Genomic DNA, 47,553 nt, shown 5'->3' with positions numbered 1-47,553 from the left:
AGACTCCAACTCCAGCAGATGCCGGATTGAAAATTCCATCCTCAAATGGAGCATCAAAAGCTCCTAATGTATTTACTCCATCAGCTAAAAGTGAAGTTAATTGAACATCTTGCGTTTCAGTAACACAGAAAGATGCAACTACAGGTTCGCCAGCATCAGCTTCTTCGATTTCTCTAACTGTAATAGTTATAGTGGTTTCATCTATGCCAGTCACACAGTCTTCAGACTCGTCTAAACTATAAGTGATTGTGTAAGTTCCAGTACCTTGATCTGCAGGATTAAATATGCCACTTTCAAAAGGAGCGCTAAATGATCCCGTTGTGTTTGCGTCGCTATCTAAAAGAGAAACTAATGTAACATCTTCATCTTCATTTTCACAATAGGTAGCAGTAACTGGACCACCTGCGTTTGCAGGTTCCGCTTGAGTAACTTCGATTTCAAAACCAGCCGTATCAGATCCAACAGTACAAGGTGGAGTATCGCCATCTACTGTATAAGTGATTTCCACAGTTTGCCCCCCAAAGGATGCAGGATCAAAGTTTCCACTAGGAACTTCATTTCCATTTGAATCGAAAGTAAATGTTCCGTTAGGATTAGCATCTGCACTTAAAAAATCAAAAAGGTTTTGTATCCCATCTGTAGAGCAAAACGCTAATTCTTGATCGTCTCCCGCCTCTGCAGGAGTTGCCTCGATTACAGTTACAGTTATTTGAGCAGAATCTGTACAGCTGCCGTTATCAACAGTATAAGTAGTTGTGAAAACTCCTATTGGGTTGCTAGTAAATTGTGCGGTAAGTTCAGCAATTGTGTCATCTGAAAATGTTCCACCTAAATCTCTTCCAACTAATAAAGCATTGAATTGCGCAATAAGATCTGCTGGGTTATTTAGTTCAGTTTCACAAACAGTTTCATTTACATCATCACCAGCATTTGGAATCTCTACAAGATCTACTACAACTCTGGTAGCTTCACATGTGTCCGGGTCTCCGTTTGCAGTAAAATAATCTTCATTATCTACCAATAAAACTTGTGGAGCAAGAAGTTGTGTGAAATTAGCATCAGCAAAGAAACGAGTTCCATAAGGTGATACTAAATCTTCAACTCTAGGATTCGTAGAAGCATCATCTGGGTCTACACAAAAAACTTGAGTGCTTTCCAATGGAGTAACAGCCTGAAATACTACTGTTACTTCAGCTCTATCTATACTCTCACAAGGAGGAAGAGGAGAATTCTCTCTATTCACAATTTGACTAGCATAATAGGTTTCTCCATTTATAAGGGGAGTAGAACTAGGTAATTGTGGATTAGAAGTTGCAGTGCTATACCATCTAAATGCGGTGGTATTAGCACTAGTTGCTTCAGCTTCAAGATCTGCTACCGTTGCACCAGGGCAAAATGTTTGCACAGGTTCTGCAGTTGGAGCTTCAGCCAAAACTGGCTCATATCTTAATGCTAAACGACTAGATCTACAATCTGTATCTGGGTTTTTTTGATCGGCGAAATAACTTCTTCCTTCAACCAAAAGTTCGTTAGGATTAAGGGCATCTCCAGTAAATTCTTCTTCGTAGATTCTTATATCTTCACCAACTACACTTTCTATTAAGTCTTGGACAGTACTGTTGTCGCTAGTACTATATTCACACGGAGCAAAAGTATTTCCGAAATCTGCGGTTGGAGGACCAATATCATCCACGGTAACATCTACAAATTGTCTGGCGGTACAAGTATTAGATCCGTTTCCTGCAAAGTATCTTTGGGTTCTTAATATTTCATTGTCAGGAATTGCAGTATTTGATGTGGCATTTCTATACCATCTAACATTATCTGGATCAACTCCATCGAAGTCATCAATTTCAAGCTCCGACACGGTTGCCAAAGCACAGAAGGATTGTTGATTTCCAGCAGTGGCAGCATTATCATCTGCCGGAACGGGGCACTGCCCATAAGTGGGCGAACTTCCAATTAATAAAATAAGGGCGAAAAGGAGCATAGCATATCCCTTCTTCCCTAATGTAAAATTTTGCATAGGCTAGGTGTTAAGTTTAACATTAAATATTTTAGTTAATAAATGACCATTAAAGGCGACACAAATATTGTAATATTTTTCTACAATACTGTTCTTTTTAGGCATTAATTTAACATCGACAAACAATGATGTTAATGTTTTGTTAATCTGACACTCAGATTAATGTGTGTTAAGGATCATGTTTGACAATAATTTCTTACATTCGATTTTATGAAAAAAACTCTCTTTTTATCTCTTATGTTTTTTACTTCTGTGATTTACTCTCAGTCAGTCTCAGACAAAGCCATTTCTTATTTAGAGGAAGGGAAAATAGACGAAGCGAAGTCCCTTCTGATCGAACAAGTTAATAAAAATAATACAGGCCTTAAGATTCTAGAGCTATTAGGGGATATTGCAAGTTTCGAAAAAAACTGGGATACTGCCATATCTTATTATAAAAAGTTGGTGGTTGCTAATCCGGGAAAGGCAGACTTTAATCTAAAATACGGCGGAGCTTTAGGAATGAAAGCTTTAAGTGTTTCAAGGTTGCAAGCGGTAGTTTATATACCGGATATCAAAAAGTACTTAGCCTTGGCTGCCGAACAAGATCGCTCGCAAATTGAATCTAGGAGAGCCCTTGTAGAATTATATATCAAGTTGCCTGGGTTTTTAGGAGGTAGTGATGAAAAAGCACTGATGTATGCCAATCAACTAAAAAATCTAAGCCCTGTAAATGCATATTTGGCAAAAGGCTTCATCATAAAAGAGAATGAGGACCTTGAAGATGCGATGGTTTATTATAAATATGCTTTCAAAAAATACAAGGCTACCGGTGAGGCCGCAGCTACTAATTCTCTTAACTATGAGTTAGGGAAAGTTGCTGCGGAGCTTGATCTGGAATCGGCTTACGGATTACAATTACTGGATAAGTATACCAAAAACTACAGTTATAAGGACATCTATTCCATGGAGTGGGTATACCTGAGAAAGGCACAGATTATGGCCAATCTAAAAAATAAACGGGAAGCTTTGCAATATGTCAACAAAGCACTAACGCTTAAGGCTGATTTTAAAGAAGCGTTGAATGAAAAGGATCGAATTCAAGATTTATAAATAGATTTTTATCTTCTTTAAGGTAGGCTTTAATACTTATATTTGCTTCAAATTTTATTTCATGGATCTTCATTTTATTGCTATTGGCGGAAGCGCAATGCACAATTTGGCGCTGGCCTTACATCAAAAAGGATATAAAATAACAGGTAGTGATGATGCTATTTTTGAGCCTTCAAAATCCAAACTTAAGAATGCAGGTTTATTGCCCTATGAAACCGGTTGGTTTCCTGAAAAAATTACAAATAATTTAGATGCTGTAATTCTTGGAATGCATGCAAAAAAAGATAACCCGGAACTGCTTCGAGCTAGTGAGTTGGGCATTAAAATATATTCTTATCCGGAGTTTTTATTTGAACAATCAAAACATAAAACACGAGTTGTAATAGGGGGTTCCCACGGAAAAACCACGATAACCTCTATGATTTTGCATGCTTTGCATTATAATGGAAAGGAAATTGACTTTATGGTTGGAGCTCAATTGGAAGGTTTTGAGACTATGGTTCATTTAACCAAAGAAAATGATTTTATTCTTTTAGAGGGCGACGAATATCTATCTTCCCCAATAGATAGAAGACCAAAATTTCATCTTTATAAACCTAATATTGCGCTATTAAGTGGCGTGGCTTGGGATCACATCAACGTATTTCCTACTTACGAGAATTATGTTGAGCAATTTGAGTTTTTTGTAGATTCTATAGTGAGTGGTGGAATTCTAGTTTACAATGAAGAAGATCCAGAGCTTATTAGAATTGCTGAAAATACAACAAATGAAATTCGGAAACATGGGTATCATACTCCGGAATATTCTATAGAGGATGGAGTAACAGTTTTAAATACTCCCGAAGGCGATTTGCCTATAGAACTTTTTGGAGCGCACAACCTTAATAATTTAGCTGGAGCAAAATGGATTTGTCAGCATATGGGTGTAGACGAGGATGATTTTTATGAGGCAATAGCTACTTTTAAAGGCGCCTCTAAAAGATTGGAGAAAATAGTAGATACTAATAGTACATTGGTTTATAAAGATTTTGCCCATAGCCCATCCAAGGTTTCTGCCACAACTTCTGCAGTAAAGGATCAATATCCGAATAAAACAGTAGTGGCATGTTTAGAGTTGCATACCTATAGTAGTCTGACTCCTGAGTTTTTAAAACAGTATAAATCAAGTCTATACAGTGCCGATGAAGCCATAGTTTTTTTCTCTCCTGAAGCCCTTCAAATAAAAAAAATGCCTCCAATTACTGAAACACAAATACATGAAGCTTTTGAAAAATCAGAATTGGCGGTTTACACTAATTCCGAAGAATTTCAACTTCATTTACAAAAGATGGATTACTCAAATAAAGTATTATTGCTTATGAGTAGTGGGAATTATGGCGGATTAGATTTTAATGAAATCAAAAACTGGGTTTCCAATTAATTTATCATTTCTGATTTTATAGAGTTAGGTTCATAAATGCTTGATTTGTTTATATTTATATAAACGAACAGTATGAGTAGCACTAAAATTCCTTTCACAATAAAAGAATGGGCAGTAGACGATAGGCCTCGGGAAAAATTACTTCAGAAAGGAAAACTTTCTTTAACCGATGCAGAATTAATTGCAATTTTAATTGGATCTGGAAATAGGGACGAAAGCGCTGTAGAATTAGCAAAGAAAATCCTTTCTAAAAACTTAAATAACCTTAATTTACTGGGAAAGCAATCAGTTTCTCAACTCACGCAGTTTAAAGGTATTGGAGAAGCAAAAGCCATTTCTATTATTGCTGCAATGGAATTGGGAAGAAGAAGGCGATCTGAAGAAGCCTGGAAAACATAAAGATTACTTCCAGTAACTCTGTTTTTGAAGTGTTACAACCTATTCTCGGGGACTTGCCTCACGAAGAGTTTTGGATCTTGTATTTAAATAATGCAAATAAAATCATCGAAAAATTTCAGATAAGTAAAGGTGGTATTACAGGCACACTAGTGGATGTTCGAATCACATTGCGAAAAGCCTTAGAGTTAGGCGCAGTTTCACTAATTCTTGCTCACAATCACCCTTCTGGAAATTTAAACCCTAGCGAGTCAGATAAACAACTAACCATAAAATTAAAAAACGGCTGCGGAAAGTATGGATATTAAAATTCTAGATCACCTTATTGTTACTGAAAAGTCCTATTTTAGCTTTGCCGACGAAGGATTGATGTAACTCCACTTTACAATGCTTTTAATCTATACACCGAAAGTAACTCCAAGAATAACCTACTCTTTTAAGCATATTTGTACGCGCGTGCTAGGGGTAGATATTAAATTCACTTCGAAAATAGAAGAGTTTGTTGCTTATGAAGGCATGAAATTCTCCTATGGGAAAAAGAGATTGGGAAATGAATTGTTTTTCCAAAACGTAGAACTACTCTTAGAACAAGGTTTTAGCGATGTAGAAATAAAAGTATTGGATTGGGAAGAAACTAAGTGCTTTTTTTCGGTTTCGGAGAACAGTGATCTACCTTTCGATATTTTTGCTGCTTCCTTTTATTTACTTTCCAGATACGAGGAATATCTACCTCACGTAAAAGATGAATTTGGAAGGTTTCCAGCCTTAGAAAGTTTGGCCTTTAAAGAAGCATTCTTAGATTCTCCTGTAGTGGATATTTGGATCCAAAAATTCAAAAAATTATTGGTTTCCAGATTTTCTGAAATATCCTTTAAAAAAAGGAAATACAAAATAACATCGGTAATTTCTGTAAGCCATGTTTTTAATTTCAAAAATAAAGGCTTTTTAAGAAGTGTTACGGGCATTCTTTTAGATCTTGGGAAGTTGAAATTTTCCAGGGTTTCCGATAGATTGAAAGTTCAACTAAGGCTCAAAAAAGATCCCTATAATGTGTTTGATGATCTAATATTATTGGTGAAAAAACATAAGATCAATTTGAATTTTATGTTTCAGCTAAGCAATTTTAATGCTTACGACAGAAATATTAATCATAACCGCCTCAATTACCGGGAGATCATTAAATATGTTGCAGATTATTCCAAAGTGGGATTGCGACTTGGATATTTCGCTATCTCTGATATTGAAGTATTAAAAGTTGAAAAAAAGCGTTTCGAAAATATAATTCACGGACCTTTACAAAATGTGATAAATCCAAAATATAATTTATTATTACCCGAACACTATGGTTTTTTAAATGAACTAGAAATCCCTAATGATTATTCTATGGGTTATCCTGAAACTGTTGGCTTTAGAGCAGGAACGAGTATTCCTTTTTTGTTCTACGACATCAATTTAGAAATAACAACCCCATTAAAAGTGCATCCTTATGTTTTTCATTCTCAGGCAACACGTATTTATGATGCCAAAGAACTACAGGAAGTAGTGCTCAAAATTAGAAAAGATCTTAAAAGTGTGAAGGGAAATATGCTAACAATCTTTAAAAATAGAGATTTTTCAGAATACGCTAATTCACATTATCATTATTCATTACTTAAGCAAATCCATGAAATTTAATAATATAAAGCATGTTTATTTCGATCTAGATCACACTTTATGGGATTTTGATAAAAATTCATCATTAACGTTCGATGTGATTTTTAAGGAAGAAAATATTGAGATTGAAATTCAGGATTTTTTAAACACCTATATTCCTATAAATATCAATTATTGGGCTCGGTACCGAAATAACTTGGTTTCCAAAGAGATGCTGCGTATTGGACGGCTTCGGGATAGTTTTGATGCATTGGGAATTCAGATTTCAGATGAGGCTATAGATAATCTGTCCAACAGATATATTAGTGTTCTACCAGATTTTAATCACTTGCTTCAAGATACAATTGAAATTTTGGAATATTTAAAACCTAAATATAAGCTTCATATTATTACAAATGGTTTTGAGGAAATTCAGCATAATAAAATGCAAAATTCCCAAATCGCAGACTATTTTGACACCATTACAACTTCTGAGGAAGCTGGCGTGAAAAAGCCACATTTAGAAATTTTTGAAAAAGCGCTTCAAAAATCTAATGCAGCTCCGGAAAATTCCATCATGATTGGGGATAGTTATGAAGCTGATATTGAAGGTGCTAAAAATGCAGGATTACATGCGCTTTATTTTGATTATTATGGTAAGCTGGAAACTTTGCAAGTGCCTCAAGTTCAAAAGTTAAAAGACTTGCGAATGTATTTATAGCAATAAAGAATTTATATCTTCGTTTCACTAAAAGAATAGTCCCCTGATGTCTTTTGTAAAACTCCTTAAAACCCCCATTTTACTGCTGCTTTTTAGCGTGGTATTGCATTCGTGTGTAAAAGGGGTAGATCTAGATCAAACAGAAGAAATTGCGTTAACACCAGACCTTCAAGTAAGCTTATTAGTTTTTGATGTAACAAATGTCGATTTCAAGGATCAAGAGTCGGGTGCTTTTACACCAATCATTCGAGATACGGTTCGCTTAGAATTTTTAGATGACAGCTATATTCAGGATGACCTGGTAACTGTAGAGTTCAGCTTTAAATATACCAACTCTTTTCCACAACCTTTTAGGAATAAAATCTCATTTCTTTCTGAAAATGATAGGGTACAGCGCTCTGTGAGCTTTGATATTGCTGAAGGAAACAAAGATAACCCTGCCATTACCGATTGGATAGAATTTATTGAAAACGAGCGAATAGATGTTATCAAGAAATCTATTAAAATGGTGGTGGAGATCGAGGTATTGCCTAATCAGAATCCATTCGATGGGGAATTGAAGTTTGAATCAAAGGGACTTTTTTCATTTGAATTTTAGCAGATGAGATTCTACCTTTCATGCCTTACCATTATACTAGGAATTTTTCTCTGCCAAGGTCAAAATAAACAGTTGTTATATAATGTGAGAGGGTTGCCGCAATCTTTGCTAAACAATCCAGGGGCGAATGTCAATTTCGATGGACATATAGGCGTGCCCTTATTCTCAAAATTCCATATTTCAGCGGGTTCTTCAGGAGTAAATTTATTTGATATTTTTGATGAGTCTAAGCCGGATGTAAATAGAAAGGTTAGCTCGGCAATTAGAAGACTTACTAGAAACGATTATTTTACCCTCCATCAGCAATTAGAAGTTCTTTCTTTTGGGTGGAGATTAAAAAATGGGCAATACCTTTCTGCAGGAGTGTATCAAGAAATGGACATGTTTGCTTATTTTCCTAAAGATCCTGCCTTATTAGTGAACGAAGGAAATAACGCTTATTTAAATGAGCCCTTCGATTTTTCTGATGTTTCTTTTACAGGAGAGATCATGACGGTTTATCATCTAGGTATCAATAAAAAGATTAATAATAAATTGACTATTGGAGCACGCGGTAAGCTGTATTCCGGAATATTTAATGTTGCCAGTACAAATAATTCAGGAAAATTTATAACCCGAGATGATCCTAACACTCCTAACTTTTACAGGCATTTTGCAGAAAATATCGACGTTAGGGTAAATACTTCCGGCTATGCTTCTTTGAATAACACCGGAAGGACAGTACAAGAATCTACCAGAGATTTATTGAAACGATCTTTTTTTGGTGGTAATGTTGGTGTTGGTGCTGATATTGGGGCTACTTATAATTTGGAAGATAACTTTAGGATTACTGCTTCTATACTGGATATTGGGATTATGTATCAGCAGCACGACGTGGAGAATTACTTGTATTATGGAGATTATGAAACAGATGGAATTGAGCCTTTATTTCCAGATGTGGCGCCTACAGATAATACAATCCCATATTGGGATCTTTTTGAAGATGAAGTAGACAGAAATTTAAAAGATGAAACCTTAAACGAAAATTATACAACCTGGAGGCCTGTAAAATTTAATGCCGCTATTGAATTTGGTTTTGAAGAAATGTTTGAGATTTGTGATTATAGGAGAACTTACAAGCGAAGAAATTATAATCTTATTGGAGTTCATCTTTTTGGTGTTAAGAGGCCTCGAACTATGAATTATGCTTTAACTGCTTATTACGATCGGAAATTTTCGAACACCTTTAGAGCGAAAATCTCTTATACCGTCGATGATTTTTCATATTATAATGTGGGTTTATTGGTTTCAAAAAAAATAAAGAAGTTTAATTTTTATCTTGCAGCAGATAATTTAGCAGGATATTTGAATCTTGCAAAATCACAAAGTGCCTCTATTCAATTCGGAATGCAGTTTATATTTAAAAAATAATGAAAAAGATCTATTTAATTTTTGCGTTACTACTTGGTGTTTGTTTTACAAGTATCGGACAGGATTTGAACTCTTATAAATATGTAGTTGTTCCGGAAAAATTCGAATTTTTAAAAGAACCGAATGAATATCAAATGAATGCGCTCACTAAGTTTTTGTTCGAGAAATATGGTTTTACTGTATTTATGGAAAGTGAATTAAAACCGGCAGATCTTTCCTTAGAGCCTTGCAATACTTTATATGCAGATGTAATTGAAAATAGTGGGTTTCTTAAAACGAATCTGCAGATCAGTTTGAAAAACTGCAATAATCAAGTTGTTTTCACTTCAGAAGAAGGAAGTAGTAGAGAAAAGGATTTTAAAATGGCCTATCAGAGTGCACTTAGGGATGCATTTAAATATGTTGCTGCCATCAATTATAAATATGATGAAAAATCTGTATTGCCGAAAAAAGAAATTTCTGAAGCTCCAGTTGAAGTAAAATCAGAGTCGGTAAAGGAAGTAAAGGAGAATAAAGTTGAAGAAGTGATAGTGTCTGCCATTCCCGGAGAAATCCAAAAAAATCCTAAGCCTTCAGGTAAATTGAAAAATAAAAGACTGTTTGTTTCGGATAATCTAGAGGTGTATCTATTAGAATCTGAATATGGTTTTCAGATCTTTCAGAAAGAAATGGAGGAGCCATTTGCGAAACTCATAAAAACAAGCAGTGCTACCCATTTTATTTATTCAACTTTACAGAATACCGGAATGGCATTTTTTGATGCCACTGGAAATTTAATTGTTGAAATTCTCGCAGAAAATGGGAATAATACTTCCATTAAAACTTATAAACTGAAAAATTAGAATAAGCTGAATTGCCATCCCGACGACAGGAGGGATCTCTAAAAAGAATAATTCTGTTCCTTAGAGATTCTTCAAACCGTTTCACTGCTTTCAGAATGACAACCCTTTTTTTATCATCATCGAATGAGATAGGGATCTCTAATAATCGTATTTATTCTTCCAACGTTTCTTCAAAAATTCTCTTTGCACTTGTTCGCGTTGATTATTGCCGGGAGTATAAAACATGGTATTTTTAATCTCCTCCGGGAGAAATTCTGCTTCAGCAAAATTATTTTCATAATTATGCGCATATTTATAATTATCCCCATATCCCAAGTCTTTCATCAATTTAGTTGGAGCATTTCTTATAGGTAAAGGCACCGACAAGTTTCCTGTTTCTTTCACAAGACTTTGTGCTGCATTAATTGCGGCATAGGAAGCGTTGCTTTTTGGAGAAGTTGCAAGATAGATAGCACACTGGCTTAATATGATACGAGATTCCGGAAACCCGATAGTTGTAACCGCCTGAAAAGTATTATTTGCCATGATTAAGGCAGTTGGATTTGCGTTGCCGATATCTTCACTTGCGGCGATAAGCATTCTTCTGGCAATAAATTTTACGTCTTCTCCACCTTCAATCATTCTGCTAGCCAATAAACCGCGCCATTTGGATCGCTCCCTCTAATAGATTTTATAAATGCCGAAACTATATCGTAATGCTGTTCCCCCGTTTTGTCATAAAGCACTGTATTTTGCTGAACTTTTTCAAGAACTAGCTCATTTGTGATTTCGATTGGCTCTTCTACAGAATTTACCAGCAGTTCAAAAATGTTCAATAATTTTCTTGCGTCACCACCGCTTAAGCGCAATAATGCTTCCGTTTCGGTAAGTTTTATATTTTTCTTTTTTATCTCAGGGTCTTCTTTGATCGCTCGTTGTAGCAAGGCAATGAGATCCTCTTTTTCAAAAGGCTTTAAGACATACACCTGACATCTGGAAAGCAAGGCAGAGATCACCTCGAAACTAGGATTTTCTGTAGTGGCTCCAATTAACGTAACCCAGCCTTTTTCAACAGCACCCAGTAACGAGTCTTGTTGGGATTTGCTAAACCTATGGATCTCATCTATAAATAAGATTGGATTTTTGGTGGTAAAAAGGCCTTCCCCTTTTTTAGCTCGGTCTATTACGTCTCGAATATCTTTTACTCCACTATTTATGGCACTTAATGTGTAAAACGGCCTATTGCTCTCTGTTGCTATGATATTAGCTAGAGTGGTTTTACCAACTCCCGGAGGACCCCATAAAATAAGAGAAGGGATCATTCCTTGTTTAAGTTGCTGTGTAAGGGCGCCATTTTTCCCAATTAAATGTTGTTGACTTAAATAATCGCTTAATTTTTTGGGTCTTAGCCGTTCTGCAAGAGGTTCATTCATATTGCAAAGGTAGGAAATCGAAAATGACTGATTCTCATAATTAAGATACTGTTGACAAAATGACACTACTAATTAATGCGCATAACTTTTGCTATTGATTAAGTCGCCAAATCTCATCTTATTGGAGATTATATTATAAATTAGATTTATGTTGAAGCAGCGAGAACCATTTATTTTTTCAACAGGAGTAATAGGATATCCGCTATTATTCGTTCTAATAGTATGGTTGGTATTTTGGTTTGAGATTCGGTTTGGGTTCGATTTTAATTATTTGGGGATTCAGCCAAGAAGTATAAAAGGATTAAGAGGGATTTTCTTATCACCCTTCATTCATTCAGATATTAAACACCTTTTTCATAATACCATTCCGCTGTTTATTTTAACAATGGCACTTTTCTTTTTTTTATAGAACAATTAGTTGGAAAGTATTATTTGTGGGGCTGCTCTTAACCGGATTTTTTACATGGGTGATAGGAAGACCAGCTAACCATATTGGAGCAAGTGGTATTATTTATTTATTGGCTTCATTTCTGTTTTTCAAAGGCATTTTTTCGAAGCATTATAGATTAATAGCACTATCCTTTATTGTAGTTTTCCTTTATGGCGGCTTACTTTGGTTTGTAGTACCTGTAGATCCAAAAATTTCGTGGGAAGGACATTTATCCGGCTTAGCAGTTGGATTGCTTTTAGCACTCATTTTCCGTCAGAAAATAATAACACAGCCAAAATACGAATGGGAAAAAGATGATTATAACGCAGAGAGCGATTTATTCATGAGTCATTTTGATGAAAACGGCAATTTCATAGAGAAGAAAACAGAGGATGAATTAGATATCCAAAATTCAACCTATAATTATATTTTTAAAGAGAATAAGGAAGAATGAGTTTAATGTCCCTTCAATAAATTTTATCAATTAGCAGAGCTTATAAAATAAAAAAAACCACCCGAAAGTGGTTTTCTTATTTTTGAGCTAATTCTAATTACTTGGGAATGCCCAAATATCATCATCTAATAGATGACCTCCTTGAGCTTGAATTGCAGCTTCATAATTTTCTAAATTGGCTTGGCGTTCAGAAAGCGGGTATAAAAACCTTCTTGGGATTACTCCCGAAGGATTTACACCTGGAACAGCATCGGGACTTGGTGTTAAGTCTGGATACCCTGTCCTTCTGTAGTCCACCCAAGATTCGATAGGCGCATTTCCATAAAGTGCAACCCATTTTTCATTAATGATTGCCTCAATTTTATCATCCTCAGATCCAGATAGCGATAATCCATTTACGTAAGAATCTACATTTCCTTGGTCGACTCCTATATAAAGCATATTGGAGGAGACTGCTTCTTTTAAGGCATCCAGTGCATCTGCATCAGACCCTCCTGTTCTTACTATTGCTTCAGCTTCAATAAACTTAACTTCCCAATAAGAGATTAAAGGGGTTGGAGAATCTGCTTGACCCCAAAATAGACCGTCAACACCTGCAAAGTCTACACCGTCTGTCGTATAAAATGGTAGTCTGGGATCATTATTTGCAGTCATTTCATCAAATAGCACCTCAGATATCCCCAATGTACTAGGTCTATCATTATCGAATAAAAACCAGGGATTTGCATTTTGTGCAGGAGTGCTGTAAATAAAATCTGGTTGCTCGGCTGTGCTGGAAAATGCCTGTTGAATTTCGATAAGCGCATTTTGAGCTGCGGACGCACCATTTACAGACGTTAAGTGAAGGTAATATCTAGCTTTTAAAGCATGTGCTACTCCTTCCCAATCTACATTGTCTGCGCTACCTGCTCCAGCAAAAGCTCCAATTCCGGCTGCAACGCCTTCATCTATAGATTCTGTTAGCAGCGTTTGAATTGTCATGTAAATAGATTCCTGAGAATCATAGGTTGGGTTGAGATTACCTTGATCCCCAACAAAAGCTTCGGTATAAGGTATGTCACCCCATGAACTGGTTGCAACTCCTAAGTTAGCTGCCATATATAATTTTGCTAATGCACTAATTTCTCCTTCATTGTTTTGGATAATCACAAAAGCATCTTTCATAGAGCCTGCCCCATATAAGCCAAAATCCCATAGGTCATCAATATCACTTTCTCCAATGTTATATTGATCATAAGCAATCTGTTGGGCATCTAAGCCATCGAAATGTTGCACTAATATACCGGCAATTCTTCCACCTAGGGCTACAGAATTTCTATGGGTTTGAGCAATCATTCCAGGGTAAATAGCACCGGCATTTACCAAATCTGAAGATGGGTTATCTGGGTCTAAATTAGCATCTGTGATTTCACAAGAAAAAGAAATACCTAGTAATAGTATGCAGATTAATATTTTTGAAGTTTTCATATTTCCTAAAAATTAAATTGAACGTTTAATCCGTAACTTTTTGTGTTTGGTTGATTAAAATAGTCTAATCCCATACCGTTACTATCTCCTGTTAGATTAGTTTCAGGGTCTACACCTGGGTAATCGGTTTCTACCCAAAGGTTTCTTCCAAAAGCCGATAGGCTTAAGTCTTTGATAAATGTATTATCTAACCATTTTTCAGGAAGGGAATAGGTTAATGTGACCTCTCTTAAGCGCACCCATGATCCATCATATATTGCGGTTTCTGAAAGTCCTCCAAATCCATATCGTCTCCAAAAGTTATTATTTTCACTTATAGTAGGATCAGAATAAGGAACTACCTGTGAATTAGGTTGCCCTGTAGATTCTACAACTCCTTCAAAAACTGTAGTTTGATCTCTCACTAACGTAGCGTCAGATACACCAAAGTAATCAAGGATTCCACAGGTACCACACCATACATCTCCCCCTTGGCGGATATCGATTAAAAAGGATAAGCCAATATTTTTATATTGAAACTGGTTATTTATACCGGCTAACCAATTTGGTATTGGATCCCCAATAACACCATCTGTTGTAGCTTGTAGCGGATAACCATCATCATCTATTAAAACCTCCCCGGCATCATTTCTAGCGAAACGAGATCCAAAAATTGCTCCATAGGATTCACCTGCAACTGCACGTGAACTGGTACCGGAAAAACCATTAAGTGTAACAGATTCTACACCTTCTACTAATTCTTCTACAACATTTTCATAAGTAGTCCAATTAGTATTTATATTCCATTCAAAATCTTCAGTTCTAATAGGTGTTCCGCTTAATGTAACCTCATATCCTTTGTTAGATACAATTCCAACATTTTCAAACCTATCCACAAATCCAGAAGAAGGAGCTGCGTCTACAAATATAATTTGATCTTCAGTTTCTTTATCGTAGTAAGCGAAATCAAACTTCAATCTACTGTCGAACATAGCTACTTCAATTCCGACTTCAAATTCAGTGGTTTTCTCCGGAGTTAAGGTTGGATTTCCTGCTCTTGACGATCTTTCAAAAGAAGTGGCATCATAAGCCGGGAAAGTAACACTTTGGATAAACCCATCTCCACTTACAGAGGTACCACCAAAATTTGTAATAGTTGCATATACGGGAGCATCATTACCAGCAGTTCCCCAAGCGCCTCGCAATTTTCCGTAATTTATAAATTCACTATCCATAAGTTCGGAAAATACAAAGCTACCTCCAATGGAATAAGACTGGAAAGTATTGTCACCAACGGGTAAAGTAGAAGACCAGTCATTTCTAAAAGAAGGAGTAATAAAGAGTAAGTTATCATAGCTCAGGGTTGCAGTAGCGAAGACCCCAATAAGTTCTCTTCTGGAAGAAAGCTCCTGTGCTTGAGTAGTACTTACATTTGAAAGATTGAAAAACCCTGGAATTGTCATTCCATCACCTAGTACAGTTTGACGGTTGGTCTTATTATAATAACCGTCATATCCTATATTGGTATCAATCCCAAATTTATCATTAACATTATATAGAATATTAAATATCCCACTCCAGTTTACATCTTGATTGGCAATAACATCGTTAATAACCCGACCATTTCCGAAGGATGCATCAATGATATCAAAACCAATTTTTCTAGTATCTGTATATCTATCAATAGAACCTGAGGTTTTAAAGCTCAACCAATCTGTAATATCGTATGTCAAAGCCATCCTTCCTATGGTTCTATTTACATCGTCCAGGTTAATGTTTCGAGCAACAGCAAAATACGGGCTGTTATAAATTCCGTCCCTGTAGCTTCTTTGACCAGGTAATTCTGAACCGGGTATATCATAAAAATAAGTGGCTGGATCGTCTGCTGCGGCCTGGCCTTCTTTTCCATTTCCCATATCGAAAGTAGGAGTGTTTCTAAGTAATCCGAGCATTACTCCAGATATATTGGATCCTCTTTGCACTCTGTTCCCTCCAGAATTGGTGTATTGCCCTGAAGCATCAAGGATTAGATTCTCTGTTAAGTTTGCTCTTAGATCAACTCTAAAGGTTTTTCTCTCAAATTCTTCATTTGGAGAAATTCCTTCTTGATCTAATTTTCCAATGGAAGCCCTATAGTTTACTTTTTCTGAACCACCACTAATCCCTACACTAGTATCAGTAGTGAGTCCAGTTCTAAAGAAGTCGTAATTATCATAAGCCACAGCTGGCATGCCGTTTCCAGTTCCTGCAGGAACTAGTCGCCCATTACGATCGAAAGGATAGTCTGTAGCTCCATCAAACTCTAAGTCAGAGATTAGAGGTCCCCAAGAATCACCTTCAAAGGTTTCTGGGCCTCTATATTGCAAAGCTCCTTCAAAATGACGCCCTTGAGCGTATTCTTTCTGTAAATCTGGAACTTGGCTGTGCTCTGCAAAAGAAACGGTAGAGTTAATGGTTAGTTTAGTTTTACCTTCCTGACCTTTTTTTTGTTGTGATTAATACAACACCGTTGGATGCACGCAACCCATAAAGTGTTTGGGCCGCAATACCTTTAAGAATGGAAACGGAGGCAATATCATTGGAATTAATATCAATAGCTCTATTCGAAAAATCACTTCCTCCTAAACTTGAATTATTATTGGTTTGCGTTGGATCTTCTGAGAATGAAGAGTTATCGATTGGTACTCCGTCTACGACGAACAGCGGAGAATTCGATCTTGTAATCGAAGTATTTCCACGCACTCTAATATTTGCTGAAGCCCCTACAGAACCTGAAGATGTGGTAACCTGTACACCTGATGCTTTTGAGCTTAGGGCGGAAACTAAGTTGGTCTCCCTAGATTTCTGAACGTCATCTGCTTCAACTGTTTCTAAGGCATAACTTAAAGAACGTGGTTTTGCTCTAATTCCTTGAGCAGTAATAACTACCTCCTCTAATGCAGCTGATTCATCGGCTAATGTTACATCAATAGTAGATTGGTTGCTAACTATAACTTCTTGCGTTTCCTTTCCTACAAATGAAAAGACCAATATGTCATCTTGGTTTGCGTTGATCGTATATAGACCATCAAAGTCTGTTTGTGTACCGGTAGTAGAACCCTTGATAAAAACATTCACTCCAGGAAGCGGTAACCCTTCCTCGCTTGTTACAGTACCATTAATTGTTTGATCTTGACCAAATGAAGTAAAGCCAACTAGTAGAAACAATACTATGATAATGCATTGTAATTTTTTTCCCATTTTACATGTATTTAAAGTTTAAAAAAAATTAAATAGCGTTAACGCTAAGCGATTTTGTGATTAAAAAAAGCGCTAACGGTAGGGATTTAAAGAATTAAATAGGGTGTGTTACTTGGGGAGATAAAAGGGGCTTGATTGAAAAAGAACTAATAAATAAATGTACAATAAAATTGAATAATAAACAATAAGCCACTAAAAATGAGTTATTTGTGAAATTTATTTTATCTTCTTAGGAATTTTGAAATAACTTTTTAGTATAAAAATATAAACGACATATAATGGGAACTTAAGAATCGTTACGCGCGTTTCCATTTAGATTTTAGTACATGAAAAGATGTGGTTTTTATTGAATAGAGATCCAGAAATTTCGTGGGAAGGACATTTATCCGGCTTGGCAGTTGGATTGCTTTTAGCACTGATTTTCCGTCAGAAAATAATAAAACAGCCAAAATACGAATGGGAAAAAGAAGATTATAACGCAAAGAACGATTTATTTATGAGCCATTTTGATGAAAACGGCAATTTCATAGAGAAAAAAACAGAAGATGAAATAGATAACCAAGATTCCATCTATAATTATATTTTTAAAGAGAATAAGGAAGACTAGTTTAAGACCGTTGCCTTACAATCTCATATAAAAAAGCACCACAAGCTACCGAAACATTTAAGGAGCCAATACTTCCAAACATTGGTAATTTCGCCTTATCATTCACAATTTTTAATACTGAAGGATTAATTCCTCTGCCTTCACTACCCATTACTAAGGCCGTAGGCTGGTTTAGTGCTGTTTCGTATATAGATTGATCGCTTTTTTCTGTAGCGGCCACTACGTTAATGCCTGAACCCTGAAGGTAATAAATGGCATCTTTAATATGGCTTACTTTACAGATAGGAATATTAAAAACAGCCCCAGCAGAAGTTTTCACCGTATCGGCATTCACGGGTGCGCCACCTTTATCTTGAACAATAATAGCATGAACTCCGCAACATTCGGCTGTTCTAATGATAGCTCCAAAATTTCGAGCATCGGTAATTTGGTCTAAAAGTAAAAATAGTGGAGTAGAAGAGGTGTCTTCTATAACTCTTTGCACCACTTCTTCCATTTCCGGAAATTCTATGGGAGAGATCTTAGCTACAACTCCTTGGTGATTTCCTTGAGTGAGTTTTTGTAGTTTTTCTACAGGTACGTAAGAAATATTAAAGCCTCTTTTACCTATCAATGATAGTAGTTCTTGGAATAGCGGATTATTCAAACCTTTTTGAATATAAATTTTATCGATATTCTTTTCGCTTTGGATTGCTTCCATTACCGTTCTAATCCCAAAAATTGTAGTAGTATCTTCCATAGCCGCAAAGATAGACTTTGTTTAAATAAAATGGCACTTGAGTAAAATAATTAAAACTTGGAAATAACCTCCTTCGAAAGCTTTGTATATCAACTTACAAAATGCAGGATGTCTATTGAGTATCTCGTAATGTTTTTTTCCTAATTGTGAATAATTTTTTTTAGTCTTTTGATAGGATTTGGTTTAATCTCATTTTTTAATGTTTATCTCAAATTACTGAAATCTACGCATTTGTAAGTATCTAAAATTTTTAAATTTATTTTTCTTGGATATTGTCTTAAGATAGATGTGCTAAAACTTATTTATTTTAAATGCGAAAAGCCCGTGAAATTTCACGGGCTTTTTTTAAATAAATTTATTATTTAATAACTGAAATTAATTTGATGGGAACACCCAAATATCATCATCTAACAAATGTCCTCCTTGAGCGTCAATTGCCGCTTGATATTCATCAGGATTTGATAAACGTTCAGAAATTGGATAAAGTAATCTTCTTGGCACTATACCAGATGGATTGTTCCCATTTACACCATTCTCGTTTGGCGTAATATTAGGGAAACCTGTTCTTCTGTAGTCATTCCAAACTTGCATAGGTGATTGACCATACATTGCTTTATATTTCTCTAGAATAATGGTCTCAATATTTGCTTCACCCAAACCTGCTATATAAGTGTCTATTGCCGCAGATGATACCCCTAAATAAGCCATATTTGCTCGTACTGCTGCCTGTAAAGCTTCCGTACCGTCTCCGCCAGTTCTTTCTAAAGCTTCTGCTTCTAAAAACTTAGTTTCTGAATAACTTATTACAGGATTTGGGCTATCTAACTGTGCCCAGAAAAGATTTGGATTACTGGAATCAAAGAAGAAAAAGTTACCTTCTTCTTCAAACATGTATTTATCCATTCTAGGATCATCCATCATCAAATCAGAAAAGAAACCATCAATAATCATAGTGTTTGGTCTTTGAAAACCAAATAAAGCTAAAGGATGCCCACCATTTTGAGTGTTTTCAAATTGAAAATTTAATTGAGCAGAATTGCTAGAAACAGCCATGTCTAATTCATCTAAAGCTAGCTGTGGCGCATTCGAGTTTACACTCGTTTGTTGCATGTAAAATCTTGCTTTTAAAGAATGTGCTGCAGCAATCCATTGGTCATTAGATCCACCTATAAGATCTCCTTGAATACCTGCTGGATCTTCTGCGTTTAAATCTTCGATTGCTCCAGATAACAATGTCTGTAACACACCATAGATTTCTTCTTGATCGTCGTATTTTGGCGAAAGGTTTTCTTTACCCAAGAAAGCTTCAGAATAAGGAACATCTCCCCAAACGTTTGTTGCAATACCTAGGTTAATAGCCATATATATTTTAGCTACACCTCTGGTATTTAAAGCTCCAGAATTAGTCGCTCTCTCAATAATATCGGCAGCGTCTCTCATAGAACCTGTGTACAAACCAAAATCCCAAGGATTATCAGTATCGTTTTCTCCTATTACATACGAAGTATATTGTAACTGCTGAGCATCAAACCCTTGCCATTGCTGCATAATTATACCGGCATATCTACCAAGTACTGCATCTATATTTCTGTGCGTTTGGGTTTGCATAGCTGGCACGATCGCTACCAACTCTACACTTTCCCCACCTGGTCTGGTAGGATCCTGATTGACATCATCATAGTCACAGGAGATCAACATAGCAAAACTGAAAATTGCTGTAAGTAAAATCTTAAATATATTTTTGCTTTTCATTTTCGTTTTTTTTTAAAAATTAAGTTTCACTGTTAAAGCATAACTTTTGGTATTGGGTTGATTAAAATAATCCAATCCAATTCCATTACTTGAACCTGTAAGATTTGTCTCAGGGTCTATACCAGGATAATCAGTTATTAAAAATAAATTTCTTCCAGAAGCTGTTATAGATCCTGAATTGAAAAATGTAACATCTAATAATGACTGTGGTAATTGATAGGAAATAGCAGCTTCTCTTAGTCTTACCCAAGAAGAATCGAAAATATAATCTTCTGATACTCCACCAAATCCATATCTCACCCATCTGTAAGATCCTAAACCATTTGCAGGATCAGCTAAAGCTACCTCTGTAGTGTTTACAGCACCTGTATTCGCATTTACTCCCTCAAATACAAAATCTGTAATTTCTCTTTGTTCTGCAGTTTTTTGTGAAGTACCGAAGTAATCTATGATACCACATGTTCCACACCATACATCACCACCTTGTCTCACATCCAATAACGCAGATACTGAGAAATTTTTATAAGTGAAAGTATTTCTTACTCCCATTGTCCAGTCTGGTGTTGGATCTCCTACTACGCCATCTTCGGGATCTACTAATGGGAATCCATTATCTCCGATAAGAACATCTCCATTTTCATTTCTATCAAATCTAGAACCGAAAATTGCTCCATAAGGCTCACCTGCAATTACTCTAGAAGATGTTGATGTAAATCCACTTAAGAATATAGATTCAACATTATCTGTTAATTCTTCAACAGTGTTTTCATAAGTCGTCCAGTTTACATCAATATTCCAATTAAAGTTTTCTGTCTTAACAGGATTCAGAAATCCTAAAACTTCCCAACCTTTATTAGAGATAACCCCTGCATTTACTATACGAGAAGTAAATCCGGTTACTGCTGGTTGATCTACGGAAATAATTTGATCAGTTGTTTCTTTATCATAATAAGTAACATCTAATCGTAAGCGTGAATTCCAAAATTTAAGTTCTGCACCTACTTCAAATTCTTTAGTAACTTCTGGACGAATTTCGGCATTTCCTAATTGTGCAGACCTTTCGAAGGCTACAGTAGAAAAAATTGGAAATTGATTACCATCTATAAAACCATCTCCTCCAGCAACTGCCGCATTGTAATACGTTGTTGTTGCAAAAATAGGAGCATCATTACCAGTTTTACCGTAAGAACCACGTAATTTACCATAATTAAAGAAGCCAGAATTATCAAAAAACTCTGAAAAAACTACTGCACCACCGGCACTATAGGAAAGGAAGTCATTGTCATTTTCTGGTAAAGTTGAAGACCAGTCATTTCTTACAGCTCCATTTAAAAAGAAAGTGTCATTAAATCCAAATTTAACATCCGCTAAAATTGCATCCAACTGTTTTCTACCTACATTTTCAAAAACTGATTGACTTGCGGTATTTGATACATGGAAAAATCCAGGAATCGTAAGATTATTACCAATTGCCTGACGAGTTAAACTTTTTGTTGTAAATCCATCGTAACCTAATACACTGCTGAAAGTAATATTTTCGGAAATATCTCTATCTACTAGGAATAAAAGTTGTGTATTAATGTCCTCGCTAAAAATAGAAAGATCTGACACTTGCCCTTGAGGGTTACCTGCAGAATTAATATCTACTCCAGCTTTTCTAACATCAGAATATTCATCGTAAGCCAGAGTTCCTCTAACAGTCGCCCAATCTAATGGTTTATAATCAAAAGATAATCGACCTATAAATCGTTTCACGTCATCTGTAGATGGGTTTTTTGCAACGGTCCAATAAGGGTTGTCATACACCCCTGCTCGATAACTTCTTTGGGTTCCATCTGGTAACTCATAAGTGCTAGGAGTATCTGCAGCCTCACGACCAGTTAATCCATTTCCATTATCAAATGATGGTGTAGTTCTTAACAATCCAAGCATAATACCTGATACATTAGAACCCCTTTGAACTCTGCGCCCACCTGAAGTAACATAAGTACCACTAGCGGAAATTTCAAAATCTTCCCTTAGCTGAGAGCTGATATCTGCCCTAAAAGAACGTCTGTTAAACTCTTCAGTTGGGGCAACCCCGGTTTGGTGTAATTTACCACCAGAAAGAAAGTACTTAATTTTTTCTGAACCTCCGCGAACGGAAATATTTTGTTCATTTAATACACCAGTCACAAAAAAAGTCAGAATGGTTGTATGAGTTTGCAGGTGTTCCATTTCCTTCACCTTCTGGTACTAATCTACCAAAACGACTATATGGATAACTTGTGTCGCCATCATATTCTAATGCAGAGATACGAGGACCCCAGCTGAAACCTTCACGAGTTTCAGGACCTCTGTAGGTAGGTTCACCTCCAACTGGTCTACCTTGAGCAAACTCTCTTTGTAAATCTGGTAATTGACTTACTTCACTAAATTGTAAGGAAGAAGAAACTGAAACTGACGGTGCGCCAGTTAAACCTTTTTTGGTTGTGATGATTATTACTCCGTTTGCAGCTCGTAACCCATATAAAGTTTGTGCTGCAGTACCTTTTAAAACATCGATTGAAGCAATATCATTTTGATTTATATCAATCGCTCTGTTAGAATTATCAGTTCCACCGGTTGCATTACCTGTAGCTGAGTTGTCAATAGGAACTCCATCTACTATAAATAAAGGACTATTGGATCTACCAATAGATGTGTTACCTCTAATACGAATATTAGAAGATGCACCAACAGAACCAGATGCACTTACAACACTAACTCCAGCAGCTTTAGAAGCCAAAGAATTAACCAAGTTAGTTTCTCCAGTGTTTTCAATATCTTCTGCACTTACATTTTCTACTGCATAACTTACAGATCTAGGTGTGCTTTTAACTCCAAGGGCTGTAACTACTACTTCATCTAATTGAGCAGCATCAGCTTTCATTACAACATTCATGCTTTTAGAAGTGCCAACTGTTTGTTCAGTTCTTACAAGCCCGATAAATGAAAATACCAGAACATCCCCTTGTTGTGCATTAATGGAATAATTACCATCAAAATCTGATTGGACTCCAGTTGTGGAGCCTTTAATAATAATGTTTACTCCGGGTAGGGGTAAACCACTTTCATCGGTAACCGTACCGGTCACCGGTTGTTCTTGTGCAAATGAAATTTGCACAATTAACGCTAGTAAAAGCGTCAAAAATCGCGTAAAATTTGATTTCATATTCTAGTTTATTTGAATTAGCCGGGCCAAAAGTGCTAAAACAATGTTAATTATGCAAGTAATCTCTATAGATATTTCAGCTTGTTTTCAAAAAAAATGACAAAATCAATGAGAATTAGGGAGACGGGAGTCATCAAAGTTGCTAAATAAGCAAACAATTTTGTTGATGTTTACACAGTCTATAATTTGTAGGGAAGCACTAATTTTGTTAAATTTTTCCCTAATTAATGGTTAAAATATTTATTATAAAAATCATGTTGGTTATTATATTTTAGAGTCCAAATGACTTTTAAAAACTTTAACGAAAAAAGGCTGCCCAACGGGCAGCCTTAATCTTATAAACTAATTGAGATTATTAACTAGTCAACATCCCAAAATAAACTACTGTTTACAGTGTCTCCATCTGAAAGACCAGAAACTGCAGCCGCTCTGTTTTCACCGTTAAGTGTTTGAAGAATTTGTGGATATCTTAATCTTTTTGGAAGATCATCAATATCAATTCTTGGCTCAAAAATATAAGATGAGATTCTAGATTCTTCAGGTAGTCCAGCAACTTGGTTAGCATCTAACTCTATTGTGTCTCCTGGAAGTTTCAACAAACTTGGGAAGCCAGTTCTTCTGTACTCAGCCCATGCTTCATGTGCTTGCATATAAAGAGCAACCCATTTTTGATTCAAAACATTCTCCTCATTAGCAGCAGGAAGAGTTGCAACAAAAGCATCAATATCATCTGAAGCTACGCCCCATTTGTCCATGGAAGCTCTCACACCTTCTTCATATTCTGCTTGGCTAAATCCATTATGCTCAGAGATAATAAATTGAACTTCTGCATACTCCATTAACACTTCACCATAATCTGGCTTAATTACATTACTACTTGGAAATGTATAAGTAGAAAATGGTAATCTTTGAGTTTGTGCAAATGCATAAGGCACACCTTGATAATCTGCAGGATCTTCACTTCTTTCGTAAGAATTTCCTTTTACATCACCAATTGAAACAGTACTAGGAGCTGCATATTCAAAAAGTCTTGGATCTAATCCAAAATTCCCTGTTTCTCCTTTAAGAGCGCGTACAAAAGTATTTGTTACAGCGAAATCTGTTCTAGTTATAAATGCTACCCAAAATGGTGAAGCCGTCGCATCAGCAGCCTCATATGCTTGAACAGCATTATCAGCGTTAGATGTCATAACTCCAGCAGCTAAAGCTTGATCTATGGCTGCGTTGGCAGTTCCAGGATCTACTTCACGAAGTCTGTTTGCTACTCTTAATATAAGTGAGTTTGCAAATTTCTTCCATTTAACTGCATCTCCATTAAAGATATTATCTCCACTAGTAAATACAGGTTCAGAAGTGTTTATCATATCCGAAGCTGCTCTTAATTCAGAAAGAATATCAGCATAAATTTTCTCTTGTGGAGCAAAAGCAGGAGATAAAACATTATCTACGCGTAAAGCTTGAAAATCTGCATCATCAGATCCGTAAGAGTAGTAAGGAACATCTCCAAAAGTATCTGTTAGCTTATGAAACATGTAAGAAAGCATAATTCTAGAAGCAGCTATTTGGTTATCGTTATTACCATTTGCAGCTTGCTGATCTCTCGTAGCTTCATTTGTATTTAGATCTAGTATCTTTTTAAGATCTGTAGCAACTAAAAACGTGTTTTGATAAATACTTTCTGCGGTTGTTTCACGATAATCGTATCGATCTTCATCTGCGTAACTGGTTTGTCCCCAGTATTGTAGCCAAGGTAAAGTTAATCTACCTTCGTTAAAGCCATTGCGCATGAAATCTGTATATTCCTTTGTTGCGCTGTTGAAAATTGTACTTGTAGGTACAACTTCTGGGCTATTTGGATTTTCATTGTACTTTTCAATATCATCACTACATGAAGTGAAAATAGCAGTACCAAGAAGCACAGTTAATGCTATATGTTTGTTTTTCATGATTTTTTAAAATTTTAATTGCAAGTTTAATCCGTAATTTCTTGTAGAAGGTAATGACCCACCTTCTGATCCTTGTATGTTTCCACTACCTGAAGTAGCCTGCTCTGGATCAAAATTGTCGTTATCTAATCCCCAAGCAAAAAGGTTTCTTCCGAATGCAGTAATTGTTACATCGTTAAGAGGACCTGTCCATTTTTTAGGAAGAGAATATCCTAAGGTAACCTCTCTTAACTTTATGTAATCTGCGTCAAAAACGTTTTGTGCATCACTTCTAAAGAAGTAATCTTGACCCCATTGTTGAGCAGTTAATACAGTTGTGTTTTCTGCAGTATCTGTTACTGTATAGTCTCCATTTTCATCATAAGTTACAGTTCCTGTAACACCATCTAGTACAATACCTTCTTCCCTAATGTTGTTTTCAGCTGTATCTTCAAGGATACCGCTATAATGACCCCAAATATTAGTTAATGAACGATATTTACCACCTTTTTGCCAATCTAACAAGAATCCAAGTTTAACACCCTTATAATCGAAAGCGTTTCTTAATCCCATTTTAAAATCTGGAAGTACACTTCCTAGGTTTTCAACATTACGAGTTTCAAGGTATCTACCATTAGCATCAACTACCTTATTTCCGTTATCGTCAAACACATAGTTAGTTCCTCTAATTTGACCATACTCTTCACCTACAACAGCGTTAAGAGTTACTCCATTAAATGGGAACCTAGCTAATTGTAATGTATTTACACCAGGAATTAATTCCTCAAGTTCATTTGTGTTTTTAGCAAAATTCCAGCTTAGATCCCATGTGAAATCATCATTGGTTACCGGAGTAATATTTACTAAAGCTTCAATACCTTTATTAGATAAAGTTCCCGCGTTAACGAAAGTAGAAGTGTAACCTGTTGCAGGATCTACTTGTACTGGAGTAATTAAATCTGTAGTAGTTTCATCATAATAAGTAACATCAAAACTCACTCTTCTATTCAGGAAAGACATTTCTAACCCAACTTCAAAAGTATCTTTGTTCTCTGGTCCTAGGTTAGGATTCAAGTTTGAACCTGGTTGTGAGTATCTAATATTTCCAAAAAATGCAGATCTATTACCATAAGTGTTGTTTAGTCTATATGGGTCAGTGTCATTACCAACTCTTGCCCAACCAGCTCTTAATTTACCAAAAGAAACCCAATCCGCATTTACAAACTGAGAGAACACCAAACTTCCACTCACAGATGGGTAGAAATATGAATTGTTGTCTGCTGGTAGTGTAGAAGACCAATCATTTCTTCCAGTTACTGTTACGTAAGCGAAGTTATCGTAACCTAAAGATACAGATCCAAATACACTATTAATTCTTTTTCTAGAATCAAAATCTTGGATGTTTGGATCATCTGTTGAATTATTAAGGTTATAAATACCTGCTACAGCTAAACCACCTCTTGTGTTACCTTCTAGAGAAGCGAAATAAGAATCTCTTCTGTTTGTACCTATAAAAGAGTTTAAATTAAATTTATTGTCTAAAAAGGACTTATCGAAGTGTAATCTCGCTTCGTAGTTATATTCTTCTGCATTATAGTCATTTTCAACATACCCAGACTGAGCAGATGATCCTATAGCAGTTCTTTCTTGAATTTCAAAATTATAAGTATCACCGTAGAAATTTGCTGTTGCATATAAATCATCAGTAAGATTATACTTTAATCCAAAGTTACCATAGTAACGAATCCTTTTATCTGCAGATGTGTTTTCATTGATAATCCAATATGGGTTATCTGAGTAACGAATACTTGGATCATCGAATGCTGTTCTGTTCCATGTACGCTGCGTACCGTTTGGTAATCTATAATTCTTCAATCTAGAATGTGACAATTGAGTTTGTCCAAATTGGTAAAATTGCTGAATTACACCTTCACCTGTATAACCAAATGCCGGACGATTAAAACCATCTGTAACAGTAAAGTTAATACCTGCATTTACTTCTAATTGATCATTAATTTTAGAAGATCCATTGAAGTTAATTGTCGTTTTGTTTAAGTCAGCATTAGGAATAATTCCTTGACTTTTAACATTCGCCAAGGATACTCTATATGTAGACTTGTCATTACCATTAGAGAATGCAACACTATTATTAGTGCTAACTCCTGTTTGGTAGAAGCTCTCTGCATCGTCTCCTTCAGGATAAATCCAAGCTCTAGGGTTCAAGAAGTCATCTGCGAATTCAGGATCAAAAGCGTCCCAATGTAATACATTTCTATTAGGATCAAAACGTGGTCCCCAAGACTCATCTGTTGCATAGTCAACTATGTCGAATGTAGTTCCATTGATTGTCGCTTGAGCGAAATCCGTTTGGCCGATCGTACTTGCATCTCCAGCACCACCACCATATAGTTTTTGTACTTTAGGAAAAATGTAAGCTTTGTCAAATGAAATCCCAGTATTAACTGTAATTTCTCCTTTTCCAGATTTTCCAGATTTAGTAGTAATGATAATTACACCATTATTAGCTCTAGAGCCATATAAAGCTGCTGCAGCACCACCCTTAAGAACAGACATACTTTCGATGTCGTCTGGGTTAATGTCAAAAGAAGCATCTCCATAATCTCTACCACCTGTACCTTGTTGAGTAGATGTTGAGTTGTAGTTTGAGTTATCCAACGGAATACCATCTACAACGAATAATGGTTTGTTATCTTGTGTAATAGACCCTGCTCCACGAAGTAAAATTCTTGTAGAACCACCTAAATTTCCAGAAGGTGCGGATACTTGAATCCCTGCTACTCTACCAGATAATGCGCTAGCAGCATTCGCATTACGAGACTCTGTTAGTTCAGCACCACCAACTTCAGTAGTAGAATATCCAAGAGATTTTTTCTCTCTTGTAATTCCTAATGCAGTAACTACTACTTCATCAAGTTGTGCTGCATCTGCCTTCATAACTACATTTATGGTATTAGCTGCACCAACTGTTTTTTCAGTTTTTACAAGACCAATAAATGAGAAAGTCAACACATCACCTTGAGAGGCTTCAATTGCATAGTTTCCATCGAAATCTGTTTGAACACCTGTTGTTGTGCCCTTAATAATTATGTTTACCCCGGGTAGAGGTAACCCATCTTCATCGGTGACATTTCCTGTCACGGATTGTTGCTGCGCAAAGGTCATTTGCACAGTAAATGCTAGTAAAAGCATTAAAAATTTACTGAATTTTGCTTTCATTTTTTTAATTAATTTTGAATTAGCCGGCTGCGAATGTGATGAGAAATGACTAATTCACCAAATATTTGGTCTTAAATTATGGTATTAAATTTAAATTATTCTTACTGGATTTAGCTAATCAATTGATATTCAATATTTATTGATTAAATATTCTTTAATTTATTGCGAAAATCATAAAAATTCAACTTTAGATTTTGCATTGTTATCATTTTTATTGCAAAAAAAACTTGTTATTGCTATTTTTTGATGGCGAATGAGGTTTTTTTTCATTTAATTGTTTAAATCGGCATATAATAAGGCGATCCTTTAACAATGCTGGATTTAGTTTTTAAGAAGTTTATGTTATTTAAATTCTACTTTACTGAGGGGTTGTCAATAATTATAGGTATAACTCTTTTGGGTATGAGTTTAATCAATCTGTCTTTTATTTAAATTCGAGTATTTGATTTTTTATGTCAATACATTTTCTGGGAATTATCATTATATCATTGTCCCAAATTCTTTTAAATCCCTCATCTGTTCCATAATTATTAATTAAATGAGTTCTGGTTGAAAATTAATGAGTTAAGATTTGAATAATTCATTTTAATATCTATCTTTGCAAACCCTAAAAAATAGGGAAGGTATTTTTATAACAATAATAAGTGTAAAAGAAATTATGCCAACAATTTCACAATTAGTACGAAAAGGAAGAGCCAAAATAACCAAGAAGAGTAAATCGGCTGCTTTAGATTCGTGCCCTCAAAGACGAGGTGTGTGTACGCGTGTTTACACAACTACTCCTAAGAAACCTAACTCTGCAATGCGTAAAGTTGCAAGGGTAAGGTTAACTAACGGAAAAGAAGTGAACGCATACATCCCTGGAGAAGGACACAATCTACAAGAGCACTCGATAGTATTGGTTAGAGGTGGAAGGGTAAAAGATTTGCCAGGAGTTAGATATCACATTGTTCGTGGTGCCTTAGATACCGCAGGTGTTGAGGGTAGAACGCAAAGAAGATCTAAGTATGGTGCAAAACGCCCTAAGAAGTAATTAAAAACTTTTAATGTAAAGACATGAGAAAAAGACAGGCAAAGAAGAGGCCTCTTTTACCGGATCCAAAATTTAATGATCAGTTAGTAACTCGTTTTGTTAACATGATGATGTGGGATGGTAAGAAATCAGTTTCTTTCAAAGTATTCTATGATGCTATTGCAATCGTAGAGGAGAAAAAACAAGACGAAGAGAAAACAGGCCTTGAGGTTTGGAAAGACGCTCTTTCTAATGTAATGCCACACGTAGAGGTAAGAAGTAGACGTGTTGGAGGTGCAACTTTTCAGATCCCTATGCAAATTAGACCAGATCGTAAAGTTTCAACTGCAATGAAATGGTTGATCTCTTATTCAAGAAAACGTAATGAGAAATCTATGGCTCAGAGATTAGCTGCAGAAGTAATTGCTGCTGCTAAAGAAGAAGGTGCTGCTGTTAAGAAAAGAGTAGATACCCATAAGATGGCTGAAGCTAACAAAGCATTCTCTCACTTTAGATTCTAAAAAAATGGCACAAAGAGATTTAAAATTCACAAGAAATATAGGTATTGCTGCGCATATTGATGCTGGTAAAACTACGACTACAGAACGTGTTCTTTTTTATACGGGTGTAAGTCACAAGATTGGAGAAGTTCATGACGGTGCTGCTACTATGGACTGGATGGAGCAAGAGCAGGAAAGAGGTATTACAATTACTTCTGCAGCTACGCACTGTAAGTGGAATTACAGAGATCAAGAATTCACGGTAAATATTATTGATACCCCAGGTCACGTAGATTTTACCGTAGAGGTAGAGCGTTCTTTGCGTGTATTGGATGGTATGGTTGCTTTATTCAGTGCGGTTGATGGTGTTGAACCTCAGTCTGAAACTGTATGGAGACAAGCAGATAAATATAAAGTTCCTCGTTTAGGATTTGTAAACAAAATGGACCGTCAGGGATCTGACTTCTTTAATGTTTGCAACCAGGTAAGAGAGATGCTAGGTGGAAACCCGGTGCCTTTACAAATACCAATTGGTGAGGAAAACGATTTTAAAGGTGTTGTAGACTTAATATCTAAAACAGCTATCGTTTGGAACGAAGAGGATTATGGGATGACCTATGAGACTATCGATATTCCAGAGGAATTGATGGATGATGTTAATAAGTATAGAACTTTGTTGGTAGAAGCAGTTGCTGACTACGATGAGGCTTTGATGGAGAAATTCTTCGAAGATGAAAATTCTATTACTGAAGACGAAATTATTGCTGCATTAAGAGCTGCTACTATAGATATGTCTATCATACCTATGATGTGTGGTTCTGCCTTTAAAAATAAAGGTGTTCAAATGATGTTGGATGCGGTAATGCGTTATTTGCCTTCTCCTGTAGATATTGATGCTATTGTAGGAGTAAATCCTGATACTGGTGAAGAAGAAAGTCGTAAGCCAAATGTTGATTCAACATTTTCTGCTTTAGCCTTTAAAATTGCTACCGATCCTTTCGTAGGGCGTCTAGCTTTCTTTAGAGTGTATTCTGGTGCTTTAGATGCTGGTTCTTACGTATTGAATAACCGTTCAGGTAAAAAAGAACGTATTTCTCGTATTTACCAAATGCACGCTAACAAGCAAGAGCCTATCGATAGAATTGAAGCTGGAGATATTGGAGCTGCTGTTGGTTTTAAAGACATTAAAACTGGAGATACGCTTACAGATGAAAAACATCCTATTACATTAGAATCTATGTCTTTCCCTGCGCCGGTAATTGGTATTGCAGTGGAGCCTAAAACAAAGGCAGATGTGGATAAGATGGGTATGGCTTTAGCTAAATTAGCTGAAGAAGACCCAACGTTCCAGGTTAAGACAGATGAGGCTTCAGGACAAACAATTATCTCTGGAATGGGAGAATTGCACTTGGAGATCTTAGTAGATCGTTTGAAAAGAGAATTCAAAGTAGAGGTTAATGAAGGTCAGCCACAGGTTGAGTATAAAGAAACCATTACTAGAAGTGCAGATCATAGAGAAACTTATAAGAAACAATCTGGTGGACGTGGTAAATTTGGTGATATCGTATTTGAGATGTCTCCGGCAGATGAGGACTTTAAAGGTCCAGGTCTACAATTTATCGACTCTGTAAAAGGTGGACGTATTCCTAAGGAATTTATTCCATCTGTGGAAAAAGGATTTAAGGAAGCGATGAAAACCGGTCCTTTAGCAGGATTCAAAATGGATACTCTTAAAGTAGAATTGAAAGATGGATCTTTTCACCCTGTGGATTCCGATCAACTTTCTTTCGAATTAGCTGCAAGAATGGGTTATAAAGTAGCTGCTAAGAAAGCTGGTGCTGTAATTCTTGAGCCAATTATGAAGGTAGAAGTTGTTACTCCGGAAGAAAACATGGGAGATATTGTAGGCGATCTTAACAGAAGAAGAGGTCAAGTAAACGATATGTCAGATAGATCTGGTGCAAAAGTTATTAAAGCTGAAGTGCCACTTTCAGAAATGTTTGGTTATGTAACAACATTAAGAACCTTGTCTTCTGGTAGAGCTACATCTACAATGGAATTTGCTCATTATGCTGAAACTCCGTCGAATGTTTCGGAAACAGTTATAAAAGCAGCTAAAGGTACAAACGATTAATAATAGGGATATGAGTCAAAAAATCAGAATAAAACTTAAATCTTACGATCATAATTTAGTAGATAAGTCTGCAGAAAAGATCGTAAAGACCGTAAAAACTACGGGTGCTGTAGTAACGGGACCAATCCCATTACCAACACATAAAAAAATCTTTACAGTATTACGTTCTCCGCACGTTAATAAGAAAGCGCGTGAACAATTTCAATTAAGCTCTTACAAAAGATTGTTGGACATTTATAGTTCTTCATCTAAAACTATCGATGCTTTGATGAAATTGGAATTGCCAAGTGGAGTAGAAGTAGAGATTAAAGTATAAGTTAATTTCGAATTCAAAAAAGCTGAATTCAAAATTAATTACATGTCCCGAGCGGTTGTCGAGGGAAAAACGGAAAAATACATTCAGGATTGGAAGTATTTTCAGTCCTGAATATTTTTAAATAAATAATTTTAATTTAATCAATAATTAATTATGTCTGGGTTAATAGGAAAAAAAATAGGCATGACTAGCATCTTTGACGAGAACGGGAAAAACATCCCTTGTACTGTTATACAAGCTGGTCCTTGCGTAATTACCCAAGTCAGAACCAAAGAGATTGACGGGTATGAAGCTCTTCAATTAGGTTTCGATGACAAAAAGACCGCTAACAAAGCTGTCACAGGGCACGCTAAAAAAGCCGGTGTAGCAGCAATGCGTAAAGTCGTTGAATTCAAAGGTTTTGATGGGGATCACAAATTAGGTGATAGCATCACTGTAGAACATTTTGCTGAAGGTGAGTTCGTGGATATTTCAGGAACAAGCAAAGGTAAAGGTTTTCAGGGTGTAGTAAAGAGACACGGCTTTGGCGGAGTAGGACAAGCTACTCACGGTCAACATAACCGTTTAAGAGCCCCTGGATCGATTGGTGCTGCGTCATATCCTGCAAGAGTATTTAAGGGAATGCGTATGGCTGGCCGTATGGGTGGTGATACAGTTAAATTAGAAAACTTAAGAGTTTTAAAAGTAGTTGCAGATAAAAATCTACTTGTTGTAAAAGGATGTGTTCCTGGTCATAATAACTCATACGTAATCATTCAGAAGTAATGGAAATAGCAGTTGTAGATATTAAAGGAAAAGAAACAGGAAGAAAGGTAAGCCTTTCAGATGCTGTTTTCGGAATAGAGCCTAACAATCATGCTGTATATCTTGATGTAAAACAATACTTGGCTAATCAACGTCAAGGAACGCACAAAGCTAAAGAGCGTGCGGAAATTACAGGAAGTACACGTAAGATTAAGAAACAAAAAGGAACTGGTACAGCTCGTGCTGGTAGTATAAAATCTGGTGTTTTTAGAGGTGGTGGACGTATGTTCGGACCACGTCCAAGAAACTATGGTTTTAAATTGAACAAGAACTTAAAGAGATTAGCAAGAAAATCTGCTCTTTCTATTAAGGCAAATGATAAAGCAATTATCATAGTAGAAGATTTTCAATTCGACACTCCAAAAACTAAAAACTTCATAGATGTTTTGAAGGGATTGGGTGTAGATAAGAAAAAATCTCTTATAGTGTTGGGTGACTCGAATAAAAATGTATATTTGTCGTCACGCAATTTAAAAGGTACCGAAGTTGTAAGTAGCTCAGAATTAAGCACTTATAAAATATTAAACGCAAATAATCTTGTGTTTGTTGAGGGGTCTTTAGAAGGAATTGAGTCGAATTTAAGTAAATAAACGATATGAGTATCTTAATAAAACCTATTATTACAGAAAAAGCGACAGCAGATAGCGAGTTGAATAACCGTTATTCGTTTGTTGTTAATAATAAGGCGAACAAGATTGAAATTAAAGGCGCGATAGAGTCTGCTTATGGAGTTTCAGTTACTAAAGTTCGCACAATTAATGTCCGTCCAGATCGTAAATCTCGTTTTACAAAAACGGGAGTGATCACTGGTAAAACAAGTGCTTATAAGAAAGCATTAGTACAGGTGGCGGAAGGTGAAACTATTGATTTATACAGTAATCTTTAAGATTAAAGAATGTCAGTTAGAAAATTAAAACCAATCACCCCTGGTCAGCGTTTTAGAGTAGTTAATGGTTTTGACGCCATTACTACTGATAAGCCGGAGAAGAGTTTAATAGCTCCGATTAAAAAGTCAGGTGGTAGAAACAGTCAAGGAAAAATGACCATGCGCTATAAAGGTGGTGGTCACAAAAGACGTTACAGAATTATCGATTTTAAACGTGACAAGCATGGAGTTCCTGCTACCGTTGCGTCTATAGAATATGATCCTAACAGAACGGCTTTTATCGCACTTTTGAATTATCAAGATGGTGAGAAAAGATATGTAATTGCTCAAAACGGTCTTCAGGTAGATCAGAACATTGTTTCTGATGCTGAGAGTGCTGCTCCAGAAATTGGAAATGCAATGCCGCTTTCTGCAGTTCCATTAGGTACTATTATTTCTTGTATAGAATTACGTCCTGGACAAGGAGCTGTTATGGCTCGTAGTGCTGGTGCTTTTGCTCAATTAGTGGCGAAAGAGGGTAAATATGCAACTATCAAACTTCCTTCAGGAGAAATCAGAAGGGTGTTAGTAACTTGTATGGCTACTATTGGAGCTATCTCCAACAGTGATCATCAGTTAATTGTATCTGGTAAAGCAGGTAGAAGTAGATGGTTGGGTAGAAGACCAAGAACAAGACCAGTAGTGATGAACCCTGTAGATCACCCAATGGGTGGTGGTGAAGGTAAGTCTTCTGGAGGTCACCCACGTTCTAGAAAAGGTATACCTGCTAAAGGTTATAGAACCCGATCTAAGACAAAAGCGAGTAATAAATATATTGTAGAACGTAGAAAGAAATAATAAGATATGGCACGTTCATTAAAAAAAAGGACCTTACGTTCACTATAAGTTAGAAAAGAAAGTTGCTACAAACGTAGAAGCTGGAAAAAAGACGGTAATCAAGACTTGGTCTAGAGCCTCTATGATAACTCCAGATTTCGTTGGGCAAACTATCGCTGTACATAACGGGAAACAATTTGTTCCTGTGTATGTAACAGAGAATATGGTAGGACACAAATTAGGAGAATTTTCACCAACAAGATCTTTTAGAGGTCACGTAGGTGCGAAAAATAAAGGTAAAAGATAACTGAAGCTATGGGAGTTCGTAAAAGAGAAAAAGCAGATCAGACAAAAGAGGCTAAAAAGCTAGTGGCTTTTGCAAAACTGAATAACTGCCCTACTTCGCCAAGAAAAATGCGATTAGTTGCAGATTTAGTTCGAGGTGAAAAAGTAGAAAGAGCGCTTCATGTGTTGAAATTTAGCTCTAAGGAAGCATCACGTAGATTGGAGAAATTACTTCTTTCTGCCATTGCTAACTGGCAAGCAAAAAATGAAGATGCTAACATCGAGGAAGCAGATTTATTTGTAAAAGAGATACGCGTAGACAGTGGAAGTATGTTGAAGAGACTTCGTCCTGCTCCACAAGGTCGCGCACATAGAATTAGAAAACGTTCCAACCACGTTACAATCGTGATCGGAGACAACAAAAATACACAAAGCTAAGAGTATGGGACAGAAAACAAATCCAATCGGGAATCGCCTTGGTATCATTAGAGGATGGGAATCCAACTGGTACGGAGGAAATGACTACGGCGATAAATTAGCGAGGACGATAAGATTAGAAAGTATATCCATGCTCGTTTATCCAAAGCGAGTGTATCTAGAGTAATTATCGAGCGCACACTTAAACTTGTAACCGTTACTATCACTACTGCTAGACCTGGTATTATTATCGGGAAAGGTGGACAAGAGGTAGACAAGTTAAAAGAAGAGCTTAAGAAAATTACAGACAAAGAAGTTCAAATAAACATCTTTGAAATTAAGAGACCAGAATTAGATGCTCATTTAGTTGGTTCTAGTATTGCTAGACAAATTGAGAATCGTATTTCTTACCGTCGTGCTATCAAAATGGCTATTGCAGCCGCTATTAGAATGAATGCAGAGGGTATTAAAGTAGAAATTTCAGGTCGTTTGAATGGTGCAGAGATGGCACGTTCAGAACATTACAAAGAAGGAAGAATTCCTTTGTCGACTTTTAGAGCCGATATTGATTATGCTTTAGTTGAGGCACATACTACTTATGGTAGGCTTGGTGTTAAAGTATGGATCATGAAAGGTGAGGTTTACGGAAAAAGAGAGCTTTCTCCACTTGTTGGTATGACTACCAAGAAGTCAGGAGGAAAATCCGGACCAGCACGAGGAGGTAACAACAAGCCACGTCGTAGAAAGTAATTTTTTAAAGAAACAAAAATGTTACAGCCTAAAAGAACAAAATATCGTAAGATGCAAAAGGGCCGTATGAAAGGAAACTCTCAAAGAGGGCATAGACTTTCAAACGGAACATTCGGGATCAAATCATTGGACTCAAGTTTCCTTACTGCACGTCAAATAGAAGCAGCTCGTATTGCCGCTACTCGTTTTATGAAAAGAGAAGGTTCGTTATGGATTAAAATATTTCCAGACAAGCCTATTACAAAGAAACCTCTTGAAGTACGTATGGGTAAAGGTAAAGGTTCTGTAGAATATTGGGCAGCAGTTGTAAAACCGGGAAGAATCTTATTTGAAATAGGAGGAGTTCCTTTTGATGTTGCTAAAGAAGCATTGCGTCTTGCAGCACAGAAATTGCCTGTGAAAACTAAGTTTATCGTAGCTAGAGATTATCAAGCTTAATTAAGAGAAGTTATGAAACAATCAGAAGTAAGAGAATCATCTGTAGCGGATTTACAAGAAGAACTTAGTAAGTCCAGAAAAGCATATTCAGATTTAAAAATGGCTCACGCAGTTTCGCCATTAGAGAACCCAATACAACTAAGAGTTGTAAGAAGATCTATAGCGAGAATTGCTACAGAGTTAACTAAAAGAGAGCAACAACAATAAGTGTTATTCTGCTGAAAGATGGAAAAAAGAAATTTAAGAAAAGAGCGTATAGGTGTAGTTACCAGTAATAAAATGCAGAAATCCATTGTGGTTGCTGAAGTTAAAAAGGTAAAACATCCCATGTATGGTAAATTCGTTTTAAAAACGAAAAAATACGTGGCTCACGACGAAACAAATGACTGCAACATTGGAGATACAGTAAAAATAATGGAGACACGTCCATTGAGTAAATCTAAATGTTGGAGATTAATAGAAATTATAGAAAGAGCTAAGTAAAATGGTACAACAAGAGTCTAGATTAAGAGTAGCAGATAATACCGGGGCAAAAGAAGTTTTGACTATTCGAGTATTAGGAGGTACAAAAAGAAGATACGCTTCTGTTGGAGACAAAATTGTTGTCAGCGTTAAAGAGGCTACACCTAATGGAAACATTAAGAAGGGTGCAGTTTCAACGGCAGTTGTTGTTCGTACCAAGAAAGAAGTGCGTAGACCAGATGGATCATATATCCGTTTTGATGATAACGCATGTGTTCTTCTAAACCCAACTGGCGAAATGCGCGGTACTCGTGTATTTGGTCCAGTAGCACGTGAACTTCGTGATAAACAATTCATGAAGATTGTATCATTAGCACCAGAGGTGCTTTAATACATTTATATAATGACAAAGCTGAAAATAAAATCTGGAGATACAGTTAGACTTATTGCCGGAGACCATAAAGGTCAAGAAGGAAAAGTTCAAAGAATTCTTCGAGATAAAAATAAAGCAATTGTGGAAGGAGTAAACATGGTTTCTAAACATGAGAAGCCAAGTGCATCTAACCCACAAGGAGGTATAGTTAAGAAGGAAGCACCTATCCATTTATCTAACTTATCTTTAATCGACAAAAAGGGAGATTCTACCCGTGTTGGTTATAGAATGGAAGATGGAAAGAAAGTGAGATTTTCTAAAAAATCAAATGAAGTAATTTAGTTATGGCATACGTACCAAGACTTAAACAAGAGTATAAAGACAGAGTAGTGTCTGCTCTTACAGAAGAATTCAGTTACTCAAACATCATGCAGGTTCCAAAACTACAAAAGATAGTTTTAAGCCGTGGAGTTGGAGCAGCTGTAGCAGATAAGAAACTTATTGACCATGCAGTAGATGAATTAACTATGATCACTGGTCAAAAAGCGATATCAACTATTTCTAAAAAGGATGTTGCTTCTTTTAAATTACGTAAGGGAATGCCAATTGGGGCAAAAGTAACTTTGCGTGGTGAGAAAATGTACGAGTTTCTAGATCGTTTTATCACATCTTCCCTTCCAAGGGTTCGTGATTTTAACGGTATTAAAGCTACCGGTTTTGATGGAAGAGGTAATTACAACTTAGGAATTACTGAGCAAATTATCTTCCCGGAGATTGATATAGATAAAGTGAATAAAATTTCAGGAATGGATATCACTTTTGTAACTTCCGCGCCAACAGATAAGGAAGCAAAATCATTGCTAACAGAACTAGGTTTACCTTTTAAAAAGAATTAAGATATGGCTAAAGAATCAATGAAAGCCCGTGAGGTGAAGAGACAAGAAGTTGTGAAGAAATATGCTGAAAAACGCAAAGCTTTGAAAGAAGCTGGTGATTTTGAAGGATTACAAAGACTTCCAAAGAATGCCTCTCCAGTTCGTTTACACAACCGTTGTAAATTAACAGGAAGACCTAAAGGATACATGAGACAATTTGGTCTTTCTCGAGTTATGTTTAGAGAAATGGCTAATAAGGGATTAATTCCAGGGGTAAGAAAAGCTAGTTGGTAATATTATAAATTGATGAAAGGTTCATCCCGATAAATTTCGTGGACTGAAAACCGTTATCGCAAATTGAAAAAATGACTACAGATCCAGTTGCAGATTATTTAACAAGAATTAGAAATGCAGTAGCAGCTAACCACAGAGTGGTTGAGATTCCTGCTTCTAATCTTAAAAAGGAGATCACTAAAATATTGTTCGATCAAGGATATATTCTTAGTTACAAGTTTGAGGATACTACCGCTCAAGGTTCTATCAAGATAGCTCTTAAGTACGACAAGCTTACTAAAGATCCGGTAATTAAGAAAATTCAACGAATAAGTAAACCCGGTTTACGTAAATACGCTGGAGCAAATGAATTGCCACGTATATTAAACGGACTTGGAATTGCTATCGTTTCTACTTCTCACGGAGTAATGACAGGTAGACAAGCTCAAGCTGAAAAAGTTGGTGGTGAAGTTTTATGCTACGTTTACTAATACTTAAAGACTTAAGAAATGTCAAGAATAGGTAAAAACCCAATCACTATCCCAGAAGGCGTTACAGTTAGCCTGAAAGACAAGGTTGTGACGGTAAAAGGAAAATTAGGAGAATTAACTCAAGAAATTAAAGACATCGATGTGAAAATTGAAGATGATTTGATTACTTTTGAGCGCTCTTCAGATAAGAAGGACCAAAAAGCAAAGCACGGGTTATACCGTTCTTTGGTAAATAATATGATTGAAGGAGTATCTAAAGGATATACTAAGGAATTAGAATTGGTAGGAGTAGGTTATCGTGCTTCCAACCAAGGACAAAAATTAGAACTAGCCGTAGGATTCTCTCATAATATTGTTTTTGAACTAGCACCAGAGGTGAAGGTAGAGACAGTTTCAGATAAAGGGAAAAACCCAATCGTGAAATTGACTTCTCATGATAAACAATTGGTTGGTCAAATAGCAGCTAAAATTCGTTCTTTCCGTGCTCCAGAGCCGTACAAAGGAAAAGGAATTAAGTTTGTAGGAGAACAATTAAGAAGAAAAGCTGGTAAATCAGCTTAATAAAGTGTAGATATGGCATTTTCAAAACAAGCAAGAAGAACAAAGATTAAGAAGAGGATCCGTAAAGATATTACGGGAACCCAAAGTCGCCCAAGATTGGCTGTATTTAGAAGCAATAAAGAAATTTATGCTCAAATAGTAGACGATGTTCAAGGTAAAACTTTGGTTGCCGCTTCTTCTAGAGATAAAGACGTAACTGCTTCTGATAGTAATAAATTAGATAAAGCTGCCTTGGTTGGTAAAGCTTTAGCAGAAAAAGCGTTAAAGGCCGGAATAGATACGATCTCTTTTGATAGAGGTGGTTATTTATATCACGGAAGAGTTAAATCATTGGCAGAAGGTGCTCGTGAAGGAGGACTAAAATTCTAATAAGATATGTATCAAGATTATAAAAATGTAGAACTTGTAAAACCAGCAGGTCTTGAATTAAAAGACCGTTTGGTTGGTGTGCAACGTGTTACAAAAGTTACAAAAGGTGGTAGAGCATTTGGTTTTTCTGCTATTGTAGTAGTAGGTAATGAGGATGGAGTAGTAGGTCAAGGATTAGGAAAATCTAAAGACGTTGCTAGTGCAATCGCAAAATCTATTGAGGATGCCAAAAAGAATTTGGTAAGAATTCCTATTTACAAAGGATCTATTCCTCATGAGCAAAAAGGTAAATATGGTGGAGCAAGGGTTTTATTGATTCCTGCTGCAACTGGTACCGGAGTAATAGCTGGTGGTGCAATTCGTGCCGTATTGGAGGCTGTTGGTGTACATGATGTACTTTCAAAAAACCAAGGATCTTCAAACCCGCATAATGTTGTAAAAGCAACTTTTGATGCCCTATTGCAATTGCGTAGTGCTCAAACCGTAGCTAAGCAACGTGGTATTACATTAGACAAAGTTTTTAAAGGATAATACAAGGACAAGATGGCAAAGATATATGTAAAGCAGGTTAAAAGTGCAATTAAACGTACTGCAAACCAGAAACGTACTTTAGAAGCACTTGGTTTAAGAAGACTTAACCAAGTTGTAGAGCACGAGAACACACCAAACATCCTTGGTATGGTAAATAAAGTTCAACACTTAGTTTCTGTACAAGAAACAAAATAATAAACTCACATGGATTTAAGTAACTTAAGACCTGCGAAAGGTTCAGTTCAAAATAACAGTAAGCGTGTAGGTAGAGGACAGGGATCCGGTAAAGGAGGAACAGCTACCCGTGGACATAAGGGTGCTAAATCTCGTTCTGGTTACTCTAGAAAAATAGGTTTCGAAGGAGGGCAAATGCCACTTCAGCGAAGAGTGCCTAAGTTTGGTTTTACCAACATTAACCGTAAAGATTATCAAGGGATCAACCTTGATACACTTCAGGAATTTGTAGATAACGGTCGTATTAAAGACACTGTAGATATGCAAGTTTTAGTAGAAAACGGACTGGCTCGTAAAAACGAATTAGTAAAGATATTAGGTAGAGGAGAATTAAAAGCAACATTGAAAATATCTGTTCATAAATTTACTGCCTCAGCAAAGGAAGCTATCGAAGCTGCCGGAGGAGAAGTAGTTACTTTATAATAGATATACTATGAAATTTATCAATACTATAAAGAATATCTGGAAAATCGAGGAGCTAAAAAATAGAATTTTAGTAACCCTTGGTCTGTTATTGGTATATCGATTTGGTGCACAGGTTGTACTTCCTGGGATAGATGCTTCACAGCTATCTAACCTGGCTAGTCAAACTGAAAGCGGACTATTAGGTCTGCTTAACGCATTTACCGGTGGTGCTTTTTCAAACGCTTCCGTTTTTGCATTGGGAATTATGCCCTACATTTCTGCTTCCATTGTGGTGCAGTTAATGGGGATTGCAGTTCCTTATTTGCAGAAACTTCAGAAAGAAGGAGAAAGTGGAAGAAGAAGAATTAACCAGATAACAAGATGGTTAACTATTGCTATTACCTTGGTTCAAGGACCTGGTTATATCTATAACTTGTTTGCTACCTTACCACAAAGTGCCTTTTTATTAGGTAACACTGCAACATTTGTTGCATCTTCTGTAATAATTCTTACTACAGGAACTATCTTTGCAATGTGGTTGGGTGAAAAGATTACCGACAAAGGAATAGGAAATGGTATTTCCTTATTAATTATGGTTGGTATTATAGCAACATTGCCTCAGGCTTTTATTCAGGAATTCGCTTCCAGAGTATTTGAGTCTAATGGTGGATTAGTTATGATCCTTATAGAATTGGTAATTTGGTTTGCTATTATAATGTCATGTATCATGTTAGTGATGGCTGTCCGGCAAATAGCAGTACAGTATGCGCGAAGAACAGCATCTGGAGGATATGAGAAGAATGTGTTTGGATCAAGACAATACATTCCGCTTAAATTAAATGCTTCAGGAGTAATGCCTATTATCTTTGCTCAAGCAATAATGTTTATACCAGCTGCCGTAGCAGGACTTTCCGATGGAGAGACTTCGCAAGGTATTGCAGCTGCGTTTAGTGATATATTTGGTTTCTGGTACAACTTAGTGTTCGCCTTGTTAATTATAGTATTTACATACTTCTATACGGCAATCACAGTACCAACTAATAAAATGGCAGATGATCTTAAGAGAAGTGGTGGATTTATTCCTGGAATTCGTCCAGGTGGAGACACTGCAGAATATTTAGATAGAATTATGTCTCAGATAACCCTTCCGGGTTCAATTTTCCTCGCTCTAATAGCAGTGTTCCCTGCTATAGTGTATCAACTGTTGGGTGTACAACAGGGATGGGCATTGTTCTTTGGAGGTACCTCATTGTTAATTATGGTGGGGGTTGCGATTGATACTATGCAGCAAGTGAATTCTTATTTGTTGAATAGGCATTATGACGGTTTGATGAAAACCGGTAAAAATAGAAAAGCAGTAGCATAACTATGGCAAAGCAATCAGCAATAGAACAAGACGGAACAATTATAGAAGCATTATCAAATGCGATGTTTCGTGTGGAACTTGAGAACGGACACGTGGTGACCGCTCACATTTCAGGAAAGATGCGTATGCATTATATTAAATTACTTCCTGGTGATAAAGTGAAATTAGAAATGAGTCCTTACGATTTATCTAAGGCTCGAATAACTTACAGATACTAATTAAGATGAAAGTAAGAGCATCAGTTAAAAAAAAGAAGTGCCGACTGCAAAATAGTTCGCAGAAAAGGTAGACTTTACGTGATTAACAAAAAGAATCCAAAATTTAAACAAAGACAAGGTTAAGTTATGGCTAGAATTGCAGGTGTTGATATACCAAAACAAAAACGCGGAGTTATAGCATTGACCTATATCTTCGGAATTGGCAAAAGTAGGGCTGAAAGAATCCTGAAAGAAGCTAACGTAGACGAGAGTATTAAAGTTTCAGATTGGGACGATGACCAAATTGGTAAAATTCGTGAAGCTGTTGGAACTTTTAAGATTGAAGGTGAATTACGTTCAGAAGTACAAATGAGTATTAAGCGTCTTATGGATATAGGATGTTACCGTGGTGTGCGTCATAGATCTGGTCTTCCATTAAGAGGACAAAGAACTAAGAACAATTCAAGAACCAGAAAAGGTAGAAGAAAAACAGTTGCTAATAAGAAGAAAGCAACTAAATAATAAGTAAGATGGCAAAAACTCAAAAAACTGCTCAAAAGAAACGTAAAGTAATCGTTGAGTCTAATGGAGAAGCGCATATTACTGCTTCTTTTAACAACATCATTATTTCTTTAACAAACAAAAAAGGAGATTTAATCTCTTGGTCATCTGCCGGTAAAATGGGCTTTAGAGGATCTAAGAAAAACACTCCTTACGCTGCTCAATTAGCTGCTGAAGATGCATCGAAAGTTGCACATGAAGCTGGCTTGAGAAAAGTGAAAGTATATGTTAAAGGACCAGGAAATGGTAGAGAATCTGCTATGCGTTCTATACACAATTCAGGAATTGAAGTAACTGAGATTATCGATGTTACTCCATTACCTCACAATGGATGTAGACCTCCTAAAAGACGTAGAGTTTAATAATTATTAAGTATAAACGAGATTGCAATAAGATTATCGAAGGACAGTGACCTTAATTCATAATCGCATTCTCACAAAAAACAATTTTCAATGGCAAGATATACTGGTCCAAAGACTAAAATAGCACGTAAATTTGGCGAGGCTATATTCGGAGATGATAAGTCTTTCGAAAAAAGAAATTACCCTCCGGGACAACATGGTAACAACCGTAGAAGAGGTAAAAAATCTGAATATGCAATCCAATTGATGGAGAAGCAAAAAGCAAAATACACATATGGTGTATTAGAGCGTCAGTTCAGAAACATGTTTGATAAAGCAACCAGATCTACCGGAATTACCGGTGAGGTTCTTTTACAATTATGTGAATCTAGATTAGATAATGTAGTTTACAGAATGGGAGTTTCTCCTTCAAGAAGTGGTGCGAGACAATTGGTTTCTCACAGACATATCACTGTAAACGGAGATGTTTTAAACATTCCATCTTACCAAGTGAAGCCAGGAGATGTAATTGCGGTAAGAGAGAAATCTAAATCTTTAGAAGCGATCACTAATTCGCTAGCAAATTCAAGTGCCACTTACGAGTGGATGACCTGGAACAATGAAACTAAGCAAGGAACTTTTGTTTCTGTTCCTGCAAGAGTACAGATTCCAGAAAATATAAATGAACAATTCATAGTCGAATTATATTCGAAATAATAATTCACAGAAGTCGTAATATGGCAATACTAAATTTTCAGAAGCCCGATAAAGTTATAATGATTGATTCCACTGAGTTCGAAGGGAAGTTTGAATTTCGCCCTTTGGAACCAGGATATGGATTAACTGTTGGTAACGCTTTAAGGAGAGTACTGTTATCATCTTTAGAAGGATTCGCAATAACTTCAGTTCGCATTGAAGGAGTTGATCACGAATTCTCTACTATCCCTGGGGTAGTAGAAGATGTTACAGAAATTATATTAAACTTGAAACAAGTAAGGTTTAAAAGGCAAATTGATGAAATAGACAATGAAGCCGTTACAATTTCTGTTTCTGGACAAGAGCAACTTACAGCTGGTCATTTCCAAAAGTTTATCTCTGGTTTCCAGATCCTAAATCCAGATTTAGTGATTTGTAACCTAGATAAAAAAGTGAGTTTCAACATGGAACTTTCAGTGGAAAAAGGTCGTGGGTATGTTCCTGCAGAAGAAAACAAAAAAGCAAATGCACCTTTAGGTACTATTTTTACAGATTCGGTGTACACACCAATCAAAAACGTAAAATATAGCATCGAGAACTTTCGTGTAGAGCAAAAAACCGATTATGAAAAATTGGTTTTTGAAATTATCTCGGACGGTTCTATTCATCCTAAGGATGCATTAACAGAAGCTGCAAAAACGTTGATCCACCATTTCATGTTGTTCTCTGACGAGCGTATTACGCTAGAGGCAGATGAGATAGCACAAACTGAAACTTATGATGAAGAATCTCTTCACATGAGACAGTTGCTAAAAACCAAATTGGTAGATATGGATCTTTCTGTAAGAGCACTTAACTGTTTAAAGGCTGCTGAAGTTGATACCTTAGGTGATTTAGTATCCTACAACAAAAATGACTTGATGAAGTTCCGTAATTTCGGGAAGAAATCTTTAACAGAGCTTGAAGAGCTTGTGAACAATAAAGGTTTAAACTTTGGAATGGATCTTTCAAAATATAAATTGGATAAAGACTAGTACGATCCTTCACTGGAAATCTTAGTCTAAAAGAGAATAGTAATGAGACACGGAAAAAAAATAAATCATTTAGGTAGAAAAACGGCACACCGTAAGTCTATGTTGGCTAACATGGCGTGTTCCCTAATTGAGCATAAAAGAATAAACACGACTGTTGCCAAAGCGAAAGCTTTAAAGCAGTTTGTTGAACCTTTGATTACAAAATCTAAGGAAGATACAACTCACAATAGAAGATTGGTTTTCGCTAAACTTCGCCAGAAAGATTTCGTTGCAGAATTGTTCCGGGATGTTGCTGCTAAGATAGGTGACCGTCCGGGTGGATACACAAGAATTATCAAATTAGGTAATAGACTTGGGGATAACGCGGATATGGCAATGATAGAATTAGTTGATTATAACGAGATCTACAACCTAACGAAGCCAGAGAAGAAAAAATCTACTCGTAGAGCTGGTAAAAAGAAGCCGACAGAAGCAACTACAGCAAAAGCTGAAACTAAAACTTCTGAGAAAAAAGCTGACAAAAAAGACGATAAAAAAGAAGACTAATAATGATTCTTTTCTAATCAAAATTCAAAAAGGGATAAGCCATTATGGTTTATCCCTTTTTTTTAAGCATAAAAGTGGAAATTATATTTTTGGTTGCTACCATTTAATTAATTTTGCCACACAAAGTTAAAAACAAATAGTGCCTGCAATAATATTATGAAATACCAAACTAGAAAAAAAGCGATCATACTCTTGGCAGATGGAACCATTTTTCATGGAAAATCTGTTGGAGATAAGGATGGAAGTGCAGTAGGAGAAGTGTGTTTTAATACCGGGATGACCGGTTATCAAGAGATCTTTACAGATCCTTCTTATTTTGGCCAACTAATGGTTACTACTAATGCACATATAGGAAATTACGGGGTAAGAGAAGAGGAGAATGAATCTGATAAAGCTAAGATCTCTGGATTAATCTGTAAAAATTTTAGTTATAATTATTCTCGTCCGGCTGCAGATGGTTCTTTATCCAGCTTTCTGGATGACAGCAATCTTTTTGCAATTTCAGATGTAGATACCAGAGCTTTGGTGGCTTACATCCGTGAGAATGGTGCAATGAATGCAATTATCTCTACAGATGTAGATAATATAGAAGGTCTTAAAAAGCAGTTGAAAGAAGTTCCAGATATGAATGGTTTGGAGTTGGCCTCAAAAGTGTCCACTAAAGAACCTTATTTCTTCGGAAAAGAAAATGCTACTTATAAAATTGCAGCCTTAGATATTGGTATCAAAAAGAATATCCTTCGTTGTCTAGCCGAAAGAGATGCTTATATAAAAGTGTTTCCATTTGATGCTACCTATGAGGAGTTAAGTGCTTGGAATCCTGATGGATATTTTCTTTCCAATGGGCCTGGAGATCCACAACCATTATCAGGAGCAATTAATCTAACAAAAAAAAATACTGGAGAGAGACCATCCGTTATTCGGAATCTGTTTAGGGCACCAGGTAATTGCTTTGGCAAATGGAATTTCAACCTATAAAATGCACCATGGCCATAGAGGTATTAATCATCCTGTTCTTAACTTAAAAACAGGAAAAGGAGAAATTACTTCACAAAATCATGGTTTTTCAGTAGATAGAGAAGAAACCGAAGCGCATCCAAATGTAAAGATCACACATGTGTGTATTAATGATAATACAATTGGGGGAATGGAGATAACGAACAAAAACTGTTTCTCCGTACAATATCATCCGGAGGCAAGTCCGGGTCCACACGATGCCAGTTATTTATTCGATGAATTTATAGAGCGGATTAAAGTTTCGAAAAATTAATTAGCAATTAAGAATACGTAAAAGGCCAAAAAATATAT

The 47,553-nt window shown here is 36.2% G+C and carries 49 protein-coding genes and 6 pseudogenes; 44 read left to right on the top strand and 11 right to left on the bottom strand.

Annotated elements, in window-relative coordinates; all coding sequences use genetic code 11:
- On the bottom strand, positions 1–2,026 hold a 2,026-nt coding region (locus tag ON07_RS08705), incomplete at its 3' end, for an immunoglobulin domain-containing protein (protein WP_010230164.1).
- A gap of 210 nt (positions 2,027–2,236) precedes the next feature.
- Here ON07_RS08705 and ON07_RS08700 point away from each other — a divergent pair.
- The 8 genes and pseudogenes from ON07_RS08700 to ON07_RS15975 all read left to right on the top strand — a co-directional run bounded on the left by ON07_RS08700 (position 2,237) and on the right by ON07_RS15975 (position 10,137).
- Positions 2,237–3,118 (top strand): tetratricopeptide repeat protein, encoded by an 882-nt coding sequence (locus ON07_RS08700; protein WP_029331723.1) that lies wholly within the window; start codon positions 2,237–2,239, stop codon positions 3,116–3,118.
- Between the two features lie 61 nt (positions 3,119–3,179).
- On the top strand, positions 3,180–4,538 hold the full coding sequence (locus tag ON07_RS08695) for a UDP-N-acetylmuramate--L-alanine ligase (protein WP_010230161.1): 1,359 nt from the start codon (positions 3,180–3,182) through the stop codon (positions 4,536–4,538).
- Positions 4,539–4,610: 72 nt separating this feature from the next.
- Positions 4,611–5,309: pseudogene (radC, locus tag ON07_RS15010) on the top strand (RadC family protein).
- A gap of 12 nt (positions 5,310–5,321) precedes the next feature.
- A complete protein-coding gene (locus ON07_RS08685; protein WP_010230159.1) occupies positions 5,322–6,608 on the top strand; it encodes a polysaccharide deacetylase family protein in 1,287 nt (428 codons plus the stop codon).
- Positions 6,598–7,287, top strand: a complete 690-nt coding sequence (locus ON07_RS08680; protein ID WP_010230157.1) for a YjjG family noncanonical pyrimidine nucleotidase — start codon at positions 6,598–6,600, stop codon at positions 7,285–7,287. Before ON07_RS08685 ends, ON07_RS08680 begins: the two co-directional genes overlap by 11 nt.
- 46 nt (positions 7,288–7,333) lie before the next feature.
- Positions 7,334–7,885 carry a hypothetical protein gene (locus ON07_RS08675; protein WP_010230154.1) on the top strand — a complete coding sequence of 184 codons (552 nt, stop codon included), beginning with the start codon at positions 7,334–7,336 and terminating at the stop codon, positions 7,883–7,885.
- A gap of 3 nt (positions 7,886–7,888) precedes the next feature.
- Entirely contained in the window at positions 7,889–9,295 is a 1,407-nt protein-coding gene (locus tag ON07_RS08670; protein ID WP_033445063.1) for a DUF5723 family protein, read from the top strand.
- Positions 9,295–10,137 (top strand): hypothetical protein, encoded by an 843-nt coding sequence (locus ON07_RS15975; protein WP_010230147.1) that lies wholly within the window; start codon positions 9,295–9,297, stop codon positions 10,135–10,137. The genes ON07_RS08670 and ON07_RS15975 overlap by 1 nt, the downstream gene beginning before the upstream one ends.
- A 138-nt stretch (positions 10,138–10,275) precedes the next feature.
- Here the strand turns inward: ON07_RS15975 and ON07_RS15005 are convergent.
- Positions 10,276–11,549 (bottom strand): annotated as a pseudogene (locus tag ON07_RS15005) (replication-associated recombination protein A).
- A gap of 148 nt (positions 11,550–11,697) precedes the next feature.
- On the opposite strand from ON07_RS15005, the gene ON07_RS17775 reads away from it, so the two are divergent.
- Positions 11,698–11,958: a hypothetical protein gene (locus ON07_RS17775; protein ID WP_316928121.1), complete on the top strand. Its 261-nt coding sequence runs from the start codon at positions 11,698–11,700 to the stop codon at positions 11,956–11,958.
- A 25-nt stretch (positions 11,959–11,983) separates the two neighbouring features.
- The gene (locus ON07_RS17770; protein ID WP_316928120.1) at positions 11,984–12,433 is read left to right on the top strand and encodes a rhomboid family intramembrane serine protease; all 450 of its coding nucleotides are present in this window, start codon (positions 11,984–11,986) and stop codon (positions 12,431–12,433) included.
- A gap of 93 nt (positions 12,434–12,526) precedes the next feature.
- Here the strand turns inward: ON07_RS17770 and ON07_RS08650 are convergent, their stop codons facing one another.
- Genes ON07_RS08650 through ON07_RS17120 form a run of 3 tightly spaced genes read right to left on the bottom strand, consistent with a single transcriptional unit; the run spans position 12,527 to position 17,086 of the window.
- The gene (locus ON07_RS08650) at positions 12,527–13,900 is read right to left on the bottom strand and encodes a SusD/RagB family nutrient-binding outer membrane lipoprotein (RefSeq protein WP_010230144.1); all 1,374 of its coding nucleotides are present in this window, start codon (positions 13,898–13,900) and stop codon (positions 12,527–12,529) included.
- A gap of 5 nt (positions 13,901–13,905) precedes the next feature.
- Entirely contained in the window at positions 13,906–16,332 is a 2,427-nt protein-coding gene (locus ON07_RS14995; RefSeq protein ID WP_237708891.1) for an outer membrane beta-barrel protein, read from the bottom strand.
- A 13-nt stretch (positions 16,333–16,345) separates the two neighbouring features.
- On the bottom strand, positions 16,346–17,086 hold the full coding sequence (locus tag ON07_RS17120; protein WP_237708890.1) for a carboxypeptidase-like regulatory domain-containing protein: 741 nt from the start codon (positions 17,084–17,086) through the stop codon (positions 16,346–16,348).
- A gap of 379 nt (positions 17,087–17,465) precedes the next feature.
- Between ON07_RS17120 and ON07_RS14990 the strand changes: the two genes are divergently transcribed.
- Complete coding sequence (locus ON07_RS14990) at positions 17,466–17,726, top strand: hypothetical protein (RefSeq protein ID WP_155807199.1); 261 nt, start codon at positions 17,466–17,468, stop codon at positions 17,724–17,726.
- A gap of 1 nt (position 17,727) precedes the next feature.
- On the opposite strand, the gene rlmB is transcribed toward ON07_RS14990, so the two are convergent.
- The 6 genes from rlmB to ON07_RS08615 all read right to left on the bottom strand — a co-directional run bounded on the left by rlmB (position 17,728) and on the right by ON07_RS08615 (position 28,572).
- Positions 17,728–18,465: a 23S rRNA (guanosine(2251)-2'-O)-methyltransferase RlmB gene (gene rlmB, locus ON07_RS08635; protein ID WP_010230138.1), complete on the bottom strand. Its 738-nt coding sequence runs from the start codon at positions 18,463–18,465 to the stop codon at positions 17,728–17,730.
- A gap of 375 nt (positions 18,466–18,840) precedes the next feature.
- Positions 18,841–20,217, bottom strand: a complete 1,377-nt coding sequence (locus ON07_RS08630) for a SusD/RagB family nutrient-binding outer membrane lipoprotein (RefSeq protein ID WP_010230136.1) — start codon at positions 20,215–20,217, stop codon at positions 18,841–18,843.
- Between the two features lie 12 nt (positions 20,218–20,229).
- Positions 20,230–22,434, bottom strand: a complete 2,205-nt coding sequence (locus ON07_RS14985) for an outer membrane beta-barrel protein (protein WP_237708889.1) — start codon at positions 22,432–22,434, stop codon at positions 20,230–20,232.
- Entirely contained in the window at positions 22,373–23,410 is a 1,038-nt protein-coding gene (locus tag ON07_RS17115; RefSeq protein ID WP_237708888.1) for a TonB-dependent receptor plug domain-containing protein, read from the bottom strand. Before ON07_RS17115 ends, ON07_RS14985 begins: the two co-directional genes overlap by 62 nt.
- 359 nt (positions 23,411–23,769) lie before the next feature.
- A complete protein-coding gene (locus tag ON07_RS08620) occupies positions 23,770–25,356 on the bottom strand; it encodes a SusD/RagB family nutrient-binding outer membrane lipoprotein (protein WP_010230132.1) in 1,587 nt (528 codons plus the stop codon).
- Positions 25,357–25,362: 6 nt separating this feature from the next.
- Positions 25,363–28,572 carry a SusC/RagA family TonB-linked outer membrane protein gene (locus ON07_RS08615; protein ID WP_010230130.1) on the bottom strand — a complete coding sequence of 1,070 codons (3,210 nt, stop codon included), beginning with the start codon at positions 28,570–28,572 and terminating at the stop codon, positions 25,363–25,365.
- 658 nt (positions 28,573–29,230) lie between these two features.
- Between ON07_RS08615 and rpsL the strand changes: the two genes are divergently transcribed.
- The 33 genes and pseudogenes from rpsL (at position 29,231) to carA (ending at position 47,515) form a co-directional block, all read left to right on the top strand.
- Positions 29,231–29,605, top strand: coding sequence for a 30S ribosomal protein S12 (rpsL, locus tag ON07_RS08610; protein WP_010230128.1), 375 nt, complete (start codon positions 29,231–29,233; stop codon positions 29,603–29,605).
- A gap of 23 nt (positions 29,606–29,628) precedes the next feature.
- On the top strand, positions 29,629–30,105 hold the full coding sequence (gene rpsG, locus ON07_RS08605) for a 30S ribosomal protein S7 (protein ID WP_010230118.1): 477 nt from the start codon (positions 29,629–29,631) through the stop codon (positions 30,103–30,105).
- A gap of 4 nt (positions 30,106–30,109) precedes the next feature.
- The gene (gene fusA / locus ON07_RS08600) at positions 30,110–32,218 is read left to right on the top strand and encodes an elongation factor G (RefSeq protein ID WP_010230115.1); all 2,109 of its coding nucleotides are present in this window, start codon (positions 30,110–30,112) and stop codon (positions 32,216–32,218) included.
- A gap of 10 nt (positions 32,219–32,228) precedes the next feature.
- Positions 32,229–32,534, top strand: coding sequence for a 30S ribosomal protein S10 (gene rpsJ, locus ON07_RS08595; RefSeq protein WP_010230113.1), 306 nt, complete (start codon positions 32,229–32,231; stop codon positions 32,532–32,534).
- Positions 32,535–32,687: 153 nt separating this feature from the next.
- On the top strand, positions 32,688–33,299 hold the full coding sequence (rplC, locus tag ON07_RS08590) for a 50S ribosomal protein L3 (protein ID WP_010230111.1): 612 nt from the start codon (positions 32,688–32,690) through the stop codon (positions 33,297–33,299).
- A complete protein-coding gene (rplD, locus tag ON07_RS08585) occupies positions 33,299–33,928 on the top strand; it encodes a 50S ribosomal protein L4 (protein WP_010230109.1) in 630 nt (209 codons plus the stop codon). Before rplC ends, rplD begins: the two co-directional genes overlap by 1 nt.
- 5 nt (positions 33,929–33,933) lie before the next feature.
- Complete coding sequence (gene rplW, locus ON07_RS08580; RefSeq protein ID WP_010230108.1) at positions 33,934–34,224, top strand: 50S ribosomal protein L23; 291 nt, start codon at positions 33,934–33,936, stop codon at positions 34,222–34,224.
- A 9-nt stretch (positions 34,225–34,233) separates the two neighbouring features.
- Positions 34,234–35,061, top strand: a complete 828-nt coding sequence (gene rplB, locus ON07_RS08575; RefSeq protein ID WP_010230105.1) for a 50S ribosomal protein L2 — start codon at positions 34,234–34,236, stop codon at positions 35,059–35,061.
- Between the two features lie 6 nt (positions 35,062–35,067).
- Positions 35,068–35,347: pseudogene (gene rpsS, locus ON07_RS14980) on the top strand (30S ribosomal protein S19).
- An 8-nt stretch (positions 35,348–35,355) separates the two neighbouring features.
- Positions 35,356–35,763: a 50S ribosomal protein L22 gene (rplV, locus tag ON07_RS08565; RefSeq protein ID WP_010230099.1), complete on the top strand. Its 408-nt coding sequence runs from the start codon at positions 35,356–35,358 to the stop codon at positions 35,761–35,763.
- A 4-nt stretch (positions 35,764–35,767) separates the two neighbouring features.
- A pseudogene (gene rpsC / locus ON07_RS08560) lies at positions 35,768–36,492 on the top strand (30S ribosomal protein S3).
- 18 nt (positions 36,493–36,510) lie between these two features.
- The gene (rplP, locus tag ON07_RS08555) at positions 36,511–36,930 is read left to right on the top strand and encodes a 50S ribosomal protein L16 (protein WP_010230094.1); all 420 of its coding nucleotides are present in this window, start codon (positions 36,511–36,513) and stop codon (positions 36,928–36,930) included.
- A 12-nt stretch (positions 36,931–36,942) separates the two neighbouring features.
- A complete protein-coding gene (rpmC, locus tag ON07_RS08550; protein ID WP_010230092.1) occupies positions 36,943–37,137 on the top strand; it encodes a 50S ribosomal protein L29 in 195 nt (64 codons plus the stop codon).
- Positions 37,138–37,155: 18 nt separating this feature from the next.
- The gene (gene rpsQ, locus ON07_RS08545; RefSeq protein WP_010230090.1) at positions 37,156–37,413 is read left to right on the top strand and encodes a 30S ribosomal protein S17; all 258 of its coding nucleotides are present in this window, start codon (positions 37,156–37,158) and stop codon (positions 37,411–37,413) included.
- A gap of 1 nt (position 37,414) precedes the next feature.
- Positions 37,415–37,783 (top strand): 50S ribosomal protein L14, encoded by a 369-nt coding sequence (gene rplN / locus ON07_RS08540; protein WP_010230087.1) that lies wholly within the window; start codon positions 37,415–37,417, stop codon positions 37,781–37,783.
- A gap of 12 nt (positions 37,784–37,795) precedes the next feature.
- Positions 37,796–38,107: a 50S ribosomal protein L24 gene (gene rplX, locus ON07_RS08535; RefSeq protein WP_010230084.1), complete on the top strand. Its 312-nt coding sequence runs from the start codon at positions 37,796–37,798 to the stop codon at positions 38,105–38,107.
- Positions 38,108–38,109: 2 nt separating this feature from the next.
- Positions 38,110–38,661 carry a 50S ribosomal protein L5 gene (rplE, locus tag ON07_RS08530; protein ID WP_010230082.1) on the top strand — a complete coding sequence of 184 codons (552 nt, stop codon included), beginning with the start codon at positions 38,110–38,112 and terminating at the stop codon, positions 38,659–38,661.
- A gap of 3 nt (positions 38,662–38,664) precedes the next feature.
- On the top strand, positions 38,665–38,934 hold the full coding sequence (rpsN, locus tag ON07_RS08525) for a 30S ribosomal protein S14 (protein WP_010230080.1): 270 nt from the start codon (positions 38,665–38,667) through the stop codon (positions 38,932–38,934).
- 71 nt (positions 38,935–39,005) lie between these two features.
- Entirely contained in the window at positions 39,006–39,404 is a 399-nt protein-coding gene (gene rpsH / locus ON07_RS08520) for a 30S ribosomal protein S8 (protein ID WP_010230078.1), read from the top strand.
- Between the two features lie 18 nt (positions 39,405–39,422).
- Positions 39,423–39,965, top strand: coding sequence for a 50S ribosomal protein L6 (gene rplF / locus ON07_RS08515; protein WP_010230074.1), 543 nt, complete (start codon positions 39,423–39,425; stop codon positions 39,963–39,965).
- Between the two features lie 12 nt (positions 39,966–39,977).
- Positions 39,978–40,334: a 50S ribosomal protein L18 gene (rplR, locus tag ON07_RS08510; protein WP_010230070.1), complete on the top strand. Its 357-nt coding sequence runs from the start codon at positions 39,978–39,980 to the stop codon at positions 40,332–40,334.
- Positions 40,335–40,340: 6 nt separating this feature from the next.
- Positions 40,341–40,865, top strand: a complete 525-nt coding sequence (rpsE, locus tag ON07_RS08505) for a 30S ribosomal protein S5 (protein ID WP_010230068.1) — start codon at positions 40,341–40,343, stop codon at positions 40,863–40,865.
- A gap of 12 nt (positions 40,866–40,877) precedes the next feature.
- A complete protein-coding gene (gene rpmD, locus ON07_RS08500; protein WP_010230066.1) occupies positions 40,878–41,060 on the top strand; it encodes a 50S ribosomal protein L30 in 183 nt (60 codons plus the stop codon).
- A 9-nt stretch (positions 41,061–41,069) separates the two neighbouring features.
- Positions 41,070–41,522, top strand: coding sequence for a 50S ribosomal protein L15 (gene rplO, locus ON07_RS08495; RefSeq protein WP_010230064.1), 453 nt, complete (start codon positions 41,070–41,072; stop codon positions 41,520–41,522).
- A gap of 10 nt (positions 41,523–41,532) precedes the next feature.
- The gene (gene secY, locus ON07_RS08490) at positions 41,533–42,870 is read left to right on the top strand and encodes a preprotein translocase subunit SecY (protein WP_010230062.1); all 1,338 of its coding nucleotides are present in this window, start codon (positions 41,533–41,535) and stop codon (positions 42,868–42,870) included.
- A 2-nt stretch (positions 42,871–42,872) separates the two neighbouring features.
- The gene (infA, locus tag ON07_RS08485) at positions 42,873–43,088 is read left to right on the top strand and encodes a translation initiation factor IF-1 (protein ID WP_006988529.1); all 216 of its coding nucleotides are present in this window, start codon (positions 42,873–42,875) and stop codon (positions 43,086–43,088) included.
- Positions 43,089–43,093: 5 nt separating this feature from the next.
- Positions 43,094–43,211 (top strand): annotated as a pseudogene (gene ykgO, locus ON07_RS16265) (type B 50S ribosomal protein L36).
- Between the two features lie 3 nt (positions 43,212–43,214).
- Positions 43,215–43,589, top strand: coding sequence for a 30S ribosomal protein S13 (gene rpsM / locus ON07_RS08480; protein WP_010230057.1), 375 nt, complete (start codon positions 43,215–43,217; stop codon positions 43,587–43,589).
- 8 nt (positions 43,590–43,597) lie between these two features.
- A complete protein-coding gene (rpsK, locus tag ON07_RS08475; protein WP_010230055.1) occupies positions 43,598–43,990 on the top strand; it encodes a 30S ribosomal protein S11 in 393 nt (130 codons plus the stop codon).
- A gap of 90 nt (positions 43,991–44,080) precedes the next feature.
- Positions 44,081–44,686 (top strand): 30S ribosomal protein S4, encoded by a 606-nt coding sequence (gene rpsD / locus ON07_RS08470; protein WP_010230052.1) that lies wholly within the window; start codon positions 44,081–44,083, stop codon positions 44,684–44,686.
- Positions 44,687–44,706: 20 nt separating this feature from the next.
- Positions 44,707–45,699, top strand: coding sequence for a DNA-directed RNA polymerase subunit alpha (locus ON07_RS08465; protein ID WP_010230049.1), 993 nt, complete (start codon positions 44,707–44,709; stop codon positions 45,697–45,699).
- A gap of 42 nt (positions 45,700–45,741) precedes the next feature.
- Positions 45,742–46,245 (top strand): 50S ribosomal protein L17, encoded by a 504-nt coding sequence (gene rplQ / locus ON07_RS08460; protein WP_010230046.1) that lies wholly within the window; start codon positions 45,742–45,744, stop codon positions 46,243–46,245.
- A 156-nt stretch (positions 46,246–46,401) separates the two neighbouring features.
- Positions 46,402–47,515, top strand: a pseudogene (gene carA / locus ON07_RS14975) (glutamine-hydrolyzing carbamoyl-phosphate synthase small subunit).
- Positions 47,516–47,553: the final 38 nt, after the last annotated feature.

The organism is Gillisia marina (assembly GCF_000258765.1).
Lineage (GTDB): Bacteria > Bacteroidota > Bacteroidia > Flavobacteriales > Flavobacteriaceae > Gillisia > Gillisia marina.
The sequence above is the reverse complement of the archived record's forward strand: the minus strand, read 5'-3'. Positions and strand labels throughout refer to the sequence as shown.

What these genes read in the sequence shown, in the direction of transcription:
- rplX (WP_010230084.1), top strand. Translation starts at nt 37,796, where the DNA reads ATGACAAAGCTGAAAATAAAATCTGGAGATACAGTTAGACTTATTGCC.
- secY (WP_010230062.1), top strand. Translation starts at nt 41,533, where the DNA reads ATGAAATTTATCAATACTATAAAGAATATCTGGAAAATCGAGGAGCTA.
- rplD (WP_010230109.1), top strand. Translation starts at nt 33,299, where the DNA reads ATGGAAATAGCAGTTGTAGATATTAAAGGAAAAGAAACAGGAAGAAAG.
- rpsH (WP_010230078.1), top strand. Translation starts at nt 39,006, where the DNA reads ATGACTACAGATCCAGTTGCAGATTATTTAACAAGAATTAGAAATGCA.
- ON07_RS08695 (WP_010230161.1), top strand. Translation starts at nt 3,180, where the DNA reads ATGGATCTTCATTTTATTGCTATTGGCGGAAGCGCAATGCACAATTTG.
- rplO (WP_010230064.1), top strand. Translation starts at nt 41,070, where the DNA reads ATGGATTTAAGTAACTTAAGACCTGCGAAAGGTTCAGTTCAAAATAAC.
- ON07_RS08675 (WP_010230154.1), top strand. Translation starts at nt 7,334, where the DNA reads ATGTCTTTTGTAAAACTCCTTAAAACCCCCATTTTACTGCTGCTTTTT.
- rplF (WP_010230074.1), top strand. Translation starts at nt 39,423, where the DNA reads ATGTCAAGAATAGGTAAAAACCCAATCACTATCCCAGAAGGCGTTACA.
- rlmB (WP_010230138.1), bottom strand. Translation starts at nt 18,465, where the DNA reads ATGGAAGATACTACTACAATTTTTGGGATTAGAACGGTAATGGAAGCA.
- ON07_RS08700 (WP_029331723.1), top strand. Translation starts at nt 2,237, where the DNA reads ATGAAAAAAACTCTCTTTTTATCTCTTATGTTTTTTACTTCTGTGATT.
- ON07_RS08670 (WP_033445063.1), top strand. Translation starts at nt 7,889, where the DNA reads ATGAGATTCTACCTTTCATGCCTTACCATTATACTAGGAATTTTTCTC.
- rplV (WP_010230099.1), top strand. Translation starts at nt 35,356, where the DNA reads ATGGGAGTTCGTAAAAGAGAAAAAGCAGATCAGACAAAAGAGGCTAAA.
- ON07_RS08620 (WP_010230132.1), bottom strand. Translation starts at nt 25,356, where the DNA reads ATGAAAAACAAACATATAGCATTAACTGTGCTTCTTGGTACTGCTATT.
- ON07_RS08615 (WP_010230130.1), bottom strand. Translation starts at nt 28,572, where the DNA reads ATGAAAGCAAAATTCAGTAAATTTTTAATGCTTTTACTAGCATTTACT.
- rpsG (WP_010230118.1), top strand. Translation starts at nt 29,629, where the DNA reads ATGAGAAAAAGACAGGCAAAGAAGAGGCCTCTTTTACCGGATCCAAAA.
- infA (WP_006988529.1), top strand. Translation starts at nt 42,873, where the DNA reads ATGGCAAAGCAATCAGCAATAGAACAAGACGGAACAATTATAGAAGCA.
- ON07_RS08680 (WP_010230157.1), top strand. Translation starts at nt 6,598, where the DNA reads ATGAAATTTAATAATATAAAGCATGTTTATTTCGATCTAGATCACACT.
- rpsN (WP_010230080.1), top strand. Translation starts at nt 38,665, where the DNA reads ATGGCTAAAGAATCAATGAAAGCCCGTGAGGTGAAGAGACAAGAAGTT.
- rpsQ (WP_010230090.1), top strand. Translation starts at nt 37,156, where the DNA reads ATGGAAAAAAGAAATTTAAGAAAAGAGCGTATAGGTGTAGTTACCAGT.
- rplW (WP_010230108.1), top strand. Translation starts at nt 33,934, where the DNA reads ATGAGTATCTTAATAAAACCTATTATTACAGAAAAAGCGACAGCAGAT.
- ON07_RS17115 (WP_237708888.1), bottom strand. Translation starts at nt 23,410, where the DNA reads ATGAAATCAAATTTTACGCGATTTTTGACGCTTTTACTAGCGTTAATT.
- ON07_RS08685 (WP_010230159.1), top strand. Translation starts at nt 5,322, where the DNA reads ATGCTTTTAATCTATACACCGAAAGTAACTCCAAGAATAACCTACTCT.
- rpmD (WP_010230066.1), top strand. Translation starts at nt 40,878, where the DNA reads ATGGCAAAGATATATGTAAAGCAGGTTAAAAGTGCAATTAAACGTACT.
- rpsK (WP_010230055.1), top strand. Translation starts at nt 43,598, where the DNA reads ATGGCAAAAACTCAAAAAACTGCTCAAAAGAAACGTAAAGTAATCGTT.
- rpsE (WP_010230068.1), top strand. Translation starts at nt 40,341, where the DNA reads ATGTATCAAGATTATAAAAATGTAGAACTTGTAAAACCAGCAGGTCTT.
- rplN (WP_010230087.1), top strand. Translation starts at nt 37,415, where the DNA reads ATGGTACAACAAGAGTCTAGATTAAGAGTAGCAGATAATACCGGGGCA.
- fusA (WP_010230115.1), top strand. Translation starts at nt 30,110, where the DNA reads ATGGCACAAAGAGATTTAAAATTCACAAGAAATATAGGTATTGCTGCG.
- rplQ (WP_010230046.1), top strand. Translation starts at nt 45,742, where the DNA reads ATGAGACACGGAAAAAAAATAAATCATTTAGGTAGAAAAACGGCACAC.
- rpmC (WP_010230092.1), top strand. Translation starts at nt 36,943, where the DNA reads ATGAAACAATCAGAAGTAAGAGAATCATCTGTAGCGGATTTACAAGAA.
- rplP (WP_010230094.1), top strand. Translation starts at nt 36,511, where the DNA reads ATGTTACAGCCTAAAAGAACAAAATATCGTAAGATGCAAAAGGGCCGT.
- rplR (WP_010230070.1), top strand. Translation starts at nt 39,978, where the DNA reads ATGGCATTTTCAAAACAAGCAAGAAGAACAAAGATTAAGAAGAGGATC.
- ON07_RS08650 (WP_010230144.1), bottom strand. Translation starts at nt 13,900, where the DNA reads ATGAAAACTTCAAAAATATTAATCTGCATACTATTACTAGGTATTTCT.
- ON07_RS17775 (WP_316928121.1), top strand. Translation starts at nt 11,698, where the DNA reads ATGTTGAAGCAGCGAGAACCATTTATTTTTTCAACAGGAGTAATAGGA.
- ON07_RS08630 (WP_010230136.1), bottom strand. Translation starts at nt 20,217, where the DNA reads ATGAAAAGCAAAAATATATTTAAGATTTTACTTACAGCAATTTTCAGT.
- rplB (WP_010230105.1), top strand. Translation starts at nt 34,234, where the DNA reads ATGTCAGTTAGAAAATTAAAACCAATCACCCCTGGTCAGCGTTTTAGA.
- ON07_RS14985 (WP_237708889.1), bottom strand. Translation starts at nt 22,434, where the DNA reads ATGGAACACCTGCAAACTCATACAACCATTCTGACTTTTTTTGTGACT.
- rpsJ (WP_010230113.1), top strand. Translation starts at nt 32,229, where the DNA reads ATGAGTCAAAAAATCAGAATAAAACTTAAATCTTACGATCATAATTTA.
- rplE (WP_010230082.1), top strand. Translation starts at nt 38,110, where the DNA reads ATGGCATACGTACCAAGACTTAAACAAGAGTATAAAGACAGAGTAGTG.
- rpsD (WP_010230052.1), top strand. Translation starts at nt 44,081, where the DNA reads ATGGCAAGATATACTGGTCCAAAGACTAAAATAGCACGTAAATTTGGC.
- ON07_RS15975 (WP_010230147.1), top strand. Translation starts at nt 9,295, where the DNA reads ATGAAAAAGATCTATTTAATTTTTGCGTTACTACTTGGTGTTTGTTTT.
- rplC (WP_010230111.1), top strand. Translation starts at nt 32,688, where the DNA reads ATGTCTGGGTTAATAGGAAAAAAAATAGGCATGACTAGCATCTTTGAC.
- ON07_RS08465 (WP_010230049.1), top strand. Translation starts at nt 44,707, where the DNA reads ATGGCAATACTAAATTTTCAGAAGCCCGATAAAGTTATAATGATTGAT.
- rpsM (WP_010230057.1), top strand. Translation starts at nt 43,215, where the DNA reads ATGGCTAGAATTGCAGGTGTTGATATACCAAAACAAAAACGCGGAGTT.
- rpsL (WP_010230128.1), top strand. Translation starts at nt 29,231, where the DNA reads ATGCCAACAATTTCACAATTAGTACGAAAAGGAAGAGCCAAAATAACC.